Genomic DNA, 48,955 nt, shown 5'->3' on the forward strand with positions numbered 1-48,955 from the left:
CTAGTTGAGTCCGAACATCACTTAGGGGAACGTGAGAACACCTTGTGTGCCCCTATTAATCAACTAGATCGGTGAATCTCCGGTATAGAACATTTATCATCCACTGCACCAGCGGAGGAAATACATGGAGACTCCTGGTCGGCTAGAGGCGGTCACGTCCTGTGACCTACGCCGACACTAGTACGTCTTGTACGTCGGAGGCTCAACAGCCGCCCACGGAAAGCGTAGTGTATTTCCGTAGCGGTATTCTGCTTTGTAGCTTCGTTTTTATTTCCACGCTGGAAATCAACGGTGTTATAACTAGTTTTACAAATTTTCACTACTCAACTGTATCCTTCAACTACAATGCAACAGTATTAAATCTGTGAAAAGATACGAATCATTTTGTGTTAACTCGCTTTTAAAAAAAGCGGGTTATTATTATTGGTTTAAAGTGGAATTATATCAATTAAAAGTTCTATTTAGACATAAGACATCATAGTTTAATATAGTAATCCAATTCAAAAAAGGTAGTTGATATATGTATGTTCCATCAATCAAACAATAGCTTTCTAATGTTTATGAAATCATTTTATAAGCAAATTATCATTTTGTTTTTCGTGATTATTCTTTTATTTACGACAATTGGGATTATCACTACTTCTAAGCCGTCATCTCGTCTCTCATCCTCTATATTTTCATCTTGGACGAGCAATGTGGATCAGTCTGTTTTCTCATTATTATTTAGTGTGGAAAATAGAGGCTTTGATCTTATGCATGGCGTGACACCGGAACGACCAATTACTGAAGTATTATTTAATTTAGTAACTAGCATTCAATTAAATAATTTGACGAGCATCTTAGGCCAAGAAATACCAGGATTTTCAACTTATGAAAATAAAGTTATTGTAGCAGGGGAAGGGTTAAATGAGCTAAGTGGACTGGCACATGAGTCTGGTCCACCGCTCGAGGAAATTTTAAAAGAGCGAAAAGCGATTGATGACTCTGTAAAAGAAGAAAAAGAATCTGTAGAGCAACCATTTTCAACAGAAGGAAGAAAAGTAGTTTTTCTCTATAATAGCCATAATAGAGAGTCATTTTTACCGCATCTACCTGATGAATCGAACCCCAATGCTGCACATCATAAAGAAGTAAATATTACGAAAGTAAGTGATAAACTAGCAAGTGCACTAGAGTCTTATGGGATAGGTTCCTACGTGGATGATACGGATATTATGAATGTTTTAAACGAAAAAGGTTGGAAGTACGGAAAATCGTATGAAGCATCTAGACCTGTCGTACAAGAAGCAATTAGTCAAAATAAAGATCTGCAATATGTATTAGACATTCACCGTGATGCTCTACCACGAAAAGAAACAACAAAAGAAATAAATGGCAAGGATTATGCGCAAATTTTATTTATTATTGGCGCGGAAAATAAAAATTACGAGAAAAATTTAAAGTTAGCGACAGAGCTACATTACTTATTAGAAGAAAAATACCCTGGCTTAAGCAAAGGGATCATTACAAAAGAAGGATCGCAAGGAAATGGAGTTTATAATCAAGACTTACATGATAACGTATTATTGTTGGAAATTGGAGGTTATGATAATACGTTAGAAGAAATGTATCGGACGGCTGATGTATTTGCTGAAGTATTCGGAGAAATTTATTGGGAAGCTGAGAAAGTTAATAATTAGGAGGAGTTAAAAATGTCGCGTTTTATAACGATCTCATTACTCTTGTTAGTGTTTTTCTTTGGAGGAATGTCCTATGGTTCATTTGAAAAAGACCGAATAATTGTTCAGCCAGATGAGGAGGAACCAATTGTTGAACATCAAGAAATTATGGAGTCTACTCCAGTATCATCAGAAACGTATAGTACACAAGACGGAGATTATTTAGTTCATAAAACAGCATCTTTCTTTGAAAAAGTTGTAACGACTGGCTATGAAATTATTATTAATATTTTATATGCTATTGCAAACTTATTCTTTGACTGAAAAGGAGTTTATAAAGTTCTATCGCATAAATATTATACTGATTGAATGATTATATTGAAACAAAAGCATCCTATTGATATAATTCTTGATAGGAAAGCATGTATATAATTGGGTAGAAGTGTAGGAGTGAGCACGAACAAATGAATAATAGACAAAAAAATGTACGTAACTTTTCGATAATTGCTCATATTGATCACGGAAAATCAACTCTAGCAGATCGAATATTAGAAAATACACAAGCTTTAACAGAAAGAGAAATGAAGGAACAATTTTTAGATGCAATGGATTTAGAACGGGAACGTGGGATAACGATTAAGTTAAATGCTGTCCATCTGCAATATAAAAGTAAAAATGGGGAGGATTATACCTTCCATTTAATTGATACACCAGGACATGTCGACTTTACGTATGAAGTATCTAGAAGTCTTGCGGCATGTGAAGGAGCCATCTTAGTAGTTGACGCAGCACAAGGTATCGAAGCTCAAACACTCGCAAATGTTTATCTAGCTTTAGACAATAATTTAGAAATTATTCCGGTAATCAATAAGATCGACTTACCAAATGCGGATCCTGAACGAGTAACACAGGAGTTAGTAGATATTGTCGGCATTGATCCAGACGATGTTATTTTAGCGTCTGCGAAAGAGAATATTGGAATTGAAGAAATATTAGAGCGGATCGTCGAACGTGTTCCGGCACCTGAAGGTAAAGAAGAAGATCCGTTAAAGGCATTAATTTTTGATTCCTTATATGATTCGTATCGTGGTGTTATTGCCTCTATATGTGTGAAGGAAGGACAAGTAAAAGTAGGCGATAAAATTAAGATGATGGCAAGTGAGAAAGAATATGAAGTGCTAGAACTTGGAGTATTGACGCCAAAAGCTGTTAGTAAAGAGGTACTTACTGTTGGAGATGTTGGTTTTTTAACAGCTGCAATAAAAGAAGTGAAGGACACACGAGTAGGGGATACGATTACGACAGCAGAAAATGGTGCATCAACTCCACTTCCCGGGTATCGGAAACTGAATCCAATGGTTTTCTGTGGGTTATACCCAGTAAATTCAGATGACTATAATCCGCTTAGAGAAGCACTTGAACGGTTAGAACTGAATGATTCATCCCTTCAATATGAACCGGAAACGTCACAAGCATTAGGATTTGGTTTCAGAAGCGGATTTCTCGGTTTACTGCATATGGAAATCATTCAGGAACGTATTGAAAGAGAATTTAATATTGACTTGATTACAACAGCACCTAGTGTAATTTATGAAGTGCGGAAAACAGATGGGGAAGTTATTAAAGTTGATAATCCGTCGTTAATGCCAGATCCACAGTCGATCGAGGAGATTTTAGAACCTTATGTAAAAGCATCCATTATGGTGCCGAATGATTTTGTTGGTGCGGTAATGGAGCTTTGTCAACGAAAACGTGGACAATTCATTGATATGCAATATTTGGATGATATTCGTGTAAATGTTATTTATGAATTGCCATTATCAGAGATAGTATTTGATTTCTTTGATCAATTAAAATCAAACACAAAGGGGTATGCATCCTTAGACTATGATTTTATTGGTAATCGTCCATCCGACTTAGTTAAAATGGATATTTTATTACACGGGGAACCTATTGATGCGCTATCGATAATCGTTCACAAAGACTTTAGTTATAACCGCGGCAAACAAATTGTTGAAAAACTAAAAGATTTGATTCCAAGACAACAATTTGAAGTGCCTGTTCAAGCGGCGATAGGTAATCATATTGTAGCACGCTCGAATATAAAAGCAGTTCGTAAAGATGTAACTGCAAAACTATATGGTGGAGATGTAACTCGTAAACGTAAGCTACTGGAGAAACAAAAAGAAGGTAAAAAGCGAATGAAGATGGTTGGCTCTGTAGAAATCCCACAGGAAGCGTTCATGGCAGTATTACAATTAAATGATGATAAATAGTTTTACTTGAAAACGGAGGCAATTAAAAAGGCCATCCGTTTTTTTAAAAGCCCTTTTCGTAATTTATGGTTAGCCATTACCTTATCCGCAGCACCAATGAGTTGCGCTGTGATAGGTGTTTTTTGCGGTCATTGTGTCAGAATTTTTCTCAGGAGTTTTGTTGTGGAACGATAATCTTTTAAAAATTAAACGTTTAATGGTAATAAATCCATTCGAAGTAAGGGAAAATAAAGAAAAAATCATCTTTCTAAATGAGACGTCTTAATTGACAAAAAAAATAGGATTTGATAATTTATTAATAGCATTAGCACTCGGAAGATGTGAGTGCTAACAGAGGTGGATCATCATGTTAACTGAAAGACAATTACTTATATTACAATCGATCATTGATGATTTTATTGAGACGGCGCATCCGATTGGATCTCGTGCTATTTCAAAAAAAGCCAAAATTAATTTAAGTGCTGCAACGATTCGAAACGTAATGGCAGATCTAGAAGATATGGAGTTGTTAGAAAAGACGCATTCTTCTTCAGGACGGATACCTTCTGAAAAAGGATACCGTTATTATGTGGATCATGTGATATCACCGACTATTCGAGACAAAGAAATAGCTATTATTAAAAATATCATTCAAGATAATATGATTGAATTAGAACATGTTGTTCAATTATCAGCTGAAGTATTGTCACAATTAACCAATTATACAGCTATCATTCTTGGGCCAAATGAAGTTGATGCGACATTAAAGCAGATACAAATAATAAATTTGACCCCGCAGACAGCTGTTGCTATTTTAGTAACGAGCACGGGACATGTTGAGCATAAATCCTTTTCGATACCAAAAGGATTCAATGTTTCAGACTTTGAAAAGGTTGTTAATATACTTAATGATCGTCTTGTCGGTGTACCGATTGTGAAATTACCACACACGCTACAAACAGAAGTATATGAATTATTAAAAAAGCATATTAAAGAGCATGAACTAATGTATGAATATATTCAGTCAATTATTCGTTATGATGATACTGCAAAGCTATATGTTGGTGGTCAATCGAATATTTTAATGCAGCCTGAATTTAAAGATGTCGAAAAAATTTATGAGTTTTATACTATGCTGGAAGATGAAGATGAAATTATTAAATTGCTCACAGAACAGCATGATGGGTTAAAAGTGACAATTGGTAACGAAAATAAGAATGAAGCGATCAAAAACTTCAGTCTAATAACAACACCATATAAAATGGGTGTAAACCAATTAGGAACCATTGCTTTATTTGGTCCTACAAGGATGGAATACCGTAAAGTAATCACTCTATTAAAATCTCTTTCCAATGAGATGACAGATTTATTTTATGTAACATTTAATAAGTGAATTGTTTATGGTTTATTTTGTAAGTAATTCATGTTATGGTTTATCGTGGCAATTAATATTGGAGGTGCCGGACATTGAATGAACAAGAAAAAGAAACTATCATAACTGAAGAAGATGCAGAAGCAGATATTCAAGAAAATGAATCAAAATCAGAAGCCGAAGAGGACGAAAATTCTGACCAACCTCAAGAAGAAGAGGAGACTGTCGCGAATACGTTACAATTGGAAAACGATAAATTAACAGCAGAGGTTGAGCAATTAAAAGATCGATTACTGCGAAATCAAGCGGAATTTGAAAATTATAAAAGAAGAACACAAAAAGAAAAGACTGCTGAACGTAAATATAAATCAGAAGAATTAGCGCTTGAGCTTTTGCCTATTTTGGATAATTTTGAAAGAGCGCTACAGACAGAAGTATCTGAAGAAAATAAAGGTTTTGTAGAAGGAATGCAAATGGTGTATAACCAATTGGTAACAGCTTTACAATCACAAGGTGTTGAACAAATTGAAACAGTTGAAAAGGAGTTTGACCCAAATTATCACCATGCTGTTATGCAAATAGAAGATGAGGAATTTCCTTCAAATATTATAGTAGAAGAACTACAAAAAGGGTATATGCTAAAAGATAAAGTAATTCGACCAGCAATGGTAAAAGTAAACAAATAGAAGTGTGACAAAGGAGAGTTTTGAAATGAGTAAAATTATCGGAATTGACTTAGGTACTACGAATTCTTGTGTAACTGTAATGGAGGGCGGCGAACCGGTTGTTATTGCAAACCCGGAAGGAAACCGAACAACACCGTCTGTTGTTTCTTTTAAAAACGGTGAAAGACAGGTTGGGGAGGTCGCAAAACGTCAAGCGATTACGAACCCGGATACAATTCAATCCATTAAACGTCATATGGGAACTGATCATAAAGTAAATGTTGAGGGTAAAGATTATACTCCACAAGAAATTTCGGCAATTATTTTACAACATTTAAAAAGTTATGCAGAAGACTATATTGGTGAAAAAGTAAGTAAGGCAGTTATTACTGTACCAGCTTATTTTAATGATGCGGAAAGACAGGCAACAAGAGATGCTGGTATTATTGCAGGACTTGAAGTAGAAAGAATTATTAATGAGCCGACTGCAGCTGCACTTGCATACGGAATCGATAAAGAAAATGAAGACCAAACAATTCTTGTATATGACCTTGGTGGAGGTACATTTGACGTCTCGATTTTAGATATTGGCGACGGAACTTTTGAAGTAGTCTCTACTGCTGGAGATAATCGTCTTGGTGGAGACGATTTTGATGAAAAAATTATTGAATATATGGTACAAGAATTCCGTAAAGAAAATGGAATCGACTTATCCCAAGATAAAATGGCGACACAACGTTTAAAAGATGCTGCCGAAAAAGCGAAAAAAGATTTATCTGGAGTAACGCAAACACAAATTTCTTTACCATTTATTACGGCTGGAGAAGCGGGTCCACTACATTTAGAACTTACACTTACAAGAGCAAAGTTCGATGAATTAACAAATGATCTTGTGGAAAGAACGATGAATCCAGTTAGAACAGCACTATCTGATGCTGGCTTGTCTCCTAATGAAATTGATAAAGTGTTATTAGTTGGAGGTTCAACTCGGATTCCTGCCGTTGTAGAGGCAATCAAAAATGAAATTGGTAAAGAACCTTCTAAAGGAGTAAACCCTGATGAGGTTGTAGCACTTGGTGCAGCGATTCAAGGTGGAGTTTTACAAGGTGATGTAAAAGATGTTCTATTACTTGATGTTACACCACTATCACTCGGAATTGAAACGATGGGGGCTGTAACCACGAAATTAATTGAGCGAAACACGACGATCCCTACAAGTGCATCACAAATCTTCTCAACAGCTGCAGATAACCAAACAGCGGTTGATATTCACGTGTTACAAGGAGAACGTGAAATGGCTGCTGATAATAAGACATTAGGTCGTTTCCAATTAACGGATATTCCACCAGCACCTAGAGGAGTTCCTCAAATCGAGGTTACTTTTGATATTGATGCAAACGGAATTGTGAATGTGCGTGCAAAGGATTTAGGAACAAACAAAGAACAATCGATTACTATTCAATCATCTTCAGGGTTATCAGATGAAGAAATTGATAAAATGGTTAAAGACGCTGAAGAAAATGCAGAAGCTGATAAGAAACGTCGGGAAGAAATTGATTTACGTAACGAAGCAGATCAGCTTGTCTTTACGACGGATAAAACAATTAAAGATTTAGGGGATAAAGTTTCAGAAGAAGAAAAACAAAAAGCAGAAGCGGCAAAAGAAGAGCTTAAAAAAGCGCTAGAAGGTACTGATATTGAAGAAATTAAAGCGAAAAAGACTGCTTTAGAGGAACAAGTACAACAATTATCCGTTAAACTATATGAACAAATGGCTCAAGAACAACAAGCCGAGCAAGGAGCAGAAACGGAAAATAAAAGCGATGAAGTAGTAGATGCTGATTATGAAGAAGTTGATGACGAAAAGGATAAAGCAGAGAAGAATTAAAATGTAGTTTGAAAGTCAAAGTCAGGTTTTCTTGACTTTGACTTTTTTTAAGATGATTTTTTAGCAAAGTCGTAAGTACAACATCACCTAGTCATCGCCAGTTACGGCTCTTTAGGAAGGCTGACTAAGAACAGGCTCTCTGCCTAACGTCGGCATACTCCTAGTGATGAGGGCATGTTTACTTTATCGAGAAGCCAAGTTTTCTAATGAAATTTGCTTAAAAGAACAAATAAATGCTATGATTAAATGTATTGAAATTGCGGGTTTTAGGAGAGTGAATTAGTTTGAGTAAACGGGATTATTATGAGATTCTTGGACTTGAACGTGATGCGTCTAAGGATGATATAAAGAAAGCATATCGTAAGCTAGCTCGTAAATACCATCCGGATGTTAACAAGTCACCGGATGCAGAAGAAAAATTTAAGGAAGTAAAAGAAGCATATGAAATTTTAAATGACGACCAGAAAAGAGCGCAGTATGACCAATTCGGCCACGCTGGCACAGGAAGCCAAGGTTTCGGCGGCGGAGCAGGAGACTTTTCTGGATTCGGTGATATTTTTGATATGTTTTTTGGTGGAGGGGCACGGAGAGACCCGAATGCACCGCGGCAAGGCGCTGACTTACAATATACAATGACTTTAACATTTGAAGAAGCAATTTTTGGCAAGGAAACGGAAATATCAATCCCGAAAGAAGAATCATGTGGAACTTGTCATGGCTCGGGAGCTAAACCAGGAACGAAACCACAAACATGTCATCATTGTCATGGTTCTGGACAATTAAATACAGAACAAAATACTCCATTCGGTAGAGTAGTCAACCGAAGAGCATGCCATTATTGTCAAGGAACGGGTAAAATTATCCCTGATAAATGTACGACATGTGGTGGTACAGGACGAGTGAAAAAACATGTGAAAATTAAAGTTTCCATTCCTGCTGGTATTAACGAAGGACAACAAATTCGAGTTTCCGGAAAAGGAGAAGCAGGAGTCAATGGTGGGCCACCAGGAGATTTATTCGTAGTCGTTTCAGTTAAAGACCATGAGTTTTTCACTAGAGAAGGCGATCATATTTTTCTGGAATTACCAATAACATTTGCGCAAGCAGCACTTGGAGATGAAATAGAGGTACCAACCGTTCATGGAAAAGTTATGTTTAAAATTCCACCTGGTACACAAACAGGAAAAACCTTTAGATTAAGAGGAAAAGGTGCACCGAATGTTCGAGGTTACGGTCACGGAGATCAACATGTCAAAGTAAGAGTAGTAACACCTACTAAATTAACAAGTCGTCAAAAAGAGATTTTAAAAGAATTTAATGAAATTGCCGATAATGATCCATTATCAAAAGAAGAAGATTCTTTTTTTAAACGATTTAAAAAGGCATTTAAAGGTGAATAAAAATTCTACTGCAACAATCGAAGTGAGTGATAATATTGAATTGGATTGAGTTGTCCATCCATACTACAAATGACGCTTTAGAACCAGTTACAAATATATTGAATGAATTAGGTGCAAATGGAGTAGTTATTGAAGATCCAGCTGATTTATCGAGGGAAAAAAGGGATGTATTTGGAGAAGTATATGAGCTTGATAAGACAAAATATCCTAAAGAAGGTTTAATCATTAAGTCATATTTTTTACAGAATGATAAATGGGCTGAAACGCTAGAAGTTATTCGTTTCAGGATAAATAACTTGAAACAATATGAAATAAATCTTGGAAAAAACAAATTGACAACAGACATAGTAAAAGAGGAAGACTGGGAAAACGAGTGGAAAAAATATTTTAAGCCAATGAAAGTAACGAATCGAATTACAATAGTTCCATCTTGGGAACAATATCAAAAAACTTCCCAAGATGAATTAATTATAACGATTGATCCAGGAATGGCTTTTGGAACGGGAACTCATCCGACAACGATTTTAAGTTTACAAGCTTTGGAAAAAGTGATTCAACCTAATGATCTTGTTATGGACGTTGGAATAGGTTCAGGTATTTTAAGTATTGCCGCTGTTTTATTAGGTGCAAAACACGTTTATGGCTATGATCTTGATGAGGTCGCAGTAAGTAGCTCTAAGCGGAATAGAGATAGCAATCAGCTTGAAAATGAAATTACCATTAAACAAAATGACTTATTAAAAAATGTCGATAAAAGAGTCAATATTATTGTTTCAAATATTTTAGCAGATATCTTACTCCGTTTAGTAGATGATGCATGGAATAACTTGGAAGACGACGGTTACTTTATTACTTCAGGAATTATTGAAGCTAAACAACAAGTAATAATTGATAAACTTTTAGATACTGGATTTGACGTGATTGAGACGAATCAATATGAAAATTGGGTAAGCATTATAGCACAAAAAAAGATTAATAGTAGGTGACATTGTGCAACGATATTTTATTCCGAAAGCAAATTGGAGTAATGAGTTTATCGATATAGTGGATGACGATGCACATCATATGAATAGAGTCATGCGATTTAAGCCAGGCGATAAAATCATTTGTGCACATCCTGATGGTAAAGCAGCAATTTGCCAAATTATTAGTATTGAAAAAGATAAAGTGAAAGTAGAAATAAAAGAATGGCTTGATAATAATTCGGAACTACCAGTACATGTAGCAATCGCCCAAGGATTGACCAAAGGTAATAAACTAGAACTCATTTTTCAAAAAGGCACAGAGTTAGGTGCTCGGGAATTTTGCTTGTTTGAGGCAGATCGCTCGATTGTTAAATGGGATAAGAAAAAATCCAAGCAAAAATTAATCAGATATCGTAAAATAATAAAGGAAGCTAGCGAGCAGTGTCACAGGAACCGAATACCGACTTTAGAAGAGCCAAATTCATTACAAGAGATTGTTGAAAATAGCACAGATTATGACGTGAAATTGTTTGCCTATGAAGAAGAAGCGAAAATAGATAATACTTCTTCTTCTTTCGGTGCTGTACTATCTCAAATGAAAGAAAATGAAAAGCTGTTAATTTTTATTGGGCCTGAAGGTGGATTTTCGATTGAAGAGGCTATGTTTTTAAAGGATAATAACTTTATTCCTATTCGATTGGGGAAAAGAATTTTAAGAACAGAAACAGCTTCACTATATGCACTAGCTAGTATTTCGTATCATTTTGAAGAATTGAGGTGTCAGTAATATGCCTACCGTTGCATTTCATACTTTAGGCTGTAAAGTAAATCATTACGAAACAGAAGGCATCTGGAATATGTTCAAAGATCACGGCTATGAAAGAGTTGATTTTGAACGTATGGCAGATGTTTATGTCATAAATACGTGTACAGTTACGAATACAGGAGATAAAAAGAGTAGACAAATAATTCGACGTGCTGTAAGAAAAAATCCAGAAGCGATCGTTTGTGTAACAGGTTGTTACGCTCAAACTTCTCCTGGAGAAATAATGGAAATTCCTGGTGTCGATGTTGTTGTTGGGACACAAAATAGAAAGAAAATGATTGGATTAATTGAAGAACATCAGCAAACACGGCTTCCAATCAATGGAGTTTCCGCTATTATGCAAAATCGTGTGTTTGAAGAAATGGATGTACCGGAATTCTCAGATCGTACGAGAGCATCTCTAAAAATTCAAGAAGGATGTAATAACTTCTGCACGTTTTGTATCATCCCTTGGTCTAGGGGGCTGTTACGTTCAAGGGATCCGGAAAATGTATTAGAACAAGCACAGAAACTTGTTGATGCTGGTTATAAAGAGATTGTATTAACAGGTATTCATACAGCAGGTTATGGTGAAGATATGCCAGACTATAATTTTGCGAGACTGTTAAGGGATCTTGAAATGAAAGTAAACGGGTTAAAAAGAATCCGCATTTCTTCCATTGAAGCAAGTCAAATTACCGATGAAGTAATAGATGTTCTGGATAAATCGAATAAAATCGTCAGACATTTGCACATCCCTTTACAATCTGGATCAAATACGGTACTTGCAAGAATGCGCCGCAAATATTCTGCTGACTTTTATGAAGAAAAAGTGAAAAAAATTAAAAAAGCACTTCCAGGACTCGCAATTACATCTGATGTGATCGTTGGATTTCCAGGAGAAACGGAAGAAGAATTTATGGAGACATATGAATTTATTAAGAAAATCGGTTATGCAGAACTACATGTTTTTCCGTATTCAAGAAGAACGGGCACACCAGCTGCACGCATGGAGAATCAAGTTCCAAACGAAATAAAAGAAGCTAGAGTAGAAGAAATGATTTCTTTATCCAATCAATTAGCCGAACAATATGCAGCTCAATATGACGGTACTGTATTAGAAGTTATTCCAGAAGAAAAAAGTTCAAAAAATGGCTACTTAGTTGGACATGCAGATAATTATTTAAAAGTTCAATTTGAAGCACCACAAGAATTGATTGGTTCGATTGTGCGCGTAAAACTAACGCAAACAGGCTATCCTTTAAATAAAGGGGTTTTTGTCAAAGTGGCCGATCAATTAAAATCGAGTTAATCTTTCTTTAATAGCATGAATAAAGCATGAAACGAACGAAAAATGGTTTCATAAATATTTCCACGTTCTCAAATAATATGAAGGCGAAAATATTAGATGTTGACCCATCCGAATCCTTATAATATAATTGTAACAGGCATATTTAAGAACACGTATGTCTATCCATTATCGTCTTATACTCCGGAGGGAGGGAAATTAGTATGCCGAATACAACTCGAATTCGTAAAAACGAATCCATTGAAGATGCACTTCGCAGATTTAAACGTAGTGTCTCAAAAAATGGTACACTATCTGAATATCGCAAACGAGAATATTATGAGAAACCTAGCGTACGACGTAAGAAAAAATCTGAAGCAGCAAGAGCACGTAAGCGTAAATACTAAAGAGGTGCACGTAAATGTCTCTAATGGACAGATTAAACGAAGATATGAAACAAGCCATGAGGGCTAAAGATAAAGATAAGCTTAGTGTAATCCGTATGGTGAAAGCTTCTCTGCAAAACGAAGCGATTCAACTTGGGGTAGACACATTACAAGAAGAAAATGAACTCTCCATTTTATCGAGAGAATTAAAACAACGAAACGACTCCCTTAAGGAATTTAAGAATGCTGGTCGTGAAGATCTTGTAGAAAAGCTAGAAAAAGAGATTGAAATTTTAACAGTGTATTTACCTGAACAACTTACCGAAGAAGAACTTGAGGAAATCGTGAAAGAAACGATTTCTGAAGTTAATGCAACTTCTAAAAAAGACTTCGGAAAAGTAATGGGTAAAATTATGCCCAAAGTGAAAGGTAAAGCTGATGGCTCTATTGTTCAAAAAATCGTTCAACAACATTTACAATAAAATTTTAAAACAACGTTAGAAAACTAAGGCTTTCTCCAAGCCTTGGCGAAAGCCTTAGTTGCACTTATGCGAGTCAAGAAAGTTTTATACTTTCTTACCTGCTAAATAAATGAAACATAAAAGATCCTCCTTTATTTTAAATGGAAGGATCTTTTTAATTGGTAGAAAATTTGGCTTAGCTTTAAAGATAACATGCCGATTGGAAACCCGGAAGCTGTTAGGGTGATATATGAGTACTTTCCGTACAAGTATTGGCGCTAAAAATTTTGATAACCAAGTTTTAGCCAGTTAGCCGTAGAGTTAATTCAAAATATTTTCTATCCTTTAATGATTTGTCTTAAGAGTAGATCGTTTCGTTATGTCCCAATGTTAAAAATTTAGTAATAATTAATGCTAGCTGACCTAATCTATGATACGATAAGGTTGCTATAATATATCTTTTTCAAATTCGGACAAATAGGTGGTGATAAACGTTGTCCAAGTACGCCAAGTATCCAGCTATATTTTTAATTTTCTTTTTATTCTTTCCTTTCTTTTTTGACTCTTCGTCCGCAAAAGGTAACACAGAAGGAGAAGATAAATTAGTTTATGTTATTCCGATTGAAAAAGAAGTAGAAAGAGGACTGGAAGCTTTTTTAAACAGATCTACGAAAGAAGCGATTGAAGCAGGTGCCAACCATATCATTTTTGAAATTGATACGCCTGGTGGTAGAGTCGATTCAGCAGGTCAAATTGGAAAATTGTTACAAAGCCTTGAAATACCAACAACCGCCTATATTGTCAATGAAGCATTATCAGCTGGCTCATATATTGCATTAAATTCTGATACGATTTACATGAACCCTAATGCTACAATGGGCGCTAGTGGTGTCATTACGGGGGATGGAAATGCCGCCGATGAAAAAGCACAATCTGCTTGGATTGCAGCGATGAAAAGCGCTGCGGAGTCTAAGGGGAGAGATCCGACATATGCAATTGCTATGGCCGATCCAGAGGTTGATTTACCTGAGCTGGGAGCACCTAAAGGAGCCTTTTTAACATTAACTCCGTCAGACGCTGTTGAAGTTGGGTATGCGGAGGGAATTGTACAAAATAGGGTTGAATTGCTTCACGATCTAAATTTATCAGGAGCAACTATTGAAGAGCCTGAAACAACATTTGCTGAAGAAATCGCACGCTTTGTAACGAATCCAATCGTTATCCCGATTTTATTATCAGTTGCTAGCCTCGGACTTATCGTTGAATTATATTCACCAGGTTTTGGGATTCCAGGTACCATGGGATTAATTGCACTACTTTTATTTTTTTACGGACATATTATAGCAGGTCTTGCTGGTATGGAAGCAATAGTATTACTCATTTTAGGAATATTGTTAATCATTTTAGAATTTTTTGTTTCTGGAGGTATTTTAGGCTTAATTGGGGTTGGAGCAGTACTTGGCTCACTCTTCTTAGCTGGTTATGATTTAGGTCATATGGCTTTAAGTGTTTCGATTGCGTTTATTGTTGCAATAATTGCCTTCGTTATTCTGTTCAAATGGATCGGATTAGAACGGGGAATTTTCAAGAAGATTATTTTACGTGATCGAACAACGACAGAACTAGGCTATGTTTCTGTGACTGAACGTCCAGAATTAATTGGTCAGGAAGGCATAGCTGTAACGCCACTAAGGCCATCAGGGACAGCACGATTTGGTGAAGAACGAATTGACGTAGTTTCTGAAGGAGGTTTTGTAGAAAAGGATAAACGTGTTATGATTGTTGAAGTAGAAGGAATGAAGGTTGTTGTTCGAAAATTAAATTAAAATTGGAGGAAGTATAATGGATCTAGGTCTTACACAAATTGCACCAATTATTATTATTGCGCTTATTTTAATCGCGCTCGTTATTTTGTTTACTTTTGTACCTGTTGCACTGTGGATTAGCGCACTGGCGGCAGGAGTAAAAGTCGGTTTGTTTACATTGGTTGGGATGCGCTTACGTCGTGTCGTTCCTTCTCGTGTAATTAACCCGTTAATTAAAGCATATAAAGCAGGACTTGACGTCACGACAAACCAGCTAGAGAGTCACTATTTAGCGGGAGGAAATGTGGATCGGGTGGTAAATGCACTTATCGCTGCGCACCGAGCGAATATTAATTTATCCTTTGAACGGGGAGCAGCAATTGATCTTGCCGGCCGAAACGTTTTAGAAGCTGTGCAAATGAGTGTTAATCCGAAAGTGATCGAGACTCCTTTTATATCAGGTATTGCGATGGATGGTATCGAGGTAAAAGCTCTTGCAAGAATAACCGTACGGGCAAACATTGATCGTCTAGTAGGGGGAGCAGGAGAAGAAACGGTTATCGCCCGTGTTGGTGAAGGGGTAGTTAGTACAATCGGTAGTTCTGACACACATAAACAAGTATTAGAAAACCCAGATTCAATTTCTCATACAGTACTTGCTAAGGGATTAGATTCAGGAACTGCATTTGAAATTTTATCTATTGATATAGCTGATGTTGATATTGGGAAAAACATTGGAGCAATTTTACAAACCGACCAGGCACAAGCGGATAAAAATATTGCCCAAGCGAAAGCGGAAGAACGACGTGCAATGGCGGTTGCTCTCGAGCAAGAGATGACAGCGAAAGTTGAGGAAATGCACGCACGAGTTGTGGAAGCAGAAGCAGAAGTACCAAAAGCGTTAGCCGAGGCATTAAGATCTGGAAATATGGGTGTTATGGATTACTTAAATTACCAAAACATAAATGCTGATACTGATATGCGCGATACAATTGGAAAAGTAACGAAGAAGGATCAAGATTATAAACCAGATGAGCCAAAGAAATAAACTAAAATGAATTTTGGTAGTAAGGAGGCTTAAAAATGGAAAGCTTCTTTGATTTTATAGCGGAATATTTTTTCCTCGTAATCATTATTGTCGGAGTGATTATTAACTTTCTAAGTAAAGGAAGAAGAGAAGAAAATAAGCAAGAACAAGTGCCCAAAGAAAACCAACGTCGCCGTCCTACGATGACCGATATGAAAGAGACGTATGAACAAGCAAAAGAAATGATTTTCGATACAAAACAAGAAATAGAAGACAGTACACAAACTGTTGAAAAATCTATTGAACAACAACGTCAAGAACAGTATGATCGTTTGCGAAACAGGTACAAGCCAACTACACTTACAGATTCCAAAGACCATAATGAAGGGATACAGTCAGGTTTCGAAAGTCGTCCACTAAATGTTGAACGACGAGAGACGGAAGCAATTAATGTCAATTTAGATAAGAAATTAACTTCAAAGGGATTAATTGAAAGTGTAATTATGGCGGAGGTTTTAGGAACGCCACGAGCTCTCAGGCCGTACCAAAATATTATTTCACAACGAAAACGTCGTTAATGTTAAGCTGACTATTTACGAAAATTTTAGTAAATAGTCAGCTTTTTTTCGTTTCAAAATAGTAGTTTAAAGTTCTTATCTACTGGTTTTATACATAATTATAGGAAGAAGGGAGATATGTGGAGTGAAAATAATGAAGCGAGTCATGCAACCATTTATAAATAAAAATCTATCACTTCCTTCCGATTCATTGTCTCTTCCAACAGTAACGATTACTGGAGATAACCGTGTTGCAATTGAACAACATTATAAATTAATCTCATTTACGGAAAAAATAATTAAACTACAATGTGAAAATGGCATTATTCAAATAAGTGGCGATATGTTAGTGATCAAACTAATGTATCCGAGAGAGATCATCTTAGAGGGCAACATCAAAGAAGTAAGTTTTGAATCTTAATATGTTGTTTTACTAGGAGGCAGTATGAAACGAATACAAGGAAAAAACGTCGTCGGTTATGTGACAGTTAAAGTGAAAGGAAAACGTCCCGAAGTATTTTTTCAAAGGTGTACAGACGCTGGAATTCCAGTTTGGGATATAAAAAAACAAAATAACTCCGTATGTTTAGGTAAAATTTATTTAATTCATGTAAAAAGATTAAAAGCACTATTACAAAATTATCCGTATGAAATTGAAATAATCAATCGAAAAGGGTATATTAATTTTTTCAGTTATCTTTGGACAAGGAAAGAACTCCTCTTGTCAATTCTTCTTTGTAGTGCAATTATTTTCTTTCTTTCTAATATCGTTTGGAAGGTCGAAATAAACGGTGTCTCGGTCGATATTGAGGATAAACTCGAAAAAGAATTGGCTTCCTATGGTCTTTATGAAGGAGCATGGATCTATTCACTTGAATCATTGGATATTGTGCAACAACAATTATTAAATGATGTTCCAGAGTTATTGTATATCGGAATTGAAAAAAAGGGGACAACTTATACAGTTGATGCTGTAGAGAAATTAATTGTAAAAGAAGAATCAGAACCAGCTCCGCAACATTTGATCGCAGCCAAAAATGGTATAATCCAAAAAATGTTTATTAAAAAAGGTTCCCCTGCTGTAAATATTAATGATTATGTAAAAAAAGGGGATGTGTTAGTATCAGGAGTAATGGAAGAAGAAAAAAATGAGGACGAAGAAGAAAATTCAGAAAAATCAAAAGAGATTGTGACTTCTGCAGAAGGGGAAGTTTTTGCTAATACATGGTATGAAGTAAATGTTACTAGTTCACTTTATCAACATAATGAAAAATTATCCGGAGATAAAGTTACAAAATATAGTTTGAATATTGGGAAGTGGCAACTGCCTATTTGGGGATTTAAAAAAATTCCATATGAGCAAGTGTTTGAAGAAACAGAAGTAATACCTATATATCTTTTGAAGTGGAAATTACCCTTTAATTTAATTGAACGAACAATTTACGATAAAGAATCGTTTACCCAAATTAGAAGTGAGGAAGATGCAAAAAATATTGCGATTGAACATGTTAAGGAAGATTTAAAATTAAAATTAGGGCAGGACTCTGAAATAATTAAATATTATGTTTTGCATGAAACAGTAGACAATGGTAAAGTTAAAATGAACTTATATATTAGTGTGACAGAAAATATCGCAATTGGTAAACAAATAAAATAATGAATGAAGTTTAAAAAAGGAGTTACGTAATGGCAGAAAACTTGGAACAGATTGACCTGCAAATAGATAATTCCAATGAAGCAAGAGAGCTATTTGGAAATAGTGATAATTATCTGAAACGAATAGAAGAAGAACTGCAGGTTTCAATAATAACACGTGGAGAACAAATTCAAGTTTCCGGAAAGCAAATTGAGCTAGTAGAGATGGTCTTAAACAGTCTATTGAATATTATTAAGAAAGGTCTCTCCATTACAGAAAGAGATGTTTTGTATGCTATTAAGCTGGCTAAAGAAGGTAAAATCAATCAATTTGAAACATTGTTTGAAGATGAAATTACCAAAAATGCAAAAGGTAAACCCATTCGTGTTAAAACATTAGGACAGAAATCCTATATTAACGCAATAAGGAGACATGATCTTGTTTTTGGAATTGGACCGGCCGGAACCGGAAAAACGTATTTAGCAGTTGTAACCGCGGTCGATGCATTAAAAAAAGGACATGCAAAACGAATTATATTAACGCGTCCAGCTGTAGAAGCGGGAGAGAGTTTAGGGTTTTTACCAGGAGATTTAAAAGAAAAAGTTGATCCTTATTTAAGACCACTTTATGACGCTCTTCATGATGTTTTGGGAAGAGATCAAGCGACTCGCTTAATAGAAAAAGAAATTATAGAAATTGCACCATTAGCGTATATGCGTGGAAGAACACTCGATAATGCGTTCGTTATTTTGGATGAAGCACAAAATACAACACCCGAGCAAATGAAAATGTTCTTAACGAGACTTGGATTTGGTTCAAAAATGATAATTACAGGAGACATCACACAAATAGATCTTCCAAAGGGTGTAGAATCAGGTCTTCAAGTAGCGAATAGAATGCTTAGAACAGTTAAAGAGATTGCATTTATCTATTTGGATGAATCAGATGTTGTGCGTCATCCGCTTGTTCAAAAAATTATCCATGCATATGAAAACAATTAATACTTACTAAGGGCTATTTCGGGGGAACTGTTGGGGTGAATACAGTTGAACAAATTTTTCGAAACTATATTATTAATTTTCAATCGGAAATCAAGATGGGTTGCCGTTTTTTTACCAGTATTCATACTGGGAGTAACCTTTTTTTTATTAGCAATGAATAATGTTTATTCACAGACCTATGAGCTAGAACGTTTTGACCGCGCAAAAGAAACAATTCGTTCCCCGATTACGATCGAAAATGAACTCGAGACAGATCGAAAAATAAGAGAAACTGTCTTGGCAGTTGGTGACAGATATACTATTTTAGAAGAAATAACTGAAGATCAAATTAATTATATAGAAGAAATTTTTGATGCAGTAAGTACATTAATAAAAGAAACCTCTTCCGATGAAGATGCGACTGATCCAAGTCAATTAGGTTATGATGAGATTGTAATTCAATTACAAGAAATACTTTCACCTGAAATAACGGATAAAGTGGATGATCTTGTTTTTATGGATTTAATCCAAATTGACGAAAAAGAAAGAAATCATGGAAAAGATGTATTTATAAAAGCAGTAACAAAAGTATTAGATAATGGGGTTAGAATTGAAAATATTCAAAGTGCAAAAGAAGAAGTAGCCTCTATTATTAAATATTCCACATTAAATACAGAAGTAAAAGAAACATTGAACGAACTGATTGACTTTGCAATTGTTGAAAATTCATTTTTTGATGTGGAAAAAACGATGGAAGCAAGAAATGAAGCAGCGAGCAGTGTTGACCCGGTTGTGATTAGATCAGGGGATATAATCGTCCGAGAAGGCCAAATAATTACAAATGAAATATACGAAGATTTAAAATTGGTTGGTGTATTAAATCAGGAAAAGAGTATTTTCCCTGGAATTGGACTAGCTTTATTTATATTAATGATCGTTAGCTTAGTTGGGTATGAATTAAATAGACTTTACCAAAGAGACGAACTTGATCAAGGTCAAATTTTAGCAGTAATTCTTATTAGTGTTATTATGGCTGTTATAATGAAAGTCGTTAGCCTATATATAGATCAGGTAAGTCATCTTTACTTGCTTGTCCCGATTGCAACGGGTGTTTTATTATTAAAAATGCTCATATATGAACGACTAAGTATTGTATTTTCAATCGTGTTTGCCTTTCTTGGTAGCATTTTATTTAACGGAGAAATACCTGGCACGTTAAATATAGAAGTGGGAATTTACTTTTTCTTCTTTCAGCTTGCCGGAATTGTATTTTTAAGGAATATTAAAGATCGTGTTACAATAATTAAAGCTGCATTTGGAATGGCTATAGTAAATGTTATGACGATTGCTATGTATATATTCCTTTCATTTGAAAAGTTTGAAATAATAACATTTACGATACATGTAAGTTTTGGCATTGGGGCTGCAATATTATCTGCGGTGTTAACAATCGGGTTATTACCATTTTTTGAAACAGGTTTAGGAATTTTGTCAGATGGTAAATTACTTGCATTAGCGAATCCAAATCAACCCTTGTTACGAAAACTTTTAACAGAGGCGCCAGGAACCTATCACCACTCGGTAATGGTGGCAAATTTAAGTGAGGCTGCGTGTGAGGCAATTGGTGCAAATGGATTGTTGGCACGTGTCGGGTCTTATTACCATGATATTGGGAAAACTAAAAAACCCCATTATTTTATTGAAAATCAAGTAGCGATTAGAAATCCACATGATTTCATAGAACCTGAAAAAAGTGCCAATATTATTATTAATCATGTTATTGAAGGTGCTGAAATGTTAAAAGAGCAAAAATTACCAAAAGAAATTATCGATATTGCTGAGCAACACCATGGCACTTCTCTTGTTAGTTATTTTTATCATAAAGCTAAAGAGAATGAGCAAGATGTAAATGAAGAAGATTTTCGTTATCCAGGACCTAAACCTTCCACAAAAGAAGGGGGAATTATTTCTATTTGTGACTCTGCAGAAGCGGCTGTTAGATCATTAAAAGAACCTTCCTCAGAAAAAATTGAAAAAATAGTTGATTCAATAGTTAATAATAAATTAATGGATGGGCAATTAGATGCCACGCCACTTACTTTAGAAGAATTGCATATTATTAGGGAAACGGTTTGTGAAGCATTAAAGGGGATATTTCATTCTCGCATTCAATATCCTACAAAGGAGGCCAACTGATGCATATTGATGTTTATGATAAAACGGAGACGTTATCTGAGAATCAAATACAATTATTAAAAGATGTACTTCAATTTACGGCAGAAAAAGAAAAGATAGTTCACGATGTGGAGTTATCATTAACCATTGTAACAAATGAGGAAATTAAACATTTAAACAATCAATATCGAAATAAAAATGAACCAACAGATGTCTTATCATTTCAGATGGATAATCCTTTTATGGAACTTGAAAATGAAATTAATTATGGTCCACTGCAAATAGGGGATATAATTATTTCTATTGAGAAAGTAAATGAACAAGCTACAAGATATAATCATTCGTTTGACAGAGAATTAACTTTTCTTGCTATTCATGGTTTTCTTCACTTATTGGGATATACGCATGATAATAAGGAAAATGAAAAAGTTATGTTTCAAAAACAAGATACGATTTTAGAGGAGTTTAAACTTGGAAGGTAATGGGAAAAGAGGTATAGGACTGGAGTTTGCCTTGAACGGCTTAAAAGAAGCCTTTATAAGAGAGCGTAATTTCCGGATTCATCTCTTTATAGCGACAATTGTGATTATTATTGGATTTTATTTCCGACTTGAATGGATCGAATGGATATTCATAATTATCATGATACAGACCGTTCTTATTACAGAGCTAATTAACAGTCTAATGGAACGAATAATTGATTATATAAAACCAGAACTTCATCCCAAAGCAAAAATTATTAAAGATATTTCGGCTGCAGCTGTATTGGTTGCAGCTATTACTTCCATCATTGTAGGGCTCATTATTTTTATTCCCAAAATATTTTTGTAAAGAATCCGCTAGAATATGCGGATTTTTTCTTTCTAAATATATTGGTAGCCTGAAATATTTTAAAATAGCGAATTAATGCGAAATTTATCTTTCTTTTACAAGCTTTGTCGAAATGATTAAAATTAATTTGAATCTGTAGTATTATATGTAAAATAACAGGGACAATCAGGAGGAAAAAATGGAAAAAGAGCACCATTCAGGATTCGTCACAATTATTGGCAGACCAAATGTAGGAAAATCTACATTAATAAATCAAATTGTTGGAGAAAAAATCTCCATTATTAGCGATAAAATTCAAACGACAAGACACACGATTCACGGGATTGTTTCTGAAGAAGATGCCCAAATTATCTTTATTGATACTCCGGGAATTCATAAGCCAAAACACCGATTAGGCGACTATATGGTTGACGTTTCTATTCAGTCACTAGAAGACGTAGATGTAGTACTATTTATGATCAATGCAAAAGAAGGGTATGGAAAAGGTGATGAATTTATTTTAGAAAAACTTAATAATGTTAACAGCCCGGTGTTTTTATTAATAAATAAAGTCGATCTTATCCACCCCGATGAATTATTTCCGATCATTGACCAATATAAAGATAAATGTGAATTCGAAGAGATAATTCCGATTTCGGCTTTAAATGGAAATAATGTCAAGAATTTATTATCTTTAATTAAGCAGCATTTACCTGAAGGACCAAAATATTATGGGGATGATCAGTTATCGAATAAAACGGAACGCTTTATGTATAGTGAGATTATTAGAGAGAAAGTATTAATCCATACGAAAGAAGAAGTTCCACATTCGATTAATGTAATGATTGAATCACTAAAAGAAAAAACCCACAATAACATGTATATTCAAGCATTAATAATAACAGAACGAAAATCTCAAAAAGGGATTTTAATTGGCAAACAAGGGAATATGCTAAAAAAAATTGGTCAAGAAGCTAGGAAAGAAATAGAAGCGATGACTGGAAAAAAAGTTTTTCTAGAGCTATGGGTTAAAGTACAGAAAGATTGGCGAAATAGACAGTCATTATTGGAACAATATGGATTTAATAATGAATAACATTGGTAAAAATTAATATTCATTATTGTGGCTGAATAGGAAATTCTAATAGTAAGTTGCATTTTCACGTATTTACAACAAATATAAAAAGGAAAGGAAGGTTTCTTGTGAATAATATCATTTGGAGTTTATTTCAAAAAACAGGAAACGTTGAAACCTATTTATTGTTGAAAGAATTAGAAAATGAACAGCTAGAAGAAGAGAAAATTGAAAGCGAAGATATTGCATCATTGCAGACAAAAATGTAGCATATATTTAAGGAGAAAAATATATGCTGAAACAATTAGAAGGAATCGTATTAAAAACTCATGATTATGGGGAAACCCACAAAATTTTATCAATTTTTACGAAAGAACTTGGGAAAATATCTGCTATCGCAAGAGGAGCAAATAAACCAAAAAGCAGACTTAGCGCCATTTCTCAAGTCTTTATTCAAGGTGATTTTTTAGTCTATGTTACAAAAGGATTAAGCACAATACAACAAGGGCAAATTATTCGGTCACATCGTTATATTAGAGAAGATATTGAAAAAACAGCTTATGCTTCATATATCATCGAATTAACCGATAAAACGATAGAAAGAACGGAACCTGATCCATTTATCTATGACCAGTTAGAACGCACACTGAACTGGATAGACGAAAATGAAGCATTTTTAATTCCAGTAATGATGTATGAGTTGAAACTGTATAAAAAAGGTGGCTTCGCTCCAGTTACAAGTCGTTGTGTGAATTGTGGCAACACAAATTATCCGTTTGCTTTTTCAATTCAAGAAGGTGGATTGCTGTGTGAACAATGTAAACACCTTGACCATCGAGCAGTTTTTTTAGAAAATGCGATCGCCAGACTATTACCTATTCTTGAAAATGTTGGTATAGAAAGAATAGGTAATATATCTGTAAAAGATCATAATATTCAATTATTTCGAAATTTATTAAATAATTATTATGATCAATATGGTGGCTATTCATTAAAGTCTAGAAAGTTTTTATCGCAATTAGACTTATTTAAATAATAGTGAACCTCCCCCACTAATTGCTAACGCAATTTGAAGGGGACTGCGCCTTCGCTTTTTTGTTCAATTTTTAAAAGAAAATGATAATCGTTGCAAAAAGGCGAAAAATTTTGTATGATTTAATTGTATGTAAATGCATCGAAAGAGAAAAGTACGAATTGCACTCTATTTATAGCGAGTCCAGGATAGTGAAAGCTGGATAATAGCACAATGTCGGAAGGCACTCTGGAGCATTTTTAAAGAAAGTGGCTGGATACTTATTAAGTTGAAAGCAAGTAGGGTGGAACCGCGGGCAAGAATCCGTCCCTATGTCTTTTTATAAAAAAGGCATAGGGACGGATTTTTTTAATGGACTAATCTGTGTAGTTGAAGGATACTGTGGAGCAATGACAATTTAAAACCTAGTTATAATACCGTTGATTTCTGCAACAAAAATGTAGATATATTACAAAGTAAAATACCGCTTCGGAAATACATTCCGCTTTCCGCGGGCGGCTGTTGAGCCTTATTGTGCTAACGCACTGCGAAATCTCACCTAGGCCTTTCCTCCCGCAGGAGTCTCCATGTATTTCCTCCGCTGGGCTGGTGTTTTCCAAACTAGCGTAGGCAGAATACGTAGACTCCTGTGGGAAGAGCACGTGTCTGAAGACCCCGCAGCGGCGGTCTTTCCGCGAGGAGGCTGAAGCCGTGCCCACGGAAAGCGAAGTATTCTGCCGAAGCGGTTTTCATCACAAATTCAGGTAAGTAGTGAGTAAGCACTTAGTTTATTTACCGTAGCGGCAGATTATAACTACTATCGGTCTATGGATTTTGTAGAACAATTTTTGGCGCGGCTTAAATAATGGAGTTAACTTTGTGCAATTTATGTTAAAATAAATTGTTTTTTGTTATTATTAGTCTATATACATTTATTAGGAGGAACGAAAAGTAAATGGACCATTTAAAACAAGCAGATCCAGAACTGTACGAATCAATTGAAGCAGAAAGGAAGCGTCAGCAGGACAATATTGAATTAATAGCTTCAGAAAACTTTGTATCTGAAGCGGTTATGGAGGCAGCAGGTTCCGTTTTAACGAATAAATATGCGGAAGGGTATCCAGGTAGACGTTATTACGGTGGATGTGAACATGTTGACGTCGCAGAAGATCTTGCAAGAGATCGAGCAAAGGAAATCTTTGGAGCAGAACACGTAAATGTACAACCGCATTCAGGTGCACAAGCGAATATGGCGGTATATTTTTCTGTTTTAAAACCAGGAGATACGATATTAGGTATGAACCTAAGCCATGGTGGACATTTAACACATGGAAGCCCTGTAAATTTTAGTGGAATTCTTTTTAATTTTGTCGAATACGGAGTAGATAAAGAAACAGAACGGTTAGACTATGATGCTATTCTTGCAAAAGCTAAAGAAGTAAAACCAAAAATGATTGTTGCTGGTGCAAGTGCTTATTCTCGAACAATTGATTTTAAAAAATTCCGTGAAATTGCAGATGAAGTAGGAGCATACTTATTTGTAGATATGGCTCATATCGCAGGACTTGTGGCAGCGGGACTCCATCCAACTCCTGTACCTTATGCTGACTTCGTTACAACGACAACACATAAAACGCTACGTGGTCCGCGTGGTGGTATCATCTTATGTAAAGAAAAATACGCTAAAGGTATTGATAAATCTGTTTTTCCAGGTATGCAAGGTGGTCCATTAATGCATATAATTGCTGCAAAAGCAGTATCATTTAAAGAAGTTTTATCAGACGATTTCAAGGACTATGCAAACCAAGTTATTAAAAATGCGCAAGTGTTTGGTGAAGCTTTAACGGAAAAAGGCATTCGTATTGTATCTGGAGGCACTGATAATCATTTATTACTACTAGATGTTTCTAAATTAGGTCTTACAGGGAAAACTGCAGAAGAAGCACTTGATGCTGTTGGTATTACAACGAATAAAAATACGATCCCTTTTGACCAAGAAGGTCCTTTTATAACAAGTGGAATAAGAGTAGGAACGGCTGCTGTCACCACTCGTGGCTTTAAAGAAAAAGAAATCAAGGAAGTTGCTGAAATTATTTCTTTAGTATTAAATAATATTGATGATGAAAGTAAAAAGAAAGAAGCTTCTGAACGAGTAGCGCAATTAACGAAGAAATTTCCATTATATGCTTAAAAGTAGAAGACACCTAATTTTAAGGTGTCTTTATTTAGGTTGGTAAAAACTTCTGGAGAATATTTTGGACAATGATTGCAGAAAAATGTAAGATAGTAACGGCAAAAAGATTCTATTAACGAAAGGGTGGGCAATATGGGCAATCTTTTTATTCTAGATCATCCATTAATCCAACATAAATTAACAATAATTCGTGACGAAAATACTGGTACAAAACAATTTAGAGAACTGGTAAATGAAGTGACTATGATGATGGGGTTTGAAATAACACGAAATTTACCAGTAAAAGAGGTTGAAGTAAAGACACCAGTAACGACTGCAAAAGCGCAAATGTTAACTGGAAAGAAAATTGGACTTGTTCCAATTTTACGTGCAGGTCTCGGCATGGTCGATGGGATGCTTGAATTACTTCCTGCAGCTAGAGTAGGACATATTGGCTTGTACAGAGACCCGGAAACATTTATGCCTGTTGAGTACTATATTAAATTGCCATCAGATATTTCTGAAAGAATGTTAATTTTACTTGATCCAATGTTGGCTACCGGGGGATCTGCAAATGATGCAATAGACTCCTTGAAAAAAAGAGGAGCTAAATCAATTAAACTAATGTGTTTAGTAGCCGCGCCAGAAGGAGTGAAATTAATCCAAGAAAATCACCCTGATGTTGATATATACCTATGTGCATTGGACGATTCATTAAACGAAAAAAGATACATCGTTCCGGGGTTAGGAGATGCAGGAGATCGATTATTTGGAACAAAATAATTTACATGTTGGAGCGATAAAAGATGGGGAACAGAATTAAAATATTATCTATTTTTGGCACAAGGCCTGAAGCAATAAAAATGGCCCCTTTAATCCAAGAATTTGAAAGTAGACCTAATGAATTTAAGTCTATCGTTGCAGTAACTGCCCAACATCGCGAAATGCTTGATCAAGTGTTAGACGTTTTTCAAATCCAACCAGATTTTGATTTAAACGTTATGAAAAACAAGCAAACTTTGGCCCAAATTACGACATCAGCCTTAAATGGATTAGATGAAATAATGAAACAGGTTAATCCACATATCGTGCTTGTTCATGGAGATACAAGTACTACTTTTGCAGCCTCTTTGGCAGCTTTTTATAATGAAACACCAATAGGACATGTTGAAGCGGGTTTAAGAACATGGAATAAATATTCCCCTTTTCCTGAAGAAATGAACCGGCAATTAACTGGTGTTTTGGCTGATTTGCATTTTGCTCCGACAGAAAAAGCAAAAAACCATTTATTGGATGAAGGGAAAAAATCAAAGACAATTTTTATTACTGGTAATACGGCAATCGATGCGTTAAACTCTACCATCGAGGAAAATTATACTCATCCAATAATAGATAAAATAGCTGATCGTAAGTTAGTATTATTAACTGCACATCGTAGAGAGAACCTTGGAGTAAATCTTGAAAATATATTTCGAGCAATCAAAAGGCTTGTTCATGTACATAAAGATATCCATGTCGTTTATCCCGTTCATTTAAATCCGGCAGTGAAACAAGTCGCTTCACAAATTTTAGGCGATGACGAACGAATTGATTTAATTGAACCATTATCTGTTAAAGACTTTCATAATTTTATGGCCAAGTCTTATATTATATTAACTGATTCTGGAGGGATACAGGAAGAAGCGCCGTCACTGGGTGTTCCTGTGCTAGTACTACGAGATACGACGGAGCGTCCTGAAGGAATTGAAGCAGGAACGCTCAAGATGGCAGGTACGGATGAAAAAACAATATTTGCATTAGCAAATGAACTACTAACAAATGCAGAAAGTTATAACCAAATGGCAAAAGCGTCTAACCCGTATGGAGATGGAAAAGCATCTGCGCGAATTGCAGATATCATTTGGAAACATTTTAAATTGTAGAAAAATCCAGCTGTTATGTTATGGCTGGATTTTTTATTTTCGTTTCAATGGGTATCTTCTCCCTCGACCGTCTTCAAAAGTATAGTTCTGAATCTGTTCGCAGTCTCCTCCCTCATCCGTTATCACAAGGAAAAATTACTCAAATCTGTTTGGTGAGTCATCTCTCACATGTTTTACAAGGAAAAAAGAAAATCGCACCGGTAGTTAAATCGTTGAACGAAAGGTGATAACAACACACATCTATTGTTGTTAAGTCTAGCTTGCCAATAGAACTAACTATAACGTATATTGTACGTAGGGGGATAAAAAATGAAGCATGTAAAAAAGCAAATTTTTATCTTAACACTTATACTTATTGTTGCCGGTTGTACAAATGAAACTGCAACAAATGAAAAAGACCACAAGACTCAAAAATTATTTATCTCAGCAGCTGCGAGTTTAACGGATGCAATGGAGGAAATAGCAGAAATTTATGAAGAAGAAAATAATATAGAACTCACTTTTAACTTTGCTGGATCAGGCAAGTTAGCTCAACAGATTCAGCAAGGTGCGGACATTGATGTTTTTATTTCCGCCAATGAAAACTGGATGGATACCTTGATCGAAGAAGGATTAGTGAAAGAAGATACGAGGGAAAATATTACCGGCAATAAATTAGTGTTAATTGTCGCGGAAGACTCATCGATAAGTTATGATTCCTTTGAGGAATTAGACAGAAATGATGTAGACGAAATAGCGATTGGAAATCCGGAAAGTGTTCCGGCTGGTGAATATACAAAAGAAATCTTGAAAAACTTAGGAAAATGGGAAGAGCTAGAAGATAATTTTGTATTCGCTCAAGACGTCCGGCAAGTGTTAACATATGTTGAAACGGGAAATGCCGATATTGGATTCGTTTATGAAAGTGATGCAAAGATTTCAGATGCGGTGAAAGTAATTGCAGAATCTGACCCGGACATGCATGATCCAATAATTTATCCGGGGGCGATAACTGCGGATTCAAAGAACGAAGCAGTTGCCGAGCAGTTCATTCAATTTCTGTTATCTGAAGAAGGGCAAGAAATACTTGAAAAGTATGGTTTCACTAAATAATATTGGGTGATAATGATGGAGCAGATAAACTTCTTCCCCCTTTGGTTATCATTGAAAACGGCGGGAATATCGACCGTAATTGTTTTTTTTACAGGGATTTTGTTTTCCTATTTTATTGCGCGGAGGGATTTTTGGGGGAAAAGTGTTGTGGAAGCAATTTTTTTACTTCCGCTTGTGTTACCTCCTACTGTAGTGGGCTTTGGGCTTTTATATTTGTTCGGTAAAAATGGTATTATTGGAAAAATGCTGCTTCATCTGTTTGATTTCCAAGTTGTTTTTACATGGTATGGAGCACTTATTGCGTCTATTGTCGTTTCGTTTCCATTAATGTATCAAAGTGCTTCGGCCGCGTTTGGGCAATATGATGATAATTTGGAGAAAGCGGCACTTACCATGGGTAAATCCCGTTGGACTGTATTTTGGACGATTTCTTTTCCGCTTGCATGGCCGGGACTTCTTGCTGGATTAGTACTCGCATTTGCCCGAGGATTAGGTGAGTTTGGTGCAACGCTTATGTTGGCTGGTTATATTCCTAACGTGACAGATACCATTCCATTAGCAATTTATTTTGCGGTTGAGTCGGGAAAGATGGATGTAGCGAAATTTTGGGTAGGAATTATCGTTGCTTTGGGCTTCTTTGCAATTCTTTGGTTAAATTGGTGGAGTGCTAGAAATATGACGAAACATAGACGATAGGAGATTAGAAAGATGTTCACTGTACATATTAAAAAGCGGTTAGCTCATTTTATGGTAAATGTTCAATTTTCAATAAAAAAGGAAATTGCCGTTCTGTTTGGTCCATCTGGTTCGGGGAAGACAACGATTTTAAATTGTATCGCTGGCCTGAGCAAAATGAATGACGGCTACATTACATTAAATGACAGAACACTAAACGAAAATGGAAAAGTGCTAATTCCGGTTCAGGAAAGAAAAATTGGCTATGTATTTCAAGATTATGCATTATTTCCTCATAAAACAGTATGGGAGAACATCACCTATGGAATGAAACAGGAGAAGTTTACTCGGGATTTAGTTGATGAGTTAAATATAACGCATTTACTTAATCAATATCCGCATGAAATTTCTGGCGGTGAAAAACAGCGTACGGCATTAATTAGAGCACTTGCGACCGAACCAGAAATTTTATTATTGGATGAGCCATTTTCAGCACTAGATGCAAAAGCAAAACAGACTAGTTATGAGCAACTGTTACGTATACAGAAACGATGGAAAATACCTATTATTTTAGTCACTCATAATTTGGAAGAAGTTAATTTATTAGCTGATAAAGTATTTTATATTGAAAATGGAGTTTTGGTGCAAAACTAAAAATGAAAGCATTTACAATAAAAAATCTTTAATAAACCTGTTGACTGTTGTCGAAAAAGGATGTATCATTATCGTCACATTAGTTAGTTAATTCAAAATAAACTTGCAGATATTTTAGGTGAATTAAAGTGGAAAGAAGTGCTGGAGTTGAGTGATCAGTTAATTTATGTAAATGGTGAATTTGTTAAAAAGGAAAAAGCTGTAATATCTATTTACGATCATGGTTTTTTATATGGAGATGGCGTATTTGAAGGGATTCGAGTATACGAGGGTAATGTGTTTAAATTAAAAGAACATATTGATCGTCTCTATGAATCTGCTCATTCTATTATGTTAGAAATTCCGCATAGTAAAGAAGAGTTTCAACAAATCATCGTTAATACAGTTGTTAAAAATAATTTATCTAGTGCATATATTAGAGTCGTTGTTTCAAGAGGTGAAGGTGATCTTGGTTTAGATCCGAGAAATTGCGCAACTCCAACGGTCATTGTTATTACAGAACCTTTAGCTATCTACTCTGAGAAACTTTATACTACAGGCTTAAAACTAGCTTCTGTCGTTAATCGTAGAAGTAGTCCGGATGTTTTAAATCCACAAATCAAATCACTAAATTATTTAAATAATATTTTAGTTAAATTATCCTCTGTTCAAGCAGATGCTGATGAAGCGTTGATTCTTAATAATCAAGGATATGTAACAGAAGGATCTGCGGATAATATTTTTATCGTAAAAAACGGAGTCATAAAAACACCACCTGTATATTTGGGAGCTCTAGAAGGAATTACTCGTAACGTAATTATTGAGATTGCTAAAGAACTTGGATATACTCTTGACGAAAGTCCATTTACACTTCATGATGTTTATATAGCGGATGAAGTATTTTTAACAGGTACGGCAGCCGAAGTGATTCCAGTTGTAGTTGTAGATAATAGAATGATCGGTAATGGGGAACCAGGAGAGATCACAAAGAATTTACTAACTGCATTTAGAAAACGAACTTTACTTGATGGGGTCTCCTGTTATGTAGAGGGGAGTAGCTCATTTTAACAAAGGTGAACATTACATTTTTGTGAATTTTATACTTTATACTGTAATTTTATAAAATTTTGAGTATAATATAAGAATAATAAAATATATATTATAATATTAATTCAATATATAATTCGATGACGGGAAAAAAGGAATTGGATCAAATGTATTTACAGAGATCTAGGGTTGCTGAAAGCCTAGAAATACATCCATTCTGACATCATCCTTGAGTGCTATACTGAACGGATCCCCCTATTAAGTATAGTCAGGTGTAACTTGCAAGCACCTGTTACCAAAATCGACTTTACAAGTTGTGAAGTTGTTAAGGCAGTATTTCGTGAGAATACTGTAAACCTCTGGGTGGTACCGTGAAAAGAGCTCTTTTCTCCCCATGAATCTATTCTAAATAGATTCGGGGAGAAGAGGGCTTTTTTCAATTTAGGTGATAAGCTAAGTTGTCAGTAGAGGAAGAAATTTCGTAATATTGCAAACTACATTAAATGATTTTTCATTTGTCGCTTTCACATAAATAATGTTAAGCAAAACTTTTAAGGAGGAAGAAAATTGAAAGCAGAAGCAAAGCAGTTGCAGGTAGAAGCAAAATTGAGTCCTGAAATATCGGAAAAGCCGAGGACAGGTGCTGATTTATTAATTGAATTATTGGTTGAGGCAGAAGTCGACACGATTTTCGGGTATCCAGGTGGTGCAGTTTTACCAATTTACGATGCAATTTATCGTAGTAACGCACCTTTCAAGCATGTTCTTTCAAGGCATGAACAAGGATCTATCTTTGCAGCTGAGGGTTATGCTCGAGTAACTGGAAAGCCTGGTGTTGTTTTAGCTACTTCGGGTCCGGGTGCTACGAACTTAATTACAGGAATAACAGATGCTATGATGGACTCGCTTCCGTTAGTAATTTTTACAGGGCAAGTTGCAAATCATGTTATCGGAACAGACGCATTCCAAGAATCGGACGTCTTAGGTATTACGACACCTATCACAAAATATAATTATCAAGTAAAAAATATCGCTGACTTACCACGAGTAGTAAATGAAGCATTCCATATTGCTACAACTGGAAGACCAGGCCCTGTTGTAATTGATATTCCGAAAAATATATCAGAAGCACTACCAACTGATACGTTTGAAACAGACTTTTTTCTACCAGGTTATCAGCCAACAACAAAGCCAAACCCGCTTCAAATTACTAAATTATCGGAAGCGCTAAGTAAATCGAAAAAGCCGGTAGTATTAGCAGGAGCAGGAATTCTTTTTTCCGGAGCAACTGATGAATTGCAAGCATTTGTTGAGAAATACGAATTACCGGTTGTTAATACATTGTTAGGACTTGGAAGTTTTCCTGGATCTAATCCGTTGTCACTAGGAATGGGCGGCATGCACGGATCCTATACAGCGAATATGGCATTGTACGAATGTGATTTGTTAATAAATATTGGTGCTCGATTTGATGATAGGCTCACAGGTAATTTAAAACATTTTGCACCACATGCAAAAGTAGCACATATCGATATTGATCCTGCAGAAATAGGGAAAAACGTTCCGACAGAAATACCTGTTGTTGCGGATGCTAAAAAAGCTTTACAAGCATTATTAAAGAAAAATATCAATAGACCTAATCATCAAGAGTGGAAAGCTCATTTGGAAACAAATAAGCAACAGTACCCACTTTGGAATGAGCGGTCAGATGAAGCAATTTCACCACAAAGCTTAATAAAGAAAATACATGAATATACAAATGGTGAAGCAATTGTAACCACAGATGTTGGTCAGCATCAAATGTGGGCTGCCCAGTATTACACACTTGATAAACCGAATAATTGGGCGACATCCGGGGGGCTTGGCTCTATGGGATTTGGATTCCCAGCTGCAATTGGCGCTCAGCTTGGGAGACCAGATGAATTAGTCATTTCCATCTGCGGTGATGGTGGTTTTCAAATGAATATGCAAGAGTTAATGTTACTTAAAAAGTATAACTTACCGGTAAAAGTAATTATTCTGAATAATTCAGCACTTGGTATGGTGAGACAGTGGCAAGAAAGTTTTTATGATGAAAGATATTCAGAATCATTGCTTGATGCAAATCCTGATTTTGTAAAATTAGCTGAAAGTTTTGGTGTTCGTGGAATAAAAGTTGAAACAGACTCTGAGGTAGAAGCGGCATTGGAAGAAATTTTATCTCATGATGGCCCTATTGTTGCAGACTTCAGAATCATTAAAAAAGAAAAAGTCTATCCAATGATTGCACCTGGAAAAGGAATACATGAAATGATAGGGGTGACGAAATGAAACGAATTATAACAGCGACCGTGCAAAATCGCAGTGGTGTTCTAAATAGAATAACTGGAATGTTGCAACGAAGACAATTTAATATCGCAAGTATTTCAGTTGGCGAAACGGAAGTACCAGGAATCTCTAAAATGACGCTAGTTGTTGAAGTTAGTGACAATCAAAAAATTGAACAATTAACAAAACAATTAAACAAACAAATCGATGTTATAAAAGTTTCAGATATTACAGATAATGCGATCGTTGCCAGAGAGCTTGCTTTAATCAAAGTGGCTAGCTCTCCTCAGCTAAGTAATGAAATACAAGGGCTTGTTACACCATTTCGGGCAACGGTAATCGACATTAGTAAAGACAGTATGACGATACAAGTTACCGGAAAACCGGAAAAGATAGATGCACTCATTTCTCTACTACGCCCATACGGTATTAAGGAATTAGCGAGAACAGGTGTAACAGCTTTCTTAAGAGGACACCAGCCACAGGCACAAGTAACAGAACTCAATCAGTTTTCTGTATAGTAAGCAGCCGTTCTAAAAAAACTGCTTACGGTGTAGCGAAAAGCCCTTTTTATCAGGATGATTCGCACAATAAAATTCATATTTTCTTATTTGAAAATAAATAAAATATAGCATATATGCAAAAAGGAGAATTCATCTATGTCGAAAGTATTATACGAGAAAGATATTAACAAAGAGGTACTACAAGGAAAAAAAATCGCTGTTATCGGATATGGTTCACAAGGTCATGCACATTCACTGAACTTACGCGATAGCGGTCATGATGTAGTAATTGGAATTAGACCAGGAAAATCACAGCAAAAAGCGGAAGAAGATGGCTTTAACGTGCTTCCAGTTGCTGAAGCTGTTAAACAAGCAGATATCGTAATGGTTTTACTACCAGACGAATTACAAGCAAAAGTTTATGAAGAAAGCATTAAAGACAACTTAAAAGAAGGCAGTGCTTTAGCATTCGCACATGGATTTAATATTCATTATTCCCAAGTTCAACCACCAGCAAATGTCGATGTATTCCTAGTTGCTCCAAAAGGGCCTGGACATTTAGTCCGTAGAACATTTGAAGAAGGTGCTGGAGTACCTGCATTATATGGTGTTTATCAAGATTATACAGGTAATGCGAGAGAAATCGCATTAGCATACTCAGCTGGCGTGGGCGGTGCTCGTGCTGGAGTTTTAGAAACAACTTTCCAAGAAGAAACAGAAACTGACCTTTTCGGTGAGCAAGCTGTCCTTTGTGGTGGACTAACAAGTCTTGTTAAAGCAGGTTTTGAAACTTTAACAGAAGCAGGTTATCAGCCTGAGGTTGCATATTTCGAAACATTACATGAAGTTAAGTTAATTGTTGACTTAATGTACGAAGGCGGATTAGAGAACATGCGCTATTCTGTTTCTGATACAGCTCAGTGGGGTGACTTTGTATCCGGTCCACGTGTCATTAACGAAGATACAAAAGCACGCATGAAAGAAGTATTAGCAGATGTACAATCTGGTGAGTTTGCTAAAGATTGGATTTTAGAAAATCAAGCAAATAGACCGCGTTTTAATGCAATTAATGCGAGAGAAAAACAACATCAAATCGAAGTAGTAGGAAGAGAATTACGTGAATTAATGCCTTTTGTAAAAAATCCATTGAAATAATCTAAGCAATAGGACGTGAAGTTTTTGCCCAAAATACAAATATTTGATACAACATTAAGAGATGGTGAACAATCACCGGGAGTAAATTTAAATAAGTTAGAAAAATTAGAGATTGCTAGACAACTAGAACGCTTTGGGGTAGATAGAATGGAGGCGGGATTCCCCGCTTCCTCCAAAGGTGATTTTGAAGCGGTAAAGATGATAGCTGATACGATTAAAGGGTCGTCTGTTACAGGACTTGCTCGTTCCGTGAAATCAGACATTGATGCGGCCTGGGATGCTTTAAAAGGAGCAGATGAACCATGTTTACACGTATTCTTAGCAACCTCTCCGATTCATATGAAATATAAGCTTCAAAAGTCCCCAGAAGAAGTCATTGATCTTGCGGTAGAAATGGTTCGATATGCAAGCCAAAAGTTTTCTACCGTGCAATGGTCAGCGGAAGATGCTTCACGTTCTGATTTACATTTTTTAGCACAAACCATTGAAAAAGTAATTGATGCTGGAGCAACTGTCATAAATTTACCAGATACTGTCGGCTATGGGACGCCACAAGATTATGGTAATATTTTCAAATACATGACAGAGAATGTTCCGAATATTGATAAAGCCATCCTGTCTTGCCATTGCCATAATGACTTAGGTCTTGCAGTAGCAAATTCAATCGCTGCAGTAGAAAATGGAGCGAGACAAATTGAAGGGACGATTAACGGAATTGGAGAAAGAGCAGGAAATGCTTCTTTAGAAGAATTGGCAGTTGCTTTTCATATTCGTTCAGAAGCGTATCCATATGAAACGAATTTAAAATTAAACGAAATTAAACGGACGAGTGATCTTGTTTCCAAGTTAACCGGTATGCATATTCAATCGAATAAAGCAATCGTCGGAAAAAATGCTTTTGCACATGAATCAGGTATTCACCAAGATGGGGTACTAAAGCATGCTTCAACTTATGAAATTATTACTCCAGAGCTAATTGGATTACAATCCAATGTATTGTTCCTAGGAAAACATTCAGGACGTCATGCTTTCGGAGACAAAGTAAAGCAACTAGGCTTTGAGTTAAGTGAAGAAAAATTGAAAGAAGCATTTCATCAGTTCAAATTATTAACCGACCGTAAGAAGGAAGTAACTGATGACGATCTGTTTACGATTTTAACTGAAATTCAGACCGACTCTTCTGTGGTTGATAAATATGAACTGAAAAAGTTCCAAGTTCAATATGGTTCTAACCAGATCCCAACGGCAACAGTTGAGTTACAAACACCTGAAAATAATCTTGTGCAAGAAGCTTGTACGGGTAGTGGTAGTGTTGAAGCATTGTACGCTACACTCGACAAATTGATCGATGAAGATCTTGAATTAGTTGATTATCAAATTAGCTCTGTTGGTCGTGGGAAAGACGCATTAGCTGAGTCTAATGTGCAACTTCTCGTCAATGGAGAACAAATGAATGGTAGAGGGAATGCACAAGACGTAATTGAAGCATCTGCCAATGCATTTTTAAATGCTGTAAATCGTTATATTTTTCAAAAGCATACAGAAGAACTTCGTAAAATTCATCATGTTTAAATAGAGAGGGGGGAAGTGGATGGAGAAAAAAGTGGTTGTCCTTCCTGGTGATGGGATCGGGCAGGAAATTATGGATGCGGCAATTGAAGTTTTAAATAAAGTTTCCGATATGTATAATCATAATTTTATATTTGAGCAGTATGAGATTGGTGGCTCTTCTTACGATAAATTCGGTGAACCACTAACAGATGAAACTGTTGAAGCATGCTTGCAGGCTGATGCAATTTTACTCGGTGCTATCGGAGGCGAGAAGTGGGATTCACTTCCACCGCATTTGCGCCCAGAACAAGGACTTTTAAAGATTAGAAAAGCATTGAACTTATTTGCAAACATTAGACCTATTAAAGGTTTTGCCCCTTTGCTACATGCATCACCATTAAAGGAATCTGTCATTAATGGTAGTGACATTTATATTGTTAGAGAATTGACCGGTGGTTTATATTTTGGAACTCCTAGAGAACGTCGGGAAGATGGAAATGTAGCAGTGGATACATTACTTTACCACCGGCAAGAGATTGAACGAATTGTAGAAAAGGGCTTTGAAAGTGCAAGGCTAAGAAATAATCACTTAACGTCTGTCGATAAAGCAAATGTACTAGAGTCTAGCAGGTTATGGCGAGAGATTGTAGAAGAAAAGAAAGAGCAGTATCCGGATGTTAAAGTTGATCATATGTTAGTCGATTCTGCTGCAATGAAGTTGATCACAGATCCGACAAGCTTTGATGTCATTGTTACGGAGAACTTATTCGGTGATATTTTAAGTGATGAAGGTTCTGTTTTAACAGGATCAATTGGCATGCTTCCATCTGCTAGTCTATCAGAAACAGTTGGACTATACGAACCAGTTCACGGATCTGCTCCTGATATAGCTGGCAAAGGAATTGCCAATCCGCTTGGAATGATATTGTCAGCTGCTATGATGTTACGTTATTCCTTCGACTTAAATGAGGAAGCTGAGAGAATCGAACAGGCAGTAGAGAAAAGTCTAGAACAAGGTTATCATACGGCAGATTTAAATATTAATAATGGTGAAGAAGTGGATACAAAAAAAATGACAGAAGTTGTCATTAGCAATTTGTAGTCCAAGGCTAAATAATTTTGGAGGTGTTCACATGGGAAAACCAAAGACGATTATTGAAAAGATTTGGGAGAAAAAAGTCGTCCATGAAGAAGAGGGGAAACCCGATTTAATCTATATTGATTTACATTTAATCCATGAAGTAACTTCTCCACAGGCATTTGAGGGACTTAGGTTAACAAACCGTAAAGTACGTAGGCCAGATCTAACTTTTGCTACAATGGATCACAACGTTCCGACGAAAAATCGTGAAACAATAGAAGATCCAATTGCAAGACTTCAACTGGAAGCTTTGGAGAAGAATTGTAAAGAATTTAATATTCCGCTTGCAGATATGTTTCACCCTGATCAAGGGATTGTCCACGTAATTGGACCGCAGCTAGGTTTAACCCAACCAGGTAAGACAATTGTTTGTGGAGATAGTCATACATCGACACATGGAGCATTTGGTGCGATTGCATTTGGAATCGGAACGAGTGAAGTAGAGCATGTATTTGCTACACAGACACTTTGGCAAGATAAGCCAAAAACGTTGAATGTCCGTGTAGACGGTGATTTAGGCCCGGGTGTAACTGCAAAAGACCTTATTTTAGCGATTATCGCAAAATATGGTGTGCGTATGGGAACTGGGTATATCATTGAATATACAGGAGAAGCAATCCGAAAAATGTCGATGGAAGAGCGAATGACTATTTGTAACATGTCGATTGAAGCAGGAGCTCGAGCAGGTCTAATTAGTCCGGATGAAAAGACTGTTGATTTCTTACGAGGAAAACGTCATGTTCCTAAAGGGGAAGCATTTGATAAGCTTGCCGAAGAGTGGTTAGCTCTAGCAACAGATGATGGAGCAACGTATGATAAAGTACTAACCATCCAGGCCGAAGATGTAGAACCTCAAGTAACATGGGGAACAAACCCTGGTATGGGTGTTCCTGTTAGTGGGTCAACACCTAAACTTTCTGAAGTAGATAATAAAGAAGAAGTTCGCCTAGCATTGGAGTATATGGGATTAAAGGAAAATCAGTCGATTACATCTATTGAAATAGATCATGTTTTCATTGGCTCATGTACAAACTCAAGATTAGATGACCTTAGAAATGCAGCAAACATTGTAAAAGGGAATAAAGTAAAAGATTCTGTTCGCGCAATTGTTGTTCCTGGATCTTTCTTAGTCAAAATGAAAGCTGAAGAAGAAGGAATCGATCAAATTTTTAAAGAAGCAGGATTTGAATGGCGTGATGCAGGATGCAGTATGTGTTTAGGAATGAATGATGACATTGTTCCTCCAGGAGGGAGATGTGCTTCTACATCTAACCGAAACTTTGAAGGCCGACAAGGAAATGGTGCACGTACACATTTAGTCAGTCCGGAAATGGCAGCTGCAGCAGCAATCGAAGGACACTTTGTTGATGTTCGTACGTATGAAAAAGCAGTTCACTAGGAGGGATTGTCATGGAAGCAATTAAACAACATAAAGGACTTGTGTATCCACTTAATCGAACGAATGTCGATACAGACCAGATTATTCCGAAACAATTTTTAAAACGAATTGAACGAACAGGGTTTGGACAATTTTTATTTTACCATTGGCGATTTGATGATGATGGGAATAAACGGGATAGTTTTAACTTAAATGATCCAAAATATGAACATGCATCAATTTTAGTTACTGGTGAAAACTTTGGGTGCGGTTCTTCAAGAGAACATGCTCCTTGGTCGTTAATGGACTTTGGATTTAAAGTCATTATTGCACCAAGTTTTGCAGATATATTTTACAATAATTCATTTAAAAATGGACTTATACCAATAAAAGTAGATGAAGAACAAGTAAATACATGGTTAAAACAAGCCGAAGAGTCCGAATTAACATTGACAGTCGATTTGGAGTCAAAACTGATTTTGGATCAACAAGGACAGGAAATAAAGTTTGATATTCCTGAATACCATCGCCAGAATTTAATAAATGGCTGGGATGAAATTGCGTTAACTTTACAATTGGAAGAAAAAATTAGTAATTATGAACAAACTAGACTATAGTATTTAGTAAGTGGAATCTTTAGGGAGTGTGGAGTTATTGGGGATTTATTAACGGGTGAAAAAGTTTATAAGGCGTTAGAACGTTTAAAGCCAATCGTCCATCGAACACCATTGATCACATCAGAAACGACAAATAATATTGTTGGTAAGAAAGTGTATTTTAAAATGGAAAATCAACAAAAAACGGGTGCATTTAAGTTTAGAGGTGCTACCTTTAAATTGATGCAATTAACGAATGAACAACTTGAAAAAGGGGTTATTACTGCATCTGCTGGAAATCATGCACAAGGAGTTGCATATGCTTCAAGAAAATTAGGGGCGCGGGCAACAATTTATATGCCTGAAAAAACACCTCATAGTAAAATTGAAGCAACACAAAATTATGGAGCAGAAGTTGTTTTAACTGGAAGTTCATTTCAAGAAGCGTATGAAGCATCAATGATTAGACAAAAGGAAACTGGAGCGACATATATACATCCATTTGATGATTATGATGTGATGGCTGGTCAAGGGACAATTGCGATGGAAATATTAAGACAAGAAGATCGAATTGACACGTTTCTTGTGCCAATAGGTGGAGGAGGACTTATAAGCGGAATTGCGGTAGCTGCGAAGCATGTAAATAAAAATATTCGTATTATTGGTGTTCAAGCAGATCGGATACCTGCAGCTTATAATAGCTACCATCATATTAAACCGACACAACCTCTCCGTGCTGATACAATAGCAGAAGGAATTGCCGTAAAAAACCCAGGTAAGCTCACTTTGCCACTTATTAAACAATACGTGGATGATATTGTAACAGTTACTGAAGAAGAAATTGCAAGCAGCATTCTTTATATGCTTGAACGTAATAAGACATTAATGGAAGGCGCTGGAGCCGCTGCACTTGCAGCATTATTTGCACATAACGATTATATAAAATCTAGACATTGTGGTGTAATTGTCAGTGGAGGTAATTTTGATATTGATAAAATACCTCTCATTCAGCAATTAGCTAACAAACATACAGCATAATTAAAAAAGCAATGAGGAAAATGTCTCCTCATTGCTTTTTAGTTAACGTTTCTTTTATTTAAATGTTGAATATCTTCATCCAGGAATCCATCCATGTAATCTGCTACTTCTTCCTCTTCAGTCCCTAACCATTTGTCTTTTAAAAACTGGCTAATCGTTATTTGATTATCGTCATAAAAGTATTGTTTAGGATCAATAGGTTCCCAATTTTCTGTAGGTGAATAGAAACGTAATAAATCACCTTGTAGTACTTTATCTGACAGACCTAGTTCATGTTCAACTTTGAGTTTTAAGTTCTCTAATTCATCATTTGGTTCAAGTTCTTCACCAGTTTTAGTGTCGTAAAATACACCTTTTACCATCGCATATTCTTCTGTGAAAAAGTCACCATTTCGAAATGCGACCAAACCGTTATGATCCTCTGAGAATAAGTCAGTACCAAATTGAATATAGTCTTGTGCTTTTATACCTAGTAAATGTAGTAATGTCGGCACTGCATCTATTTGACCAGAATATTTGCTTACAGTACCTTCACCATCTACTCCAGGTATTTTAATCATAAATGGCACACGTTGCAGTTCTGCGTACTTAAATGGAGTGATTTCTTCCCCAAATAATTCACTTAAGGCCCGAGTATGGTTTTCAGAAATCCCATAGTGATCACCATAGATCATAATGATGGAATCGTCATAAAGCCCAGCTTCTTTTAAATCATTAAAGAATTGCTCCAATGATTCGTCTAGATAACGTGCTGTTTGGAAGTATCGATCAACTGAACTGTCGTTTGTTTCTGCAGGATCAATTGTTGCATCCTCTTCATCAATTAAATATGGATGATGATGAGTTAAAGTCATCATATGTGCGTAAAAAGGTTGCTCCATTGCTTCCAGTATAGGCATTGATTCTTTAAAGAATGGTTTATCCTTTAATCCATACCCAATTACTTGCTCTTCACTCATGTCGTAATATGCTTCATCAAAGAAGTGATCGATTCCTAGTTGTTTATAGATCTCATCACGGTTCCAAAATGATTTACTATCCCCATGAAATACAGCACTTGTATAACCCTGTTCCTGGCTCAAGATAGCAGGTAATGCCTGGTACGTATTTTTCCCTTTCGTAACAAATGCAGCCCCTTGAGGTAAACCGTATAGTGAAGTATCCATAATTAACTCAGCATCTGCGGTTTTCCCTTGTTCAGTTTGGTGGAAAAAATTTTCAAAATACGTAAAGTCTTCTGTTTCATCATGTACTAAAGAATTAATAAAAGGAGTTACTTCTTCTCCGTGTAATTCATAGTCAATTAGAAAGGATTGAAAAGACTCTAAATGAATTTTAATAATATTTTTTCCTTTTGCAATACCAAAAAGTTCTTCATTTGGTTCAGCATATTTATTATCAGTATAATTTTGGACTTCTACAATATCGTTACTATCAGCTAGTACTCTTTCAGTAGATGACTTCAAATTTTGCAGAGCATCATAGATTGCAAAGTTATAAGCTCCTAGATATTTAACGATATAATTTCGGTCAAACGTTCTTTTTAAAAGTTGTGGACGATCTGTTTCGGCTAATCCTAGATTAATAGAAAAAACTAGTACACCCAATGCCATAATGATGAGCGGGCGTCTTATTTTCATCCGATCGGCAGACCAAACTTGTTTACTCCAGTTAAATAAAACGATTAAGATCAGGATATCTAATACATAAAAAATGTCTGTCCAAGTTACTAAATTAAGAATACTACTTCCTAAACTACCAAAATTACTCGTTTGAGTGAGTACAGGTAAAGTAATAAAGTCACTATTAAATCGATAAAAGACAGCATTAGCATATAATAATAAACTCATTAAGGAGTGAATAATTATAATATATCCTCCGACACGTCTACCTCTGCCAAAAAGTGCAATTCCAAGAAAGACTAGTGTTGAACTTATAGGGTTGATTAATAACAAGAAATGTTGTAACACATTTTGTATGTCCAAGTTGAATTCGGTCAAATAGATTACATAGGATTTTAGCCATATGAATATAGCCGCAATCGTAAAAAATCCCATTTTTGAAGAAATGAAATTCCTCATATTTATATTCACCTCTAATTTTCCAATTATATGGAGTGGTTGGACAAATATATATAATACTAAAATTTGTGTAAAAAATCAATGGGTTTCACAGAAATATAACATTTAATTCAATCATTTTGAAAAAATCAATATAAAAAATCACCTATTAAATGAATAGGTGATCTCATACAAAGGTTATTATATGCTTCATGATGAAAAAAATTACAACGAACCAAAAATTATTTGATTAGTGGGGCATATTACCCTGTATAGGAGCATGTCCATTTATTATCGCTTGCATATCTTGTTGCGATAGTTGAGGCACTTGGTAATACTGGTTCTTGTTTTGATATAAGTAGATCTCATACGCCATTTCAATGACATTTGGAATGCTATCCGCAAAAATTCTTCTTAATACAGGATTGGATGCTTCTAAAGCAGTTAATGTAAAAGCAGAAGCAATTGATTTTAAATGTCCTAATATAAAACTCGAAATACATTCATCATTTAATTCATTTACCGACTGAATTGGAGTTTTTGGACTAGAAGGCTTCATACCATATGTTGTTGTATTATTTTCTTGCATCAGATAGGTTTGCGTTTTTACCGCAGGATCTTTCCCTGATTTTAATGTATCTAAAATAGTATTATACATTTGCGTCATAAACGTTTTTTGACGTTGCATGATATCGGATAGTTCCTGATCTTGTACGTGTTGCTCGTATAATACAAAGTGTTCTAAGCCCCCTACCACTGCCCCTATAGCTTCGTGTACTTCCATTAATTCATGCCCACCAAACTGTTGCCCCGGAGGCATTTGTGTCGATGGTTGTTGGTTTTGATTTTGCTGTTGGTTTTGATTGAACAAAAAAATTCCTCCTTAATTTTTCTTAATGTTATTTTTAACTGTTTAGATAAAAATATTCCTTAAATTAAGATTAATTATTGAAAAGTGTATTTTAACTATTTAAAAGGTTCTATATTATTATTTAAAATAGGACATGGGATATGATAAGATAGATCAAATAAAAAGAATGTTTACAGAAAGAGTTGATCACAATTGCGGGAATTAAAAGACACAAAAAACTGGATCGCAGGCATACAATGGTTCTTTTTTATTTTTGCAAATATCGTTATTATTCCAATCACAGTAGGAGAAGCATTTGGGATAAGTCAAGCGGAAATTGTCCCACTCTTACAATTATCGTTTATTGTTACAGGATTAGCGTGTTTAGGTCAGGCATTTCTAGGGCACCGTAGACCAATATTAGAAGGTCAATCAGGCTTATGGTGGGGGATTTTTTTAACATTAGTAGCAACTACATCCGCCCAAGGGATGCCGATTGAAGTATTGGGAGGCAGCTTAGCACTAGGTGTAATTATTTCAGGATTGATAACGATTTTGATTGGGATAACAGGAATTGGACCAGTTGTGGCCAAGTTATTTAATCCTGGAGTAATGGGCGTTTTTATGTTTTTACTTGGGTTAACATTAATTCAAATATTTTTAAAAGGTATGCTCGGTATTCCCTTTGGAGCAAGTGCCGATACAGCCACAATTAATTTACCTGTTTCTGGATTAGCCATTTTTATAGCAGTGTTAGTGATTGTAATAAGTATAAAGTCCCCGGCACGAATTAGAAGTTATGCATTACTTATCGGAATTATTTTAGGATGGATTCTTTATACGATTATTTTCGGGGCAGAATCAGCGACAAATGGGGACGGGTCAGGTTTTAAACTGTTTCCATTCGGAGCGATAACATGGGATTTTGGTGTTGTCGTCACAGCTGTTTTAGCGGGATTACTAAATATATCAAACACATTTGGTTCTTTAAAAGGAACAGATGAAATGTTTCAAGCAACGACAACCAAAAAAGATTACCTGTCATCCTTTTCTATTACAGGAGTAGCAACAGTTGCAGCGGGTTTTTTCGGACTTGTTCCGTACGCTCCATTTGTGTCTTCTATTGGGTTTTTAAGACAGACAAATATTTTGGACCGATTGCCTTTTATCATTGGTAGCTTTCTATTTTTAATCATGGGAATTATTCAACCAATCGGAGCATTTTTCTCGACATTGCCACTAAGTATTGGAAGTGCAGTATTATTTGTTGCATATTTACAATTATTTAATTCTTCCATTGAATTTTTTAAAGGAGTATTATTTAATACATTGAATGTTTATCGATCCGCAATCCCATTATTTGTTGGGGCGATTATTATGACACTCCCAGCGAGTTATTTTGAATCAATACCAGGTTTTATTCGACCGTTTATGAGTAATGGATTATTAGTAGGGATCATTTTGGCATTAATATTAGAGAATATGTTGAACTGGGATCGAGTTGGAGTAACCATGGAAGATCAAAAAAGAATAGCGAAATAACTAATTCAACTTTCGCACCAATAAAGTGATGCTACTCGGACTGATATCTCAAATCATTAACTCGATAACTTTGATAGTGTAAGGCTGTTTTGCATAAAAGATATGAACTGCGACATCATTTCGTTACTAATCGATAGTTGAAATTTACTTTGTCAGCAGCTACTAGACCGATAAAGGGAATAGAGAAATTTTTAAGGAGTCGTTTTCCATAATGCAAAGTGGCGGTTGCTGATATTGTACCTATATAGTAGACAGTTTTAGAAAGTTGCTCAAGTCAATGGTGGAGTTGCTCTAGTTGGTGTGAAAGTTGCTCAAGTCAAGGGTGGAGTTGCTCAAGTTAGGGTAGGAGTTGCTCAAGTCGAGGCTAAAGTTGCTCTAGTTGCATAGTGGTTTTCGAACATGCATAATGACAGCCGACTAATGCGGAGTGTGTTTCCGTAGCGATTAGACATTCATTATCGAATTCACTGCGCGATTTTCATCAAATGTGACAAGGAAAAGTTTAGGATTATAGTTGTAGACAAATTTTTAGTAAACTGTTTGTTAAGTCAGAAAAAATTGAAAGTAACATACAATAATTAGGTACATGGAAGATAGAGGAATAAGATATGAAATGCGCCAAATGAAAAGAGGAAGTGTTAACCAATGGATTTAATACAACGTATGCATTATGAACGTTTAGGGAAAATTCGTGGTATTTATTGGTTATATCAAGTCAATATGGCGTTCAATTCAAATAAAATAGAAGGTAGTCAGTTGAGTCAAGATCAAACACAACACCTTTTTGATGAAAATAGAATATACTCTGAAAACAGTGAAAGTGTTTCTATGGATGATATTAATGAAACGTTAAATCATTTTAAAGCATTTGATTACATTTTAGATAATGTAAATGAAGATTTAGATAAAGAAATGATGAAAGAGTTGCACTTTACAATGAAAAACAATACATCTGATATGAGAAATCCTCTTACACCAATAGGCGAATTTAAGATAGAAACTAATGTTTTTGGTAATCTTGATCAAATTCCTGCAACACCTCCTGAAGATGTAGAGTATCAGTTAGAACTATTGTTGGCAGATTACTCCAATCGAGAAAATATACAAATAGAAGATATTGTAGATTTTCATGCTAAATTCGAACAGATACATCCTTTTGCAGATGGGAATGGACGTGTAGGACGATTAATCACTTTTAAAGAATGTTTAAAACACAACATAAAGCCCTCTATTATTCTTGATAAATATAGACATTTCTACATTTTAGGGTTAAAGGAATATGATACCGAAAGTAAAGAGAGGTTATTAGAAACATTTAAAGCAGGGCAAGATTATTGTGAGCAAGTTTTAAAAAGGTTAAATTTCAAAGGTGAAATAAATGAATCTATGAAAAGTAAAAAACTTAATGAAAAAAAACCGTATAATAAAAATAAAGATTTAGAAGGATAAACGTTCCTTTGAAACTCCCACCGATTAGCGTCAAATAGCGCATGTCATTAAGGGCTGGGCTATTTGACGCTTAATCTTGAAATGCCTTACTTTATTTTTTTGGCAAATTCTCTATACGTTTGTAACCCTCTATGAAAACATCTTTATAGTGGGGGGTCTTCTTCCATGCGTATCGATTCAAATTTTTCATAGTCAAATGGGTATGGCTTTTCTTCCGGCATTGGGCGGTGATAGATAAGCTCTGGTGCATGTCTAAAGTCTTTTGCAATATCAAATAAACAAAGTTCACAAAGTGTGAATGTCATCATATCACCATCATACGGGCTGCCATAGCCAAAAATGTTGCGAAACGTGTGGAAAAAGTTACCCGCAAAATCATCGACATCGTCCTCATCATATTTATGATAACGACCGCAACAGTTACAGAAAAAATCATGCTTATTTTTTGTCTTCATTTTTACGCCTCCTTGTTAATTGTTTTGACTATAAACGGAATAACTAAAATCAATTAAGTCCAATTCGCCACCATAGCGCTGATAATCGGTTCCACCATCAATGTAAATTGATTTGTATTTACAATATTGGAGGTCGTGAGCATGTTTTGACTCAATGATATCCCTACATTTTTTACAACGCACTTAATTTACAATTGGTTTTAACATGTTTTCCTTCTTTTCTTCATGAATCAAATCTTATTAATAGTCATGTGTTTTCACCTGGACAATACATTTGCTTCCCAGTTTATCTTTAAACGATTATATAAACAAGTATTAATAGGTAAAAAAATTGAAAACCATTATAGTTCACATTTCTCTATGACTTAAACACTTTTCCCCCGGTCTCTTTTGATGTTTCACAAGTCAATTTCCAATGAAATCGGACAGTGGTCACTACCATAAATATGTGAGTCAATCCCTGCTTTCGTAACACTTTCAATCAATTGTTCAGAAACGATAAAATAATCAATCCTCCAGCCAATATTTCTTTCTCTTACAGTTTTCATATACGACCACCATGTATATAACCCTTTCGTATCAGGTTGAAAATACCGTAAAGAATCAACAAATCCTGCCTCAAGTAAACGTGAAAATTTTTCTCTTTCTTCTATTGTGAAACCAGAATTACCCTCATTTGCTTTTGCGTTTCTTATATCAATTGGTTTATGGGCAACATTTAAATCCCCGCATAATATAACTGGCTTTTGTTGTTCAAGCATCAGAATATGATGGTATAAATCATCTTCCCATTCAAGTCGAAGTGACAGTCGGGCTAAGTCGCGTTGGGCATTTGGAGAGTACACATTTACTAAAAAGAAGTTATCAAACTCTAAAGTAATGATTCTGCCTTCAGGATGTTCATCATATTCACCAAGCCCATACTGAACGGTAATAGGTGTATGTTTAGTAAAAACAGCTGTTCCTGAATAGCCTTTTTTACTTGCATAATTCCAATATTTTTCATAGCCAGGTAAATTTAAATCTATTTGTCCATGTTGTAATTTAATTTCTTGTACACAAAAAATATCTGCATTTATTTCGTTAAAGTAATCCAAAAAACCTTTTCTTACACAAGCTCTAAGTCCATTAACATTCCATGAGACTAGTTTCATTTAGCATTCCCCCT

At 35.5% G+C, this 48,955-nt stretch carries 45 protein-coding genes and 1 pseudogene; 41 read left to right on the top strand and 5 right to left on the bottom strand.

Annotation, left to right across the window (positions count from 1 at the left end):
• Positions 1–695: 695 nt before the first annotated feature.
• The 39 genes and pseudogenes from spoIIP to ilvA all read left to right on the top strand — a co-directional run bounded on the left by spoIIP (position 696) and on the right by ilvA (position 41,431).
• Positions 696–1,679, top strand: coding sequence for a stage II sporulation protein P (spoIIP, locus tag ACPYKA_RS00345; protein WP_479540431.1), 984 nt, complete (start codon positions 696–698; stop codon positions 1,677–1,679).
• A gap of 12 nt (positions 1,680–1,691) precedes the next feature.
• Positions 1,692–1,982: a hypothetical protein gene (locus tag ACPYKA_RS00350; protein WP_479540432.1), complete on the top strand. Its 291-nt coding sequence runs from the start codon at positions 1,692–1,694 to the stop codon at positions 1,980–1,982.
• 140 nt (positions 1,983–2,122) lie between these two features.
• Positions 2,123–3,934 carry a translation elongation factor 4 gene (gene lepA, locus ACPYKA_RS00355; protein WP_479540433.1) on the top strand — a complete coding sequence of 604 codons (1,812 nt, stop codon included), beginning with the start codon at positions 2,123–2,125 and terminating at the stop codon, positions 3,932–3,934.
• A 346-nt stretch (positions 3,935–4,280) separates the two neighbouring features.
• Positions 4,281–5,306, top strand: a complete 1,026-nt coding sequence (hrcA, locus tag ACPYKA_RS00360; RefSeq protein WP_479540434.1) for a heat-inducible transcriptional repressor HrcA — start codon at positions 4,281–4,283, stop codon at positions 5,304–5,306.
• A gap of 74 nt (positions 5,307–5,380) precedes the next feature.
• A complete protein-coding gene (grpE, locus tag ACPYKA_RS00365; protein WP_479540435.1) occupies positions 5,381–5,971 on the top strand; it encodes a nucleotide exchange factor GrpE in 591 nt (196 codons plus the stop codon).
• Between the two features lie 25 nt (positions 5,972–5,996).
• Positions 5,997–7,838, top strand: a complete 1,842-nt coding sequence (gene dnaK, locus ACPYKA_RS00370; protein ID WP_479540436.1) for a molecular chaperone DnaK — start codon at positions 5,997–5,999, stop codon at positions 7,836–7,838.
• A gap of 284 nt (positions 7,839–8,122) precedes the next feature.
• Positions 8,123–9,238, top strand: coding sequence for a molecular chaperone DnaJ (gene dnaJ, locus ACPYKA_RS00375; protein ID WP_479540437.1), 1,116 nt, complete (start codon positions 8,123–8,125; stop codon positions 9,236–9,238).
• 26 nt (positions 9,239–9,264) lie between these two features.
• A complete protein-coding gene (gene prmA, locus ACPYKA_RS00380) occupies positions 9,265–10,224 on the top strand; it encodes a 50S ribosomal protein L11 methyltransferase (protein WP_479540438.1) in 960 nt (319 codons plus the stop codon).
• Between the two features lie 4 nt (positions 10,225–10,228).
• The gene (locus ACPYKA_RS00385) at positions 10,229–10,990 is read left to right on the top strand and encodes a 16S rRNA (uracil(1498)-N(3))-methyltransferase (RefSeq protein WP_479540439.1); all 762 of its coding nucleotides are present in this window, start codon (positions 10,229–10,231) and stop codon (positions 10,988–10,990) included.
• Between the two features lies 1 nt (position 10,991).
• A complete protein-coding gene (gene mtaB, locus ACPYKA_RS00390; RefSeq protein ID WP_479540440.1) occupies positions 10,992–12,320 on the top strand; it encodes a tRNA (N(6)-L-threonylcarbamoyladenosine(37)-C(2))-methylthiotransferase MtaB in 1,329 nt (442 codons plus the stop codon).
• A 200-nt stretch (positions 12,321–12,520) separates the two neighbouring features.
• Positions 12,521–12,703, top strand: coding sequence for a 30S ribosomal protein S21 (rpsU, locus tag ACPYKA_RS00395; protein WP_336262504.1), 183 nt, complete (start codon positions 12,521–12,523; stop codon positions 12,701–12,703).
• 14 nt (positions 12,704–12,717) lie between these two features.
• The gene (locus ACPYKA_RS00400) at positions 12,718–13,164 is read left to right on the top strand and encodes a GatB/YqeY domain-containing protein (RefSeq protein ID WP_479540441.1); all 447 of its coding nucleotides are present in this window, start codon (positions 12,718–12,720) and stop codon (positions 13,162–13,164) included.
• Between the two features lie 473 nt (positions 13,165–13,637).
• Complete coding sequence (locus tag ACPYKA_RS00405; protein ID WP_479540442.1) at positions 13,638–14,969, top strand: NfeD family protein; 1,332 nt, start codon at positions 13,638–13,640, stop codon at positions 14,967–14,969.
• A 16-nt stretch (positions 14,970–14,985) separates the two neighbouring features.
• A complete protein-coding gene (gene floA / locus ACPYKA_RS00410; protein WP_479540443.1) occupies positions 14,986–15,996 on the top strand; it encodes a flotillin-like protein FloA in 1,011 nt (336 codons plus the stop codon).
• Positions 15,997–16,031: 35 nt separating this feature from the next.
• Positions 16,032–16,553 carry a hypothetical protein gene (locus ACPYKA_RS00415; RefSeq protein ID WP_479540444.1) on the top strand — a complete coding sequence of 174 codons (522 nt, stop codon included), beginning with the start codon at positions 16,032–16,034 and terminating at the stop codon, positions 16,551–16,553.
• Between the two features lie 133 nt (positions 16,554–16,686).
• On the top strand, positions 16,687–16,953 hold the full coding sequence (locus tag ACPYKA_RS00420) for a YabP/YqfC family sporulation protein (RefSeq protein WP_479540445.1): 267 nt from the start codon (positions 16,687–16,689) through the stop codon (positions 16,951–16,953).
• A 24-nt stretch (positions 16,954–16,977) separates the two neighbouring features.
• The gene (gene yqfD / locus ACPYKA_RS00425) at positions 16,978–18,189 is read left to right on the top strand and encodes a sporulation protein YqfD (protein ID WP_479540446.1); all 1,212 of its coding nucleotides are present in this window, start codon (positions 16,978–16,980) and stop codon (positions 18,187–18,189) included.
• Positions 18,190–18,218: 29 nt separating this feature from the next.
• Positions 18,219–19,169, top strand: a complete 951-nt coding sequence (locus ACPYKA_RS00430) for a PhoH family protein (RefSeq protein WP_479540447.1) — start codon at positions 18,219–18,221, stop codon at positions 19,167–19,169.
• 45 nt (positions 19,170–19,214) lie between these two features.
• Positions 19,215–21,344, top strand: a complete 2,130-nt coding sequence (locus tag ACPYKA_RS00435) for an HD family phosphohydrolase (protein ID WP_479540448.1) — start codon at positions 19,215–19,217, stop codon at positions 21,342–21,344.
• Positions 21,344–21,805 (top strand): rRNA maturation RNase YbeY, encoded by a 462-nt coding sequence (gene ybeY / locus ACPYKA_RS00440; RefSeq protein WP_479540449.1) that lies wholly within the window; start codon positions 21,344–21,346, stop codon positions 21,803–21,805. The genes ACPYKA_RS00435 and ybeY overlap by 1 nt, the downstream gene beginning before the upstream one ends.
• Positions 21,795–22,154, top strand: a complete 360-nt coding sequence (locus tag ACPYKA_RS00445; protein ID WP_479540450.1) for a diacylglycerol kinase family protein — start codon at positions 21,795–21,797, stop codon at positions 22,152–22,154. The genes ybeY and ACPYKA_RS00445 overlap by 11 nt, the downstream gene beginning before the upstream one ends.
• Positions 22,155–22,329: 175 nt before the next feature.
• A pseudogene (gene era / locus ACPYKA_RS00450) lies at positions 22,330–23,229 on the top strand (GTPase Era); the annotation flags it as partial.
• A gap of 107 nt (positions 23,230–23,336) precedes the next feature.
• A complete protein-coding gene (locus ACPYKA_RS00455; protein ID WP_479540451.1) occupies positions 23,337–23,477 on the top strand; it encodes a YqzL family protein in 141 nt (46 codons plus the stop codon).
• A gap of 23 nt (positions 23,478–23,500) precedes the next feature.
• A complete protein-coding gene (gene recO, locus ACPYKA_RS00460; RefSeq protein WP_479540452.1) occupies positions 23,501–24,244 on the top strand; it encodes a DNA repair protein RecO in 744 nt (247 codons plus the stop codon).
• Between the two features lie 931 nt (positions 24,245–25,175).
• The gene (locus ACPYKA_RS00465) at positions 25,176–26,411 is read left to right on the top strand and encodes a serine hydroxymethyltransferase (RefSeq protein WP_479540453.1); all 1,236 of its coding nucleotides are present in this window, start codon (positions 25,176–25,178) and stop codon (positions 26,409–26,411) included.
• Positions 26,412–26,546: 135 nt separating this feature from the next.
• On the top strand, positions 26,547–27,176 hold the full coding sequence (gene upp, locus ACPYKA_RS00470; protein WP_479540454.1) for a uracil phosphoribosyltransferase: 630 nt from the start codon (positions 26,547–26,549) through the stop codon (positions 27,174–27,176).
• 23 nt (positions 27,177–27,199) lie between these two features.
• Positions 27,200–28,315 (top strand): non-hydrolyzing UDP-N-acetylglucosamine 2-epimerase, encoded by a 1,116-nt coding sequence (gene wecB / locus ACPYKA_RS00475; RefSeq protein ID WP_479540455.1) that lies wholly within the window; start codon positions 27,200–27,202, stop codon positions 28,313–28,315.
• Positions 28,316–28,624: 309 nt separating this feature from the next.
• A complete protein-coding gene (gene modA, locus ACPYKA_RS00480; RefSeq protein WP_479540456.1) occupies positions 28,625–29,407 on the top strand; it encodes a molybdate ABC transporter substrate-binding protein in 783 nt (260 codons plus the stop codon).
• A 15-nt stretch (positions 29,408–29,422) separates the two neighbouring features.
• Positions 29,423–30,103: a molybdate ABC transporter permease subunit gene (modB, locus tag ACPYKA_RS00485; protein WP_479540457.1), complete on the top strand. Its 681-nt coding sequence runs from the start codon at positions 29,423–29,425 to the stop codon at positions 30,101–30,103.
• A gap of 12 nt (positions 30,104–30,115) precedes the next feature.
• Complete coding sequence (locus tag ACPYKA_RS00490) at positions 30,116–30,736, top strand: ATP-binding cassette domain-containing protein (RefSeq protein WP_479540458.1); 621 nt, start codon at positions 30,116–30,118, stop codon at positions 30,734–30,736.
• A 147-nt stretch (positions 30,737–30,883) separates the two neighbouring features.
• The gene (ilvE, locus tag ACPYKA_RS00495) at positions 30,884–31,783 is read left to right on the top strand and encodes a branched-chain-amino-acid transaminase (RefSeq protein ID WP_479540459.1); all 900 of its coding nucleotides are present in this window, start codon (positions 30,884–30,886) and stop codon (positions 31,781–31,783) included.
• A gap of 567 nt (positions 31,784–32,350) precedes the next feature.
• On the top strand, positions 32,351–34,072 hold the full coding sequence (gene ilvB / locus ACPYKA_RS00500) for a biosynthetic-type acetolactate synthase large subunit (protein ID WP_479540473.1): 1,722 nt from the start codon (positions 32,351–32,353) through the stop codon (positions 34,070–34,072).
• Complete coding sequence (gene ilvN / locus ACPYKA_RS00505) at positions 34,069–34,590, top strand: acetolactate synthase small subunit (protein WP_479540460.1); 522 nt, start codon at positions 34,069–34,071, stop codon at positions 34,588–34,590. The genes ilvB and ilvN overlap by 4 nt, the downstream gene beginning before the upstream one ends.
• 138 nt (positions 34,591–34,728) lie before the next feature.
• Positions 34,729–35,727, top strand: coding sequence for a ketol-acid reductoisomerase (gene ilvC, locus ACPYKA_RS00510; RefSeq protein WP_479540461.1), 999 nt, complete (start codon positions 34,729–34,731; stop codon positions 35,725–35,727).
• A gap of 24 nt (positions 35,728–35,751) precedes the next feature.
• Complete coding sequence (locus ACPYKA_RS00515; protein ID WP_479540462.1) at positions 35,752–37,299, top strand: 2-isopropylmalate synthase; 1,548 nt, start codon at positions 35,752–35,754, stop codon at positions 37,297–37,299.
• Between the two features lie 19 nt (positions 37,300–37,318).
• Positions 37,319–38,380 (top strand): 3-isopropylmalate dehydrogenase, encoded by a 1,062-nt coding sequence (gene leuB, locus ACPYKA_RS00520; RefSeq protein WP_479540463.1) that lies wholly within the window; start codon positions 37,319–37,321, stop codon positions 38,378–38,380.
• Positions 38,381–38,411: 31 nt separating this feature from the next.
• The gene (gene leuC / locus ACPYKA_RS00525) at positions 38,412–39,818 is read left to right on the top strand and encodes a 3-isopropylmalate dehydratase large subunit (protein WP_479540464.1); all 1,407 of its coding nucleotides are present in this window, start codon (positions 38,412–38,414) and stop codon (positions 39,816–39,818) included.
• 11 nt (positions 39,819–39,829) lie between these two features.
• The gene (leuD, locus tag ACPYKA_RS00530; protein ID WP_479540465.1) at positions 39,830–40,414 is read left to right on the top strand and encodes a 3-isopropylmalate dehydratase small subunit; all 585 of its coding nucleotides are present in this window, start codon (positions 39,830–39,832) and stop codon (positions 40,412–40,414) included.
• Positions 40,415–40,450: 36 nt separating this feature from the next.
• Positions 40,451–41,431 (top strand): threonine ammonia-lyase, encoded by a 981-nt coding sequence (gene ilvA / locus ACPYKA_RS00535; RefSeq protein WP_479540474.1) that lies wholly within the window; start codon positions 40,451–40,453, stop codon positions 41,429–41,431.
• A 38-nt stretch (positions 41,432–41,469) separates the two neighbouring features.
• Here ilvA and ltaS read toward each other — a convergent pair whose 3' ends face one another.
• Together ltaS and ACPYKA_RS00545 are read right to left on the bottom strand one after the other, a co-directional pair.
• On the bottom strand, positions 41,470–43,512 hold the full coding sequence (ltaS, locus tag ACPYKA_RS00540; RefSeq protein ID WP_479540466.1) for a lipoteichoic acid synthase: 2,043 nt from the start codon (positions 43,510–43,512) through the stop codon (positions 41,470–41,472).
• 229 nt (positions 43,513–43,741) lie between these two features.
• Complete coding sequence (locus tag ACPYKA_RS00545; protein WP_479540467.1) at positions 43,742–44,362, bottom strand: spore coat protein; 621 nt, start codon at positions 44,360–44,362, stop codon at positions 43,742–43,744.
• A gap of 192 nt (positions 44,363–44,554) precedes the next feature.
• Between ACPYKA_RS00545 and ACPYKA_RS00550 the strand changes: the two genes are divergently transcribed.
• A complete protein-coding gene (locus ACPYKA_RS00550; protein WP_479540468.1) occupies positions 44,555–45,883 on the top strand; it encodes a uracil/xanthine transporter in 1,329 nt (442 codons plus the stop codon).
• 645 nt (positions 45,884–46,528) lie between these two features.
• Positions 46,529–47,332 (top strand): Fic family protein, encoded by an 804-nt coding sequence (locus tag ACPYKA_RS00555; RefSeq protein ID WP_479540469.1) that lies wholly within the window; start codon positions 46,529–46,531, stop codon positions 47,330–47,332.
• 143 nt (positions 47,333–47,475) lie between these two features.
• Here ACPYKA_RS00555 and ACPYKA_RS00560 read toward each other — a convergent pair whose 3' ends face one another.
• The 3 genes from ACPYKA_RS00560 to ACPYKA_RS00570 all read right to left on the bottom strand — a co-directional run bounded on the left by ACPYKA_RS00560 (position 47,476) and on the right by ACPYKA_RS00570 (position 48,941).
• Positions 47,476–47,787 (bottom strand): hypothetical protein, encoded by a 312-nt coding sequence (locus ACPYKA_RS00560; RefSeq protein WP_479540470.1) that lies wholly within the window; start codon positions 47,785–47,787, stop codon positions 47,476–47,478.
• Between the two features lie 15 nt (positions 47,788–47,802).
• Positions 47,803–47,970 (bottom strand): DUF7695 domain-containing protein, encoded by a 168-nt coding sequence (locus ACPYKA_RS00565; protein WP_479540471.1) that lies wholly within the window; start codon positions 47,968–47,970, stop codon positions 47,803–47,805.
• A gap of 215 nt (positions 47,971–48,185) precedes the next feature.
• Entirely contained in the window at positions 48,186–48,941 is a 756-nt protein-coding gene (locus ACPYKA_RS00570; protein WP_479540472.1) for an exodeoxyribonuclease III, read from the bottom strand.
• Positions 48,942–48,955 lie beyond the last annotated feature (14 nt).

This window comes from Pseudogracilibacillus amylolyticus (SeqCode), from assembly GCF_051918545.1.
Classification (GTDB): domain Bacteria; phylum Bacillota; class Bacilli; order Bacillales; family Amphibacillaceae; genus Pseudogracilibacillus.

Coding starts and splice junctions, on each gene's coding strand:
- ACPYKA_RS00350 (WP_479540432.1), top strand. CDS start 1,692: ATGTCGCGTTTTATAACGATCTCATTACTCTTGTTAGTGTTTTTCTTT.
- lepA (WP_479540433.1), top strand. CDS start 2,123: ATGAATAATAGACAAAAAAATGTACGTAACTTTTCGATAATTGCTCAT.
- hrcA (WP_479540434.1), top strand. CDS start 4,281: ATGTTAACTGAAAGACAATTACTTATATTACAATCGATCATTGATGAT.
- dnaK (WP_479540436.1), top strand. CDS start 5,997: ATGAGTAAAATTATCGGAATTGACTTAGGTACTACGAATTCTTGTGTA.
- mtaB (WP_479540440.1), top strand. CDS start 10,992: ATGCCTACCGTTGCATTTCATACTTTAGGCTGTAAAGTAAATCATTAC.
- rpsU (WP_336262504.1), top strand. CDS start 12,521: ATGCCGAATACAACTCGAATTCGTAAAAACGAATCCATTGAAGATGCA.
- ACPYKA_RS00400 (WP_479540441.1), top strand. CDS start 12,718: ATGTCTCTAATGGACAGATTAAACGAAGATATGAAACAAGCCATGAGG.
- floA (WP_479540443.1), top strand. CDS start 14,986: ATGGATCTAGGTCTTACACAAATTGCACCAATTATTATTATTGCGCTT.
- ACPYKA_RS00415 (WP_479540444.1), top strand. CDS start 16,032: ATGGAAAGCTTCTTTGATTTTATAGCGGAATATTTTTTCCTCGTAATC.
- ACPYKA_RS00420 (WP_479540445.1), top strand. CDS start 16,687: ATGAAGCGAGTCATGCAACCATTTATAAATAAAAATCTATCACTTCCT.
- yqfD (WP_479540446.1), top strand. CDS start 16,978: ATGAAACGAATACAAGGAAAAAACGTCGTCGGTTATGTGACAGTTAAA.
- ACPYKA_RS00430 (WP_479540447.1), top strand. CDS start 18,219: ATGGCAGAAAACTTGGAACAGATTGACCTGCAAATAGATAATTCCAAT.
- ybeY (WP_479540449.1), top strand. CDS start 21,344: ATGCATATTGATGTTTATGATAAAACGGAGACGTTATCTGAGAATCAA.
- recO (WP_479540452.1), top strand. CDS start 23,501: ATGCTGAAACAATTAGAAGGAATCGTATTAAAAACTCATGATTATGGG.
- ACPYKA_RS00465 (WP_479540453.1), top strand. CDS start 25,176: ATGGACCATTTAAAACAAGCAGATCCAGAACTGTACGAATCAATTGAA.
- upp (WP_479540454.1), top strand. CDS start 26,547: ATGGGCAATCTTTTTATTCTAGATCATCCATTAATCCAACATAAATTA.
- wecB (WP_479540455.1), top strand. CDS start 27,200: ATGGGGAACAGAATTAAAATATTATCTATTTTTGGCACAAGGCCTGAA.
- modA (WP_479540456.1), top strand. CDS start 28,625: ATGAAGCATGTAAAAAAGCAAATTTTTATCTTAACACTTATACTTATT.
- modB (WP_479540457.1), top strand. CDS start 29,423: ATGGAGCAGATAAACTTCTTCCCCCTTTGGTTATCATTGAAAACGGCG.
- ACPYKA_RS00490 (WP_479540458.1), top strand. CDS start 30,116: ATGTTCACTGTACATATTAAAAAGCGGTTAGCTCATTTTATGGTAAAT.
- ilvN (WP_479540460.1), top strand. CDS start 34,069: ATGAAACGAATTATAACAGCGACCGTGCAAAATCGCAGTGGTGTTCTA.
- ilvC (WP_479540461.1), top strand. CDS start 34,729: ATGTCGAAAGTATTATACGAGAAAGATATTAACAAAGAGGTACTACAA.
- leuB (WP_479540463.1), top strand. CDS start 37,319: ATGGAGAAAAAAGTGGTTGTCCTTCCTGGTGATGGGATCGGGCAGGAA.
- leuC (WP_479540464.1), top strand. CDS start 38,412: ATGGGAAAACCAAAGACGATTATTGAAAAGATTTGGGAGAAAAAAGTC.
- leuD (WP_479540465.1), top strand. CDS start 39,830: ATGGAAGCAATTAAACAACATAAAGGACTTGTGTATCCACTTAATCGA.
- ltaS (WP_479540466.1), bottom strand. CDS start 43,512: ATGAGGAATTTCATTTCTTCAAAAATGGGATTTTTTACGATTGCGGCT.
- ACPYKA_RS00555 (WP_479540469.1), top strand. CDS start 46,529: ATGGATTTAATACAACGTATGCATTATGAACGTTTAGGGAAAATTCGT.
- ACPYKA_RS00560 (WP_479540470.1), bottom strand. CDS start 47,787: ATGAAGACAAAAAATAAGCATGATTTTTTCTGTAACTGTTGCGGTCGT.
- ACPYKA_RS00570 (WP_479540472.1), bottom strand. CDS start 48,941: ATGAAACTAGTCTCATGGAATGTTAATGGACTTAGAGCTTGTGTAAGA.